Annotated in this window: 55 protein-coding genes and 1 tRNA gene (2 of these 56 running past the window's edge); 29 read left to right on the top strand and 27 right to left on the bottom strand. The window is 63.4% G+C overall.

What is annotated here, in order from left to right:
* Positions 1-43, top strand: partial view of a formate dehydrogenase subunit gamma gene (locus IVB26_RS25250; protein ID WP_247967877.1) — the end only. The gene continues 959 nt to the left of window position 1, outside the view; the window shows 43 of its 1,002 coding nt (coding positions 960-1,002); its start codon lies beyond the left edge, outside the window; it ends in the stop codon at positions 41-43.
* A gap of 34 nt (positions 44-77) precedes the next feature.
* Here the strand turns inward: IVB26_RS25250 and IVB26_RS25245 are convergent, their stop codons facing one another.
* On the bottom strand, positions 78-281 hold the full coding sequence (locus IVB26_RS25245; protein ID WP_247967876.1) for a hypothetical protein: 204 nt from the start codon (positions 279-281) through the stop codon (positions 78-80).
* A 435-nt stretch (positions 282-716) separates the two neighbouring features.
* Between IVB26_RS25245 and IVB26_RS25240 the strand changes: the two genes are divergently transcribed.
* The 10 genes from IVB26_RS25240 to IVB26_RS25195 all read left to right on the top strand — a co-directional run bounded on the left by IVB26_RS25240 (position 717) and on the right by IVB26_RS25195 (position 9,411).
* Complete coding sequence (locus tag IVB26_RS25240) at positions 717-1,169, top strand: DUF2231 domain-containing protein (RefSeq protein WP_247973268.1); 453 nt, start codon at positions 717-719, stop codon at positions 1,167-1,169.
* A complete protein-coding gene (locus tag IVB26_RS25235; protein WP_247967875.1) occupies positions 1,166-2,503 on the top strand; it encodes a PQQ-dependent sugar dehydrogenase in 1,338 nt (445 codons plus the stop codon). The genes IVB26_RS25240 and IVB26_RS25235 overlap by 4 nt, the downstream gene beginning before the upstream one ends.
* Before the next feature lie 58 nt (positions 2,504-2,561).
* Positions 2,562-2,765, top strand: coding sequence for a hypothetical protein (locus IVB26_RS25230; RefSeq protein WP_247967874.1), 204 nt, complete (start codon positions 2,562-2,564; stop codon positions 2,763-2,765).
* Between the two features lie 36 nt (positions 2,766-2,801).
* Positions 2,802-2,972 carry a hypothetical protein gene (locus tag IVB26_RS25225; RefSeq protein WP_018322208.1) on the top strand — a complete coding sequence of 57 codons (171 nt, stop codon included), beginning with the start codon at positions 2,802-2,804 and terminating at the stop codon, positions 2,970-2,972.
* Between the two features lie 497 nt (positions 2,973-3,469).
* Positions 3,470-4,867 carry an MFS transporter gene (locus IVB26_RS25220; RefSeq protein WP_247967873.1) on the top strand — a complete coding sequence of 466 codons (1,398 nt, stop codon included), beginning with the start codon at positions 3,470-3,472 and terminating at the stop codon, positions 4,865-4,867.
* Positions 4,868-4,979: 112 nt separating this feature from the next.
* Complete coding sequence (locus IVB26_RS25215; RefSeq protein WP_247967872.1) at positions 4,980-5,807, top strand: beta-keto acid cleavage family enzyme; 828 nt, start codon at positions 4,980-4,982, stop codon at positions 5,805-5,807.
* A gap of 147 nt (positions 5,808-5,954) precedes the next feature.
* The gene (locus tag IVB26_RS25210) at positions 5,955-7,157 is read left to right on the top strand and encodes an MFS transporter (RefSeq protein ID WP_247967871.1); all 1,203 of its coding nucleotides are present in this window, start codon (positions 5,955-5,957) and stop codon (positions 7,155-7,157) included.
* A 174-nt stretch (positions 7,158-7,331) separates the two neighbouring features.
* Positions 7,332-8,561 carry a CaiB/BaiF CoA transferase family protein gene (locus tag IVB26_RS25205; protein WP_247967870.1) on the top strand — a complete coding sequence of 410 codons (1,230 nt, stop codon included), beginning with the start codon at positions 7,332-7,334 and terminating at the stop codon, positions 8,559-8,561.
* Positions 8,562-8,704: 143 nt separating this feature from the next.
* Positions 8,705-8,920: a hypothetical protein gene (locus IVB26_RS25200; protein WP_247967869.1), complete on the top strand. Its 216-nt coding sequence runs from the start codon at positions 8,705-8,707 to the stop codon at positions 8,918-8,920.
* A 98-nt stretch (positions 8,921-9,018) separates the two neighbouring features.
* On the top strand, positions 9,019-9,411 hold the full coding sequence (locus tag IVB26_RS25195) for a RidA family protein (RefSeq protein WP_247967868.1): 393 nt from the start codon (positions 9,019-9,021) through the stop codon (positions 9,409-9,411).
* Between the two features lie 2 nt (positions 9,412-9,413).
* On the opposite strand, the gene IVB26_RS25190 is transcribed toward IVB26_RS25195, so the two are convergent.
* Positions 9,414-10,076 (bottom strand): TetR/AcrR family transcriptional regulator, encoded by a 663-nt coding sequence (locus IVB26_RS25190; RefSeq protein ID WP_246918608.1) that lies wholly within the window; start codon positions 10,074-10,076, stop codon positions 9,414-9,416.
* A gap of 324 nt (positions 10,077-10,400) precedes the next feature.
* On the opposite strand from IVB26_RS25190, the gene IVB26_RS25185 reads away from it, so the two are divergent.
* A complete protein-coding gene (locus IVB26_RS25185) occupies positions 10,401-11,636 on the top strand; it encodes an acyl-CoA dehydrogenase family protein (protein WP_247967867.1) in 1,236 nt (411 codons plus the stop codon).
* 131 nt (positions 11,637-11,767) lie between these two features.
* On the top strand, positions 11,768-12,826 hold the full coding sequence (locus tag IVB26_RS25180) for a phosphotransferase family protein (RefSeq protein ID WP_247967866.1): 1,059 nt from the start codon (positions 11,768-11,770) through the stop codon (positions 12,824-12,826).
* A gap of 310 nt (positions 12,827-13,136) precedes the next feature.
* Here the strand turns inward: IVB26_RS25180 and argE are convergent, their stop codons facing one another.
* Complete coding sequence (gene argE / locus IVB26_RS25175) at positions 13,137-14,318, bottom strand: acetylornithine deacetylase (protein ID WP_247967865.1); 1,182 nt, start codon at positions 14,316-14,318, stop codon at positions 13,137-13,139.
* Between the two features lie 1,153 nt (positions 14,319-15,471).
* The gene (locus IVB26_RS25170) at positions 15,472-16,257 is read right to left on the bottom strand and encodes an SDR family NAD(P)-dependent oxidoreductase (protein WP_247967864.1); all 786 of its coding nucleotides are present in this window, start codon (positions 16,255-16,257) and stop codon (positions 15,472-15,474) included.
* 135 nt (positions 16,258-16,392) lie between these two features.
* Between IVB26_RS25170 and IVB26_RS25165 the strand changes: the two genes are divergently transcribed.
* Positions 16,393-17,091, top strand: coding sequence for a histidine phosphatase family protein (locus tag IVB26_RS25165; protein WP_247967863.1), 699 nt, complete (start codon positions 16,393-16,395; stop codon positions 17,089-17,091).
* Positions 17,092-17,210: 119 nt separating this feature from the next.
* Complete coding sequence (locus IVB26_RS25160; protein WP_246918642.1) at positions 17,211-17,978, top strand: SDR family NAD(P)-dependent oxidoreductase; 768 nt, start codon at positions 17,211-17,213, stop codon at positions 17,976-17,978.
* Positions 17,979-18,171: 193 nt separating this feature from the next.
* Here the strand turns inward: IVB26_RS25160 and IVB26_RS25155 are convergent, their stop codons facing one another.
* The gene (locus IVB26_RS25155; RefSeq protein ID WP_247967862.1) at positions 18,172-19,395 is read right to left on the bottom strand and encodes a serine hydrolase domain-containing protein; all 1,224 of its coding nucleotides are present in this window, start codon (positions 19,393-19,395) and stop codon (positions 18,172-18,174) included.
* A gap of 215 nt (positions 19,396-19,610) precedes the next feature.
* Between IVB26_RS25155 and IVB26_RS25150 the strand changes: the two genes are divergently transcribed.
* Entirely contained in the window at positions 19,611-20,225 is a 615-nt protein-coding gene (locus IVB26_RS25150) for a hypothetical protein (protein WP_247973267.1), read from the top strand.
* A gap of 95 nt (positions 20,226-20,320) precedes the next feature.
* Positions 20,321-20,396: transfer RNA gene (locus IVB26_RS25145), tRNA-Trp, on the top strand.
* 136 nt (positions 20,397-20,532) lie between these two features.
* Here IVB26_RS25145 and IVB26_RS25140 read toward each other — a convergent pair.
* The 3 genes from IVB26_RS25140 to IVB26_RS25130 all read right to left on the bottom strand — a co-directional run bounded on the left by IVB26_RS25140 (position 20,533) and on the right by IVB26_RS25130 (position 22,460).
* A complete protein-coding gene (locus IVB26_RS25140; protein WP_247967861.1) occupies positions 20,533-21,294 on the bottom strand; it encodes a glycosyltransferase family 2 protein in 762 nt (253 codons plus the stop codon).
* A gap of 143 nt (positions 21,295-21,437) precedes the next feature.
* Positions 21,438-21,944: a hypothetical protein gene (locus tag IVB26_RS25135; RefSeq protein WP_247967860.1), complete on the bottom strand. Its 507-nt coding sequence runs from the start codon at positions 21,942-21,944 to the stop codon at positions 21,438-21,440.
* A 9-nt stretch (positions 21,945-21,953) separates the two neighbouring features.
* The gene (locus tag IVB26_RS25130) at positions 21,954-22,460 is read right to left on the bottom strand and encodes a hypothetical protein (protein WP_247967859.1); all 507 of its coding nucleotides are present in this window, start codon (positions 22,458-22,460) and stop codon (positions 21,954-21,956) included.
* A 160-nt stretch (positions 22,461-22,620) separates the two neighbouring features.
* On the opposite strand from IVB26_RS25130, the gene IVB26_RS25125 reads away from it, so the two are divergent.
* Positions 22,621-24,273, top strand: a complete 1,653-nt coding sequence (locus IVB26_RS25125) for a hypothetical protein (RefSeq protein WP_247967858.1) — start codon at positions 22,621-22,623, stop codon at positions 24,271-24,273.
* On the opposite strand, the gene IVB26_RS25120 is transcribed toward IVB26_RS25125, so the two are convergent.
* From IVB26_RS25120 to IVB26_RS25030, 19 genes are all read right to left on the bottom strand, one after another.
* The gene (locus IVB26_RS25120) at positions 24,263-25,297 is read right to left on the bottom strand and encodes a Gfo/Idh/MocA family protein (RefSeq protein ID WP_247967857.1); all 1,035 of its coding nucleotides are present in this window, start codon (positions 25,295-25,297) and stop codon (positions 24,263-24,265) included. The two genes, IVB26_RS25125 and IVB26_RS25120, sit on opposite strands and share 11 nt — an antisense overlap.
* Positions 25,298-25,300: 3 nt before the next feature.
* Complete coding sequence (locus IVB26_RS25115; protein WP_247967856.1) at positions 25,301-26,506, bottom strand: class I SAM-dependent methyltransferase; 1,206 nt, start codon at positions 26,504-26,506, stop codon at positions 25,301-25,303.
* Positions 26,499-27,716 (bottom strand): class I SAM-dependent methyltransferase, encoded by a 1,218-nt coding sequence (locus IVB26_RS25110; protein WP_247967855.1) that lies wholly within the window; start codon positions 27,714-27,716, stop codon positions 26,499-26,501. The genes IVB26_RS25115 and IVB26_RS25110 overlap by 8 nt, the downstream gene beginning before the upstream one ends.
* A gap of 161 nt (positions 27,717-27,877) precedes the next feature.
* Entirely contained in the window at positions 27,878-30,058 is a 2,181-nt protein-coding gene (locus IVB26_RS25105; RefSeq protein ID WP_247967854.1) for a hypothetical protein, read from the bottom strand.
* A gap of 114 nt (positions 30,059-30,172) precedes the next feature.
* The gene (locus IVB26_RS25100; protein WP_247967853.1) at positions 30,173-32,461 is read right to left on the bottom strand and encodes a hypothetical protein; all 2,289 of its coding nucleotides are present in this window, start codon (positions 32,459-32,461) and stop codon (positions 30,173-30,175) included.
* Between the two features lie 28 nt (positions 32,462-32,489).
* Positions 32,490-33,467: a lysylphosphatidylglycerol synthase transmembrane domain-containing protein gene (locus tag IVB26_RS25095; RefSeq protein WP_247967852.1), complete on the bottom strand. Its 978-nt coding sequence runs from the start codon at positions 33,465-33,467 to the stop codon at positions 32,490-32,492.
* 61 nt (positions 33,468-33,528) lie between these two features.
* Positions 33,529-34,107, bottom strand: coding sequence for a WbuC family cupin fold metalloprotein (locus tag IVB26_RS25090; RefSeq protein ID WP_247967851.1), 579 nt, complete (start codon positions 34,105-34,107; stop codon positions 33,529-33,531).
* Entirely contained in the window at positions 34,085-34,750 is a 666-nt protein-coding gene (locus IVB26_RS25085) for a class I SAM-dependent methyltransferase (protein ID WP_247967850.1), read from the bottom strand. The genes IVB26_RS25090 and IVB26_RS25085 overlap by 23 nt, the downstream gene beginning before the upstream one ends.
* A 25-nt stretch (positions 34,751-34,775) precedes the next feature.
* Complete coding sequence (locus IVB26_RS25080) at positions 34,776-35,168, bottom strand: LIC12192 family sporadic carbohydrate cluster protein (protein ID WP_247967849.1); 393 nt, start codon at positions 35,166-35,168, stop codon at positions 34,776-34,778.
* A complete protein-coding gene (locus IVB26_RS25075; protein ID WP_247967848.1) occupies positions 35,161-35,967 on the bottom strand; it encodes a sporadic carbohydrate cluster 2OG-Fe(II) oxygenase in 807 nt (268 codons plus the stop codon). Before IVB26_RS25075 ends, IVB26_RS25080 begins: the two co-directional genes overlap by 8 nt.
* Positions 35,964-37,082 carry a DegT/DnrJ/EryC1/StrS family aminotransferase gene (locus IVB26_RS25070; protein WP_247967847.1) on the bottom strand — a complete coding sequence of 373 codons (1,119 nt, stop codon included), beginning with the start codon at positions 37,080-37,082 and terminating at the stop codon, positions 35,964-35,966. The genes IVB26_RS25075 and IVB26_RS25070 overlap by 4 nt, the downstream gene beginning before the upstream one ends.
* Positions 37,072-38,178 (bottom strand): DegT/DnrJ/EryC1/StrS family aminotransferase, encoded by a 1,107-nt coding sequence (locus tag IVB26_RS25065; protein ID WP_247967846.1) that lies wholly within the window; start codon positions 38,176-38,178, stop codon positions 37,072-37,074. Before IVB26_RS25065 ends, IVB26_RS25070 begins: the two co-directional genes overlap by 11 nt.
* Positions 38,179-38,186: 8 nt before the next feature.
* Positions 38,187-39,146 carry a transketolase family protein gene (locus IVB26_RS25060; protein ID WP_247967845.1) on the bottom strand — a complete coding sequence of 320 codons (960 nt, stop codon included), beginning with the start codon at positions 39,144-39,146 and terminating at the stop codon, positions 38,187-38,189.
* Between the two features lie 10 nt (positions 39,147-39,156).
* Positions 39,157-40,005 carry a transketolase gene (locus IVB26_RS25055; RefSeq protein WP_247967844.1) on the bottom strand — a complete coding sequence of 283 codons (849 nt, stop codon included), beginning with the start codon at positions 40,003-40,005 and terminating at the stop codon, positions 39,157-39,159.
* Positions 39,980-41,017, bottom strand: coding sequence for an aminoglycoside phosphotransferase family protein (locus IVB26_RS25050; RefSeq protein ID WP_247967843.1), 1,038 nt, complete (start codon positions 41,015-41,017; stop codon positions 39,980-39,982). Before IVB26_RS25050 ends, IVB26_RS25055 begins: the two co-directional genes overlap by 26 nt.
* The gene (locus IVB26_RS25045; protein WP_247967842.1) at positions 41,014-41,625 is read right to left on the bottom strand and encodes a hypothetical protein; all 612 of its coding nucleotides are present in this window, start codon (positions 41,623-41,625) and stop codon (positions 41,014-41,016) included. The genes IVB26_RS25050 and IVB26_RS25045 overlap by 4 nt, the downstream gene beginning before the upstream one ends.
* A 5-nt stretch (positions 41,626-41,630) precedes the next feature.
* Positions 41,631-42,632 carry an NAD-dependent epimerase/dehydratase family protein gene (locus tag IVB26_RS25040; protein WP_247967841.1) on the bottom strand — a complete coding sequence of 334 codons (1,002 nt, stop codon included), beginning with the start codon at positions 42,630-42,632 and terminating at the stop codon, positions 41,631-41,633.
* A 27-nt stretch (positions 42,633-42,659) separates the two neighbouring features.
* The gene (locus tag IVB26_RS25035) at positions 42,660-44,225 is read right to left on the bottom strand and encodes a PfkB family carbohydrate kinase (RefSeq protein ID WP_247967840.1); all 1,566 of its coding nucleotides are present in this window, start codon (positions 44,223-44,225) and stop codon (positions 42,660-42,662) included.
* An 83-nt stretch (positions 44,226-44,308) separates the two neighbouring features.
* Positions 44,309-45,325, bottom strand: a complete 1,017-nt coding sequence (locus IVB26_RS25030; RefSeq protein ID WP_247967839.1) for an SDR family oxidoreductase — start codon at positions 45,323-45,325, stop codon at positions 44,309-44,311.
* A 165-nt stretch (positions 45,326-45,490) separates the two neighbouring features.
* On the opposite strand from IVB26_RS25030, the gene IVB26_RS25025 reads away from it, so the two are divergent.
* The 11 genes from IVB26_RS25025 to rpoB form a co-directional block, all read left to right on the top strand.
* Positions 45,491-46,078, top strand: a complete 588-nt coding sequence (locus IVB26_RS25025) for an SIS domain-containing protein (RefSeq protein ID WP_246916927.1) — start codon at positions 45,491-45,493, stop codon at positions 46,076-46,078.
* A 12-nt stretch (positions 46,079-46,090) separates the two neighbouring features.
* Entirely contained in the window at positions 46,091-47,110 is a 1,020-nt protein-coding gene (locus IVB26_RS25020) for a lysylphosphatidylglycerol synthase transmembrane domain-containing protein (protein WP_247967838.1), read from the top strand.
* Positions 47,111-47,267: 157 nt separating this feature from the next.
* Positions 47,268-48,464: a class I SAM-dependent methyltransferase gene (locus tag IVB26_RS25015; RefSeq protein ID WP_247967837.1), complete on the top strand. Its 1,197-nt coding sequence runs from the start codon at positions 47,268-47,270 to the stop codon at positions 48,462-48,464.
* A gap of 369 nt (positions 48,465-48,833) precedes the next feature.
* Positions 48,834-49,025, top strand: a complete 192-nt coding sequence (secE, locus tag IVB26_RS25010) for a preprotein translocase subunit SecE (RefSeq protein ID WP_007602984.1) — start codon at positions 48,834-48,836, stop codon at positions 49,023-49,025.
* Entirely contained in the window at positions 49,025-49,579 is a 555-nt protein-coding gene (gene nusG / locus IVB26_RS25005) for a transcription termination/antitermination protein NusG (protein ID WP_007602985.1), read from the top strand. The genes secE and nusG overlap by 1 nt, the downstream gene beginning before the upstream one ends.
* Before the next feature lie 140 nt (positions 49,580-49,719).
* Entirely contained in the window at positions 49,720-50,148 is a 429-nt protein-coding gene (rplK, locus tag IVB26_RS25000; RefSeq protein ID WP_006611824.1) for a 50S ribosomal protein L11, read from the top strand.
* Between the two features lie 6 nt (positions 50,149-50,154).
* Complete coding sequence (gene rplA / locus IVB26_RS24995) at positions 50,155-50,847, top strand: 50S ribosomal protein L1 (RefSeq protein ID WP_014494487.1); 693 nt, start codon at positions 50,155-50,157, stop codon at positions 50,845-50,847.
* Positions 50,848-50,935: 88 nt separating this feature from the next.
* Positions 50,936-51,889 (top strand): 2-hydroxyacid dehydrogenase, encoded by a 954-nt coding sequence (locus IVB26_RS24990; RefSeq protein ID WP_247967836.1) that lies wholly within the window; start codon positions 50,936-50,938, stop codon positions 51,887-51,889.
* 583 nt (positions 51,890-52,472) lie between these two features.
* On the top strand, positions 52,473-52,991 hold the full coding sequence (gene rplJ / locus IVB26_RS24985; protein WP_247967835.1) for a 50S ribosomal protein L10: 519 nt from the start codon (positions 52,473-52,475) through the stop codon (positions 52,989-52,991).
* Positions 52,992-53,045: 54 nt separating this feature from the next.
* Complete coding sequence (gene rplL / locus IVB26_RS24980; protein ID WP_247967834.1) at positions 53,046-53,423, top strand: 50S ribosomal protein L7/L12; 378 nt, start codon at positions 53,046-53,048, stop codon at positions 53,421-53,423.
* A gap of 486 nt (positions 53,424-53,909) precedes the next feature.
* On the top strand, positions 53,910-57,174 hold the 5' portion of the coding sequence (gene rpoB / locus IVB26_RS24975) for a DNA-directed RNA polymerase subunit beta (RefSeq protein WP_247967833.1). The gene runs 854 nt beyond the window's last position; 3,265 of the gene's 4,119 nt are visible here — the first part of the coding sequence; its start codon is at positions 53,910-53,912; the stop codon falls past the right edge of the window.

The following is a 57,174-nucleotide window of genomic DNA, read 5'->3' as shown; positions in this document are numbered from 1 at the left end:
GAACGATCAAAAGCCGCAACGGGCGCCCGCTGCGGCTGAATGAAAAGAACGGCTGATACAGGTTGGTTCGGTATGCTCTATTGCGTCCGCTCTCTGGCGAACAGGACGGACCGGTCCTCGATCTGCTGCTCCGGCAGCGTGCCCGCTTGGCCTGTTTGCAGTTCTTGAATGCTTGGCATGCCGCTCTGTGCAGAGCGAAAAAGTGCATGCGATCGGAGCATGCTGCTGGCCGCACTGATAACGAGCAGAGCCGAGACGAGCGAAAGCATAATGCGTTTCATCCGACATCTCCATCCGGAGTTGCATCCGCCAGGACGGAGTAAGCTTCAATTCGCCCCGGTGATGTGAGCCGCCTCACATCTTTCCGAGTTTTTTTCGGGTTCCCACGGCTGACAAAGGGCGGGCGATCCTCATTGGTCCAGTTTCCGGCTCACCCAAGCGGTACGCAAAACAACGGCCCTCGGAAAAACCGTGGGAGTTTGCAATTGAGGTCGAGACCACCGCCCGAGTGACCGTGACAAGGTGTCGGCCCGACGCAACCGACGTCGTGCAGTCATTTCAGAAGCTGAAGGGGCACGAGAGGGGGCGGCGGCCCTTGAGCAATAAACGCCCGCGCGAAAGCCAGCTGCAGCGCTGCCTGCGGTTTAGCTGAGGAACCTTCGCAACGAGGTCGAGTTTTGCCATAGGGGAAAGGGCCCTTGGCAAGAGGCAAGACCGTGCAGCAAGACGTGCGCGTGCGCACCACCGCGCAGATCGCGGGTCATCCCATTCATCCGATGCGGGTGCCGATACCGATCGCGTGCTTCGTCGGGGCGCTGCTGACCGACATCGCCTATGTCGCCAGCGCCGAGATCATGTGGGCGGATTTTTCCGCCTGGCTGCTGCTCGTCGGCGTCGTCTTCGGCGTGCTGGCGGCGATCGCGGGCCTGACCGATTTGCTCGGCAACCGGCTGGTGCGGGCGCAGACGCCGGCCTGGCCGCATTTCATCGGCAATGCCCTGGTGCTGGTCCTCGCGACCGTCAACGCGCTGATCCATACCCGCGATGCCTGGACCTCGGTGTGGCCGACGGGGCTCGTTCTGTCCGTGATCACGGTGCTGATCCTGCCCATCACCGGCTGGCTCGGCTGGGCCATGGTCTATCGCCACGGCGTGGGAGTTGCGCGATGACTTTCTCCATTGCCCGCGCGCTGTTGTGCTCCTCGCTGCTGTGTCTTGCCGGCTGCAATGACGGCAGCGGCGATCCGAAGGCGCAAGTGGGCGCCAACCCTATTCTTCCTGACATCCAGCAATACCTGCTGCCGCCGGTCCACATCGCCCGCATCGTCGGCTGGAAGAAGGACGAGACGCCGGCCGTGCCGCAGGGCCTGCAGGTCAAGGCCTTTGCGACCGGCCTGCAGCATCCGCGTTTCATCTACATGCTGCCCAACGGCGATGTGCTGGTGGCGGAATCCAAGGCGCCGAAGGGGGGCGCGATCAAGCGGCCCAAAGAGATCGTCATGGGATATATCGAGTCCTGGGCGACCTCGGGCGGCAACGACACCGGGCCGGGCAACCGCATCACGCTGCTGCGTGACGGCAATGGCGACGGCGTGCCGGAGACGCAAAGCGTCTTCCTCGACCATCTCAACTCGCCGTTTGGCATCGCGCTGGTCGGCAACGATCTCTATGTCGCCAACACCGACGCCATCGTCAAATATCCCTACACGGAAGGTGATACCAAGATCACCGCGCCGGGCACGGTGCTGACGCCGCTGCCGGGCGGGCCGATCAACCATCACTGGACCAAGAGCCTGGTCGCCAGCCCCGACGGCTCGAAGCTCTATGCCGGCGTCGGCTCCAACAGCAACATCACCGAGAACGGCATGGAGGCCGAGCACAACCGCGCCGCGATCCTCGAGGTCGACCGTGCCAGTGGCCGCTGGCGCGTGTTCGCAAGTGGCTTGCGCAATCCCAACGGGCTCAGCTTCGAGCCGCAGACCGGCACGTTGTGGACGGTGGTGAACGAGCGCGACGAGCTCGGTCCCGATCTCGTCCCCGACTACATGACCTCGGTGAAGGACGGCGGCTTCTACGGCTGGCCCTACAGCTATTACGGCGAGCACGTCGATCCCCGCGTCAAGCCGCAGCGGCCGGATCTCGTCGCCAAGGCGATCGTGCCGGATTATGCCCTGAGCTCGCATGTCGCGCCGCTCGGGATGGCTTTCAACACCGGCTCCGGCCTGCCGGCCGCTTATCGCGGCGGCGCCTTCGTCGGCGAGCATGGCAGTTGGAACAGGCAGGTGCTCAACGGCTACAAGGTGGTATTCGTGCCGTTCACGGACGGCAAGCCGAGCGGGCCGACGCAGGACGTCGTGACGGGCTTCCTGAACAGCGACAACAAGGCGCGTGGCCGTCCCGTCGGCGTCGCCATCGACAAATCAGGCGCTTTGCTGATCGCAGACGATGTCGGCAACACGGTGTGGCGGGTGAGCGCGGTCCATCCGCAGCTGACGCAACGTTAAGCCCACCGGCGCGTTATCGGGCAGACGTTCCCTTGAAAGCCAAGCCAGGAGTTCGACAATGGGCCTTGCTCAATATGCCATCGTGCCGGTGCAGGACGAATGGGGCGTGCTGCACGACGGCGACGTCAAGAACACATACGCCACCAAGGAAGCTGCGTTCGAGTCGGCGGTCGCCGCCGCATCCCTCGCGCTTCGTGAGGGACATGAAGTCCAAGTCAGCGTGCCCGGCCGCGAAGCGGGCGAAAACGCGCTGGGCGTGTAGCGCCTAGCGCGGAACGGCATTCGAAAGGAGGCCGCGATGACCAAGCCCCGTGAGCCGAACGGTGTCGAGCCATCCCGCTCCGAGGACGACATCCAGCGCGAGCAGCTGGGTCCCCGCGGGGTCCCCGGTGCGCCGGACCCTGCCAAGATGACGCCGCAACGCGACAAGAAGACACCAAAGCACGTCGATCCCGGCCATACGGCTTGATGCGGCTCGGCGGGTTCACATGATCAGACGATCAACCGCCCGCGCTGCTCTGCAATCCCGATCGCAACCTCGGCACCCGCATTGAAATCGAGCCGGTCGGCTTCGACGCCATCGCTGAAGATGACGCCGTTTTCCGCCATCAGCGAGCGGAGGCGAGCGCCCGGCCCAGCTCTATCGATCAAGCAGAGCAAGGGGCCCGTATATTTCGTGCGGACGTTCGATCCGCCGGAGTGAGGCCGCGCAGCTTCGTGTCTGCTGCGGGTTGCGGGCATAGTCGCCGCGGGCTCCGCGTACTCCATAACATCATGTTAGGTTTATCGCTTAACTGGGTAATTGTGTTAGCCCGGCGAAAGCCTATTGTCGTCCTCACTCAAGACATCGACCGGCAGTGCCAAGCGCTCGCGGAGCTCCGCAGAGCGTCCGGGAATTGCTGTCCAATTGTCCAGCGAAGCCCGCCGAACGGGACGTCAACAAACAGATCGGGAGGATTTTTTCTGATGGCTTCGACGCGCGCGATCCATGGCATGAGTCAATCCAGGAAGGCTGCCGCAAGCGGCTGGATCGGATCGGCTCTCGAATATTATGACTTCTTCATCTACGCGACCGCTGCGTCGCTGATCTTCCCGCAAATCTTCTTCCCCTCAGACAATCCTACGGTCGCCATCGTCGCTTCATTGGCAACCTATGGCGTCGGCTATGTGGCCCGCCCGATCGGCGCCTTCGTGCTCGGACATTGGGGCGACACCCACGGCCGCAAGACCGTTCTCATCGTCTGCATGTTTTTGATGGGATTCTCCACGATGGCCGTGGGCATCCTGCCGACCTATCAGCAGGTCGGTATCCTCGCGCCGGTTTTGCTCGTCATCCTGCGCCTGGTGCAGGGATTTGCTGTTGCCGGTGAAATCTCCGGCGCGAGCTCGATGATCCTGGAGCACGCGCCGTTCGGCCGGCGCGGCTTCTATGCAAGTTTTGCGCTCCAGGGCGTCCAGGCCGGGCAGATTCTTGCAGCAGCGGTCTTCCTGCCGCTGGCGGCCTACATGCCGGCCGATGCCTTCAACAGCTGGGGCTGGCGGATTCCCTTCCTGCTCAGCTTCTTCGTGATCGTCGCGGGCTACATCATTCGTCGCGAGGTCGATGAGACGCCTGCCTTCGCCCGCGAGGACGAGCGGGGAGAAACACCGCGGGCACCCGTCATCCAGGCGATCAAGCTGAGCTGGCGCGACATGCTCAGGGTCATCTGCATGGCGCTGATGAACGTCATTCCTGTCGTTGCGACGATCTTCGGTGCGGCCTACGCGGTGCAGCCGGCCTATGGCATCGGCTTTGCCAAGGACGTCTATCTCTGGATACCGGTGCTCGGAAACATGCTGGCCGTGTTCGTCATTCCGTTCGTCGGCCATCTCTCCGACAAGGTCGGCCGCAAACCGCCGATCATCGTCGGCGCGCTGCTCTCCGGCTTGCTCGCGTTCGGCTATCTCTACGCCATCAGCATCCGGAGCGTACCGCTTGCGATCCTGCTCTCGCTGTTGATGTGGGGCGTCGTCTATCAGGGCTACAACGCGATCTTCCCGAGCTTCTATCCGGAGCTGTTCCCGACGCGCACACGCGTGTCGGCGATGGCGATCTCGCAGAACATCGGAACGACCATTACCGCCTTGCTTCCGGCCTTGTTTGCCACCGTGGCGCCGCCCGGCTCGGCCAACATCCCCCTGACGGTGGGGGCAATCGCCTTCGGCATCACGGTCATCGCCGCGCTGGCGGCTGTCACGGCCCGCGAAACCTATCGGATCAGCATCGACGATCTCGGTAATCCCAAGGCCGTTCCGATGGCGCGGGCCGACTACGAGCGCCGGCGTGCGGAAGCGGCGGGTGGTGCGGCCGCAATTGCGACCTGACGAGGGGAACGCCGCTGCGATCGATGATGGTTGCAGCGGCCGGTTTCCAGGCGTTATGTGACTTTCGTTTCGAACTTTGTGCGCTCGAGCGCGATCATCATGAGGATGCAGGATGAACCCCGCTGTCGTTGCTGTTGCTATTACCGGCTCTGTTCCGCGCAAGAAGGACAATCCCGCGGTGCCAATCTTGCCGGCCGAGCAGATCGAGTCGACGCACCAGGCCTTCGAGGCCGGGGCCACCCTTGCGCATATCCATGTTCGCAACGATGACGAGACGCCGTCCTCCGACCCGGAGCGCTTCGCGCTGGTGCAGGAGGGGATCAGGAAGCATTGTCCTGACATGATCGTGCAGTTCTCGACCGGCGGGCGAGGGCGCGATCCCTCGGCGCGTGGATCGTCGCTCTATCTCAAGCCGGATATGGCCTCGTTGTCCACAGGCTCAGTGAATTTTCCGACCATCGTCTACGAGAACAGCGCCGCTCTGGTCGAGACCCTTGCCACCGGCATGAAGGCAAATGGCATTCGTCCGGAAATCGAGATCTTCGATCTGTCGCATCTGCATGGTGCTCGGCGTCTGATCGAGGCGGGGCTGATCGACGCCCGTCCGCACGTGCAGTTCGTCATGGGCGTCAAGAACGCGATGCCCGCGGACGAACACGTCCTCGACATCCTGTTGGCAGAGCTGAGGCGGCTGATCCCGAACGCGACGTGGACCGCGGCCGGGATCGGACGTCATCAGGCCGAGGTCATGGGCTGGGCGCTGGCGCGGGGCGCCGATGCGGTTCGTACCGGGCTCGAGGACAATATCAGGGTCGACAAGACGCGCCTCGCCGCCAGCAATGCGGAGCTCGTGAGCATCGCCTGCGAGGCTGTCGCGCGCCACGGACGGCGCGTCGCGACTGCGGCAGAGGCGCGCTCCTTGCTCGGGATGGCAGGGTAGGGACGATCATCCCGCGCCTGACGTGGGCCTGACATGCTCCTGGCTGCCTTCTGCCATTCGGCGGTCGGCGTTCCCGTGGGCAGAGTCCCCGGCTAAGACAGGGCTCACCGGCGCGATCTGCGCCGGCCGGGCAGGCGAACGTTTGGAATGCGGTTCTTGAAATCTGACAGCAGGCTGATCGGCGTCCTGCTGGTGCTCGCCATCACGCAGCTGGTCGGATGGGGCACGATCGGGCTTCCCGCCATCGTCGGGCGCGATCTCGCCGCCGATCTAGGCATGAGCCTGCCGGCGGTGTTCGCGGGGACGTCCGTTCTCTATGTCTCGATGGGCCTGTGCGCCCCCTGGCTCGCCAAATCGTTTGCACGGCATGGCGCACGGACGGTGATGATGGTCGGCACGGTCGTGACCGTGCCCGGATTCATTCTTCTGTCCCTCGCGCGCGAGCCGACGCTCTATTTCGCCGCCTGGATCGTCCTCGGCATCGCCGGCAGCGCCACGCTCTCCACCGGCGCCTATATCATGCTGAACGAGATCGCCGGGCGGCAGGCCAAGAACGCGATCGGAGCCTTGATGCTGGTGACGGGCCTGTCCAGCAGCATCTTCTGGCCGACGACCTCGTTCCTGAGCGGTCACCTCGGCTGGCGCGGGACGTGCCTTGTCTATGCCGCGATGATGATTCTCGTCAGCCTGCCGCTCTATGCGCTCGCACCGCGCCTGAAAATTGCCGGGGATGATGCTAGCGGGCCGGTCAGGTCGTCGCCGCCGCCCGCGATCCCGCGGAGCACCTTCGGCCTCGTCGTCGCCGCGATCACGCTCAACGCCTTCGTCAATTTCGGCATCAGCGCCATCATGATCGAGCTGTTGCGGGCGGAGGGGCTGGCGCCGGCGCAGGCACTCCTGTTCGGCTCGATGCTGGGCGTGATCCAGGTCAGCGCCCGCGGGCTGGATCTTCTCGGCGGCGGGCGCTGGGACGGGATCACGACCGGGCTCGTCGCGGGCACGGCGCTGCCATTGGCGATGCTGCTGCTGATGCTGAGCGAGGGCGCGACCTGGGCCGTCGCGGTCTTCATCCTGCTCTATGGCGCCGGCAGCGGCGCGATGGCGGTGGCGCGGGCGACCATCCCGCTGGTGTTCTACGACCAGGCTGAATTCGCCAAGGCGATGTCGATGATCGCGCTGCCGCTCAATCTGGCGTCGGCGGTCTCGCCGCCGCTCCTTGTCGGCCTGCTCACCCAGTTCGGCAGCCGCGGCGCGCTCGGTCTCACCTTCGTCTGCTCCTGCGCGACGGTGCTGATCCTGGTCCTGCTCGGCCGGCGACGGCCGCGGGTGGTGGCGGCGGCGCTGACCTGAGCCGATCAGGCTATATTCGCGGCGCGGAAAGTTGCGGACGGCAATTGCCTTCCGTCCCCGGCAGGGGATGGCCGTATGCCGCCAGTGCAGTGCTCAGCGCGCCAAAATGGTGTATCCGCAGGGAGCGCCGCTTCGAGCCGCCGCGCCAATATCCAGTTCCCGGAGGAAGCTTACATGTCGGCCCTGCCGCTTTCAGGCATCAAGATCCTTGACCTCACGCGCGTCCTCGCCGGGCCGTTGTCGGCCCAGATGCTGGGCGATCTCGGTGCGGAGGTGATCAAGATCGAGCGGCCGGGCACCGGCGACGACGCGCGCGCGTTCGGGCCGCCCTACCTGACCGACCCCGAGGGCAAGGCCAACAACAACAATTCCTTCTACCTCTGCGCCAACCGCAACAAGAAGTCGGTCACGGTCAACATCGCCAAGCCCGAGGGGCAGGCCATCATTCGCGAGCTCGCCAAGGACGTCGACGTCTTCATGGAGAACTACAAGGTCGGCGATCTCAAGCGCTACGGCCTCGACTACGAGACCATCAAGGCGATCAACCCCGGCATCATCTATTGCTCGGTGACCGGTTTCGGCCAGACCGGTCCCTATGCGCCGCGCGCGGGCTATGACGCCATTCTGCAGGCGATGGGCGGCCTGATGAGCGTCACCGGCCATATCGACGGCGAGCCGGGCGAGGGCCCGATGAAGGTCGGCCCGTCGATCGTCGACTACATGACCGGCATGAACACCTCGATCGGGATTCTCTCGGCGCTGTACCATCGCGACGTAAACGACGGGCGGGGCCAGCACATCGACGTCTGCCTGTTCGACACCGTCATCGCATCGCTGTCGCACTGGCTGCAGATCTACCTTGTCAACGGCAAGACCCCGCCGCGCCGCGGCACCTGGGGCAATGGCGGCATGCCGGCCGGCGTGTTCCGCTGCACCGACGGCGAATTGATGCTGGTGGTCGGCAATGACGGCCAGTTCCGAAAGACCTGCGCCGTGCTCGGCGAGCCCGAGCTCGCCAACGACAAGCGCTTCATCAGGAACAACGACCGCGTCGTGCACGGCAAGGAGATCATGGCGATCTTTGCCGGGCTGTTCCTGAAGCAGCCGGTGGCCTATTGGCTGGAGAAGCTGGAGGAGGCCGGCGTGCCCTCGGGGCCGATCAACAATTTCGAGCAGGTATTTTCCGATCCGCACGTCCAGTCGCGCGGCATGCGGGTGAAGACGCAGCACAAGTTCGAGCCCGATCTCTCGCTGATCCGCAACGCGCTGACCCTCTCGGGTACCCCGATCACCGAATATCGCGCTCCGCCGCTGCTCGGCGAGCACACCAAGGAAGTGCTCGGCGGCAAGCTCGGATATGATGCGGACAAGATCGAGACGCTGAAGCAGCAGGGGATCATCTAGCTTTGACGAAGCCGCGCGCGATCCTCGGGCTTGCCTGGGGCTTGCGCGCAGTCCCCAGATAATCCCGGTCCGTAGTCTCACAGGCTTCCGTTCCGCGCGAGAGTCTGGTTCGATCCCTTCACTTGAGTCCGGGAGGGAAGTGAATGTCCTACACGATCGGGTTCCAGGCGAAGGACCAGAAGGCAATTCTGGCGACCGAGGCGGCTACCGCCAATCAGGCCGTCGCCATCGTTGCCGCACTGCGGCGGAGTGCCGAGGAAATCAAGTTCATCCGCTCGCCGCAGGAAGGCGAAATGGGCATCGAGATGCTGCTGCTGCTCGCCAAGGAAGAGGCCGAGGAGATGCCGCAGCGGACCTAAACTCGCGGCTGCAACTACACTTCGATCAAGAGCGAAGCATGCCGGCTGCGGAACAGTGTAGGCAGCGGTCAGTCTCGCTTGCACCGAAGGTGGTTGGCATGAAACGCGAAGCGCTCCGCGTCGAACCGATCTCGACGTTTCTCGACCGTCGCAACGCACCGGTCTCGCCGGTGACCCGCGGCGGCAACATGATCTTCGTCGCCGGCCTGCCGCCGTTTGACCCCGAGACGGGCGAAATCGCGGACGTGCCGATCGAGCGGCAGAGCGAACTGATCATGGAGCAGATGAAACTGTGCCTGCAGGCGGCCGGCGCCTGCCTCGACAACGTCATGAAGTGCAACGTCTACTGCACCTCGACCAAGCATTTCGCCGCGTTCAACGCCGTCTATGCGCGTTATTTCCCCATCGATCCGCCGGCGCGGATCTTCGTCTGCACGCCGGAATGGTTCGGCCCCTTCGACGTCGAGATCGACTGCATCGCGATGATGTGAGGTTACCGCGCCGCCACCCTTGACGGCGCCTTCGTCTCGGCCTTTCCCGCCGTCAGCGCCATCGTCGCCACGCTGACCACGCGCGCGACGACGTCCTCGACGTCGTCGAGATCGCACTTGCCTTCCGACAGCTTCGTCAGCCGCTCGCTTTCGCGGATGGTGTGGTGCGCCATCGCCAGCGCGAAGTTGAGGCCCCAGTAGATGTCGACGTCGCTGCGCTCGGGCAGGGCGCGGCGCATTGCGCCGGCGAATTTCCGCAAATGGTCGATCTCGCGATTCTTGATGCGGCGGATCGGCGGCACGGATTCGATCGAGGCGCGGATCATGAAGCGCGCCGCGGTGGAGCGCTGGTTCTCGGGGCCGAGGCAGCCGCGCAGCGTCGGCCCGACCAGCGCGTGCAGGATCACCTCGATCGGCGCGCGGCCGCCACCTTGCTCTTCCGCCGCCTTCAACTCGCGCAAACGCTCGCGGTTGGTGGCGATCGAGCGGGTGACGAACAATTCCGCGATCAGTTCGTCCTTCGAGCCGAAATGATAGTTCACCGCCGCCAGGTTGACACCCGCCTCGGCCACGATGTCGCGCAGCGTCACGTCGCCAAAGCCGCGATCGGCATAGAGCCGTTCGGCGGCGGCGAGAATGGCAGACCTCGTATGATCGCTGGCCATGACTTTTTTTCCCGTCATTCCGGGGCGACGCCAAAGCGTCGAGCCCGGAATCTCGCGCCACATTTCGAGATTCCGGGTTCAGCCCTGCGGGCGGCCCCGGAATGACGTCGTGAGCGAGGGAGTTGCAATTCAAACAGTTGTATGAAACTATCGTTTGAAGGCCGGAGATGTCAATCCGCAATCGGGACTCGTTCGCAACTCGAAAGGTTGGTTCCGAAGGCTCCGCCAGCTCGCGCTTGCGAGCTGCGCCCAGCGGGAGGACAGTCCGGCGCAAAACAGGCCCGCGAAGCAAAAGGCTCGCAAAAGAGAGACGAGGAGCGTCCCATGGATTTCGATCTGTCCCCCAAGCAGAAGGAATGGCTCGACCGCGTGCAGTCGTTCATGGCCAAGCACGTGCGTCCGGCGGTTCCGGTCTATGACGAGCAGGACAAGAGCGGCGATCGTTGGAAGGTGATCCCGGTTCTCGAGGACCTCAAGAAGAAGGCGAAGGCCGAAGGCCTCTGGAACATGTTCATGCCGCCGAACGAGCATGAGGATGATGAATTCCGCGGCGCGGGATTGACCAATCTCGAATACGCGCTGTTGTCGGAGCAGATGGGCCACATCACCTGGGCCTCGGAAGTGTTCAATTGTTCGGCGCCCGACACCGGCAACATGGAGGTGTTCATGCGCTACGGCTCCAAGGAGCAGAAGCGCAAATGGCTGCGGCCGCTGATGGACGGCGAGATCCGCTCGGCGTTCCTGATGACGGAACCGGCGGTTGCCTCGTCGGATGCGACCAACATCGAGACGCGGATCGAGAAGGACGGCGATCACTACGTCATCAACGGCCGCAAATGGTGGTCGTCCGGCGTCGGCGATCCCCGCTGCAAAATCGCGATCCTGATGGGCAAGACCGATTTCAACGCGGCCAAGCATCAGCAGCAGTCGCAGATCCTGGTTCCGCTCGACACGCCCGGCATCAAGGTCGAGAAGATGCTGCCGGTGTTCGGTTTCGACGACGCGCCGCACGGACACGCCCAGGTGCTGCTCGAGAACGTGCGCGTTCCCAAGGAGAACATCCTGCTCGGCGAAGGCCGCGGCTTCGAGATCGCGCAGGGCCGTCTCGGTCCGGGCCGTATCCATCACTGCATGCGCACCATCGGCAAGGCCGAGGAAGCGCTGGAGAAGATGGTGAAGCGCCTGATGTCGCGCACCGCCTTCGGCAAGAAGATCGTCGAGCACTCGGTGTGGGAGCAGCGCATCGGCGAAGCCCGCACCAACATCGAGATGACGCGTCTGCTCTGCCTCAAGGCCGCCGACATGATGGACAAGGTCGGCAACAAGACCGCGCAGGCCGAGATCGCCATGATCAAGGTCGCGGCGCCCAACATGGCGTTGAAGATCATCGACGAGGCGATCCAGGCCTTCGGTGGCGCGGGCGTTTCCGACGAGGCGGGTCTTGCGAAGGACTATGCCGGCATCCGCACGCTGCGGCTCGCCGACGGTCCGGACGAGGTGCACAATCGCGCCATTGCAAGGCTCGAAGTTCGGAAGTATGCCAATTCTCCCAGGCACTAGGAGGGCGGGCCCTGCGGCGCTCCCGACTTAGAAAAAACGACAGGGCATGATCGGATGGGGTGACCGCTTGACGCAAGCGCGTCAGCGGTTACCGATTAGGATCATGCTCGGAGTGAAGAGGGAGCGTCACCGTGGCTGACGGCGTCAGGAAAGACGAAGAGTTCTCGGGCACCAAGCCGGTCGAGGAGCGTCATCGCTTCGACGAGCTGCGGCTCGAGGCGTGGATGCGCGACAACGTCGAAGGCTTTGAGGGCCCGCTGGTCGTCCTCCAGTTCAAGGGCGGCCAGTCCAATCCAACCTATCGGCTGAATACGCCGAACCGTTCCTACGTGATGCGCCGAAAGCCGTTCGGCAAATTGCTGCCGTCGGCGCATGCGGTCGACCGCGAATATCGCGTGATCGCAGCGCTCGGCAAGCAGGGTTTCCCGGTCGCGCGCGCCTACGCGCTGTGCCAGGACGATGGCGTCATCGGCGCCGCCTTCTACATCATGTCGATGGAGGAGGGGCGTGTGTTCTGGGATCCGACGCTGCCGAGCCAGGATGGCGATGCGCGGCGCAAGATCTTCACCAGCAAGATCGAGACGCTGGCGCAGCTGCACATGTACGATCCGACAGCGATCGGCCTCGGCGAGTTCGGCAAGCCCGGCAACTATTTTGCGCGCCAGATCGACCGCTGGACCAAGCAATACCGCGCGTCGGAAACGCAGCACATTCCGGAGTTCGAAAAGGTCGCCGAATGGCTGCCCAAGACCGTGCCGGAGCAGGCGCGCGTCTCGATTGTCCATGGCGACTACCGTCTCGACAACATGATTTTCCACGCGACGGAACCGCGCGTGCAGGCTGTGCTCGACTGGGAGCTGTCGACGCTCGGCGATCCCATGGCCGACTTCACCTATCTGTTGATGCAGTGGATCATGCCGGGCCTGCAGGGCGCCGACCTCAAGGCGCTCAACATCCCGAGCGTGGAAGAGGCCGCGCAGATCTATTGCAACGTCACCAAGATGACGGTGCCCGATCTCAACTGGTACTTCGCCTACAATCTGTTCCGCCTCGCCGGCATCACGCAAGGCATCGCCGGCCGCGTCCGCGACGGCACCGCCGCCAACGCCAAGGCCCTGGAGTCCGCCAAGCGCACTGTGCCGCTGTCAAAGGCCTCGTGGGAATACGCGCAGAAGGCCGGCGCGGTGTAGGAATGAGAAAGGTGCGGCCGATGTGGCCGCGCCTTTTTGTTTCCACAAACTCGCTGTCATTGCCCGCGAAGGCGGGCAATCCAGTATTCCAGAGACGGCAGTGCTTGAACCGAGAAGCCGCGGCGTACTGGATGCCCCGGTCAAGCCGGGGCATGACACCGGTGATGAGGTGAGCTCGAGGCACAGCTCCCGTAGGGTGGGCAAAGGCGCGTAGCGCCGTGCCCACCGTCTCTCCGTGATCATAGCGAAACCGTGGGCACGCTTCCGCCTTCGCTCTTCGAGCTACGGCGGACAAGTCGCTTTGCCCACCCTACGGCACTGTGGCCTTCGCACAATGCGCGATCAGCCTCTCCACGAACCCCGCGCATTTCTCCAGCTCGGCCATCTCCACGAACTCGTCGGGCGTGTGCGCCTGCGCGATCGAGCCGGGTCCGATCACCACCGAGGGGATGCCGGCCATGCTGGCGAACAGGCTGGCTTCGGTGCCGAAGGCGACCTTGGCGTGGTCGTTGCGTCCCGCAAGGCTCTTGGCGAGCGTGACGATCGGGGCGTCGGCCGCGGTGTCGAGCGCGGGGTAGTCGAGGATCTCCTCGAAATCGATGCCGCAATCCGGATGCCGCGCCTTCATCGCGGGGTCGAGCTCGGCCTTGGCCCAGGCGACGATCGCATCCGTGACCTCGCGCGACTCGGTGATGCCGATACCGCGGCATTCGAAATCCACCGTGCAGGTGTCAGGCACGATGTTCAGCGCCGCGCCGCCGTGCACGATGCTGGTGAGCAGCGTCGAATGCGGGACGTCGTAGAGGCTGTCCGCTGATCGCGCGGCCGCGAGCGCAACGGCGCGGCGGCGGATCTCGACGATCAGCTCGGCGGCGTATTCGATCGCGTTGACGCCGTCGGGCGCGATCGAGGAATGGCGGGCGAGCCCGCGAAACGTCGCGCGCACGCCGTGCTTGCCCTTGTGGCCGATGATCACCTTCATCTCGGTCGGCTCGCCGACGAAGCAGCCGAGCGGGCTGATCTTCCTTTTTGCGACCTCGCCGAGCATCGGCCGCACGCCGACGCAGCCGATCTCCTCGTCATAGGAGATCGCCAGATGGATCGGAGTCCTGAGCTTGGCCTCCACCATCTCCGGCACCATCGCGAGGCACACCGCGACAAAACCCTTCATGTCGGTGGTGCCGCGGCCAAAGAGCTTGCCGTCGCGCTCGATCAGCTTGAACGGATCGTGGCTCCAGTCCTGACCGACCACGGGCACGACGTCGGTGTGGCCCGACAGCACGAAGCCCGGCCGATCCTCCGGTCCGATCGTGACCCACAGCGAGGCCTTTTGCCCGGTCGCGTCAACGATGCGCTCGCCCGTGATGCCGAACGCGGCGAGGTAGCTCTCGATATGGGCAATCAGCGGCAGGTTGGTGCGATCACTGACAGTGTCGAAGCCGACCAGGTCGGCGAGAAGGTGGCGAATACGGTCGGGTCTTGAGCTTGGCATTGTCTCGTTCTGTCAGGGAGTAAGGAGGTTGAAGTGCTTGCAGGAACCATACCAACGTAAGGGGGGCATGGGCAAATCAACACAGTCCGTAGCCCGGATGGAGCGAAGCGAAATCCGGGTGCCTCGTGCCTCGTTCCGCATGGATGGAATCCCGGATGTCGCTTCGCTCATCCGGGCTACAACATATCGCGTTGCCCGACGGGCAAAACACCCAAATGGCAGGTCAATCCGCACTGAGAAAAAGATTCCGCTTTGCCGAAATTCGGAAATGACGTATGTGTTGCGGCAACCCGGCCCAAGGAAGAGGGGCGTATCGCGATCGTCACGAACGCGGGCCGGACGGCGGTGGACGCTGATTGCATCGGCGCGAAGGGTTTCGCAGGGCGGGTAACCGTGAGCGAAACACCTCGCGCACACGACCGGTGTGATCGGCGTACGGCAAAATCGTGTGGTCCTGACGCCCGGGGTCTGTGCGTCAAGTCTCAGCGGTGATGTGGCGGCCCGACCGGGCACGCGCATCGATCATCCGCAAGGCGACGGGGGCAATAGTGCATCGCTCCCCGAGGAGAGCACGACATAAGCCGTCAAACCACTGCGCAGGGAAGGCCGGTTGTTTGGCTTCACCTGTATGCCGCTGTGCAATTTTTGCTACTGCCTTTCGCACAGTGGACCGCGGGTGCCAGCCGGCACCCGGTCTTCCCTGCGCCCTCTTTCAATTGAGGGGAAGCGATCAAGCAAAGCTCGGGCGAGATGAGCCGCGAGGATGCGAAGGTGTGTCCGGGAGACGTAGGATGGGTAGAGCACTTGCGAAACCCATCATCTTTCAACGGAGGAAGTATTGATGGGTTTCGCTTCGCTCTACCCATCCTACGAGCTGTCGCGCCACACGCCGTCATTGCGAGGAGCGAAGCGACGAAGCAATCCAGAGTCTTTCCGCGGCGGCAGTCCTGGATTGCTTCGCTGCGCTCGCAATGACGGTGCGGAAGCAATATCGCGCCGACACCTCATCTCGTGCCCCGGACGCTGCGCAGCACGAAGTGATGCGCTGCAGAGCCGGGGCCCATGCATCAGCGAGCCCTGTGGCTTCCTGGTCCCGGCTCTGCGCAGCAGCGTAAGAACGCTGCAGCGCGTCCGGGACACGAGCGCGTGCCCGCTAAACCGGTTTCCCCGTATACGGCATCGACGCCGTCAGCCCACCATCCACCGGGAACGCCTGGCCGTTGACATACGAAGCTTCGTCGCTCGCCAAGAACAAGCCCATCGCCGCGAGCTCGTGCGGCTGGCCGGGGCGCTTGAGCGGGTTGAGCTGGCCGATCTTGTCCTGGGTGCCGCGCTCCTTGGCGCGGTCGAAGATCGGCTTGGTCATGCCGGTTTCGATCAGGCCCGGGCACACCGCGTTGATGCGCACGCCGGTGCCGGTGAGCGAATACGCCGTGGTCTGCACCAGGCTGATCACGCCGGCCTTGCTCGCGGCATAAGGATGTCCGCTGGCGCCGGCCTTGAGACCCGCGACGGACGCGGTCAGCACGATCGCGCCGGACTGTTGCTTCACCATGTGCGGCATCGCATGCTTCACCGCCAGGAACGGCCCGATCAGATTGACGCGCAACACCTCCTGCCAATGCTCCACAGTCTGCTCGCCGAGCGGGACGAGCCCGCCGGAGACACCGGCATTGGCCCAGATCACGTCGAGCCGGCCGTGGGTCTTCACCGCCTTGTCGATCACGGCGATGACGTCAGTCTCGGAGCCCGCGTCGGCGACCATGGCCTCTGCGACGCCGCCGGCCTTTTTCACCTCCTCGACGGTCTCCTTCACCGCATCGGTGCGATCGACCGCAATGAGCTTTGCGCCTTCCCTGGTGAACAACAATGCGGCGGCGCGACCGATGCCGCTGCCGGCGCCGGTGATGATGACGGATTTTCCTTGCAGGCGGCCCATGCGTTTCTCCCTTGTGGTGCCTTGCGCGGCCCTTGCCGCGCGACGGAATTTCAAACAAGATTTCAAACGGTAAAGTGTCTTGAGACACGCTCACACCTGACGTACAGCGACATCAAACGGGATGGAAGGGTTTCGATGGCAGGCGCAGACAAGCCCAATGTGGTCACGACACGGTGGTGGTGGGTCCGTCATGCGCCGGTGCGCAATGACGGCGGCAATATCTACGGTCAGGCCGATCTCGCCTGCGACACCAGCGACGCCTACGTCTTCAATGCTGTTGCCAAAGTGCTGCCACGCAAGGCGGTCTGGTATTCGAGCAATCTGATGCGCACGCATCAAACGGCCGAAGCGATCTGGGCTGCCGGCTTCCCCAGGCCTGCGTCGATGAAATGGGAAGCGGACCTCGCCGAGCAAAATCTCGGCCGTTGGCAGGGCATGAACCGTGCCCAGTTCATCGCGAGCCGCCCCGTCGGGTCGAGCTGGTTCGCCGACATCAACGAGCCCGCGCCGGGCGGCGAAAGTTTTATGGATCTCTACAACCGCACGCGCCGCACCATCGAGCGGATCAACGCTGAAGTGGCCGGGCAGGACGTGATCGCGGTCGCGCATGGCGGCACGATCAAGGCGGCGCTGGGCCTCGCCCTCGACGGTCAGGCGGAGCGGGGGCTATCGTTCGACATCGACAATTGCTCGGTGACGCGGCTCGATCATTTCGCAAGTCCCGAGCGCACGGTCTGGCGGCTGCCGATGGTGAACCAGCAGCCGTGGATTGCGGATGCTGCGCACGCGGCGATGCATCAGCCGGCCGGACCGGAAGTCAAGAAGCTCGCCTGAAGAAGTTGTCATTCCGGGATGGTCCGAAGGACCAGACCCGGAATCTCGAGATTCCGGGTTCGGTCCTGCGGACCGCCCCGGAATGACATCGAATACCAAAATCAATCTGGGAGAGAAACATGACCTTGTTCGACATGAAGGGGAAAGTCGCAGTCATCACGGGATCGACGCGCGGCATCGGGCTCGCCATCGCCGAGCGCATGGCCGAGCACGGCGCCAAGGTGGTGATCTCCTCGCGCAAGGCCGACGTCTGCGAGCAGGTCGCCAAGGGCATCAACGACAAGTACGGCAAGGGCACCGCGGTTGCGATCGCCGCCAACATCTCGTCGAAGGAGAACCTGCAAAACCTCGTCGACGAGAGCAACCGCGCCTTCGGCAAGATCGACGTGCTGGTCTGCAACGCCGCATCGAACCCGTATTACGGTCCGCTCGCCGGCATCTCCGACGATCAATTCAGGAAGATTCTGGACAACAACATCGTCGCCAACAACTGGCTGATCTCGATGGTGGTGCCGCAGATGATCGAGCGCAAGGATGGCTCGGTCATCATCGTGTCCTCGATCGGCGGTTTGAAAGGCTCGACCATCCTCGGCGCCTACGCGATCTCCAAGGCCGCCGACATGCAGCTCGCGCGCAATTTGGCGTGCGAGTACGGCAAGCACAACATCCGCGTGAACTGCATCGCGCCGGGCCTGATCAAGACCGATTTTGCCAAGGCGCTGTGGGACAATCCGGAGAATTTGAAGGCCTCGACCGCGCGCTCGCCGCTGCTCCGCATCGGCATCCCCGACGAGATCGCGGGCGCCGCGGTGTTCCTGGGATCCGCGGCCGGCGACTTCATGACCGGTCAGACCATGGTGATCGACGGCGGCGCGACGATTAGTTGAGGCAGCGGGTGAGGGTGATTACCTCGCCCCAACATTGGTGTCATCGCCCGCGAAAGCGGGCGATCCAGTATCCAAGAGGCCGGCGTTAGAGAGCTCGCTCTCACTACATCCGCCGCGGCGTACTGGATGCCCCGGTCAAGGCCGGGGCATGACAGTGAGTGTGGAGATGCAGCGTCGCGCGTAAGCGCGGACTTCAATCCACCGCCGCGTACACCAGGTCCCGCACCAGCGTGCGCGTGTAGTCGCGCTGGCCGGGGCCCTGGCTCATGAACACCGCGAACAGGTCCTCCTTCGGGTCGATCCAGAAGAACGTGCCGGCGATGCCGCTCCAGAAATACTGGCCAACGCTGCCGGGGAAGGGCGCGATGCCGGCCTCGCGGCGCACTGCAAAGCCGAGACCGAAGCCGTGGCCGGGCGACAGCAGCGTGCCATTCGTCACGACATGCGGCCCGAGGTGATCGGACGCCATCAGCTCCAGCGTCTTGCGGCTGATGATCCTGTTGCCGTCGAGCGTGCCGCCGTTGCGCAGCATCAGGCAGAAGCGGGCATAATCCATCGTGGTCGAAACCAGCCCGCCGCCGCCGGACTCCATCACCGGTGTTTCGTACATGTTGAAGAGCGCGACCTTGTCACCGGTCCAGGGATCGGCCGCGAACGGCTCGGCAAGCCGCCCGGCGTTGGCCTCCGGCGTCGAGAAGCCGGTCTCGGCCATCTGCAGTGGCGCGAGCACGCGCTCGGTGAGGAAGGCGCCGAGCGACTTGCCGCTGACGACCTCGATGATGCGGCCGAGAATGTCGGTGGAGCGGCTGTAGTTGAATTCCGCGCCGGGCTGGCAGACCAGCGGGAAGCTCGCCACCAATGCGGCGTGTTCAGCGTTGGTGATCTTGCGGCTGCGGACGCGGGACTCCTGGTAGAGCTTGTGCACGGGGCCGTCGCCCTGGTGCTCGTAGGTGAGGCCCGAGGTGTGGCGGAGCAGGTCCTGCACGGTCATCGGCCGCGCCGGCGGCACCAGCTCGAGCTTGCCGTCCTTGACGACGCCGACCTGCTGGCCGGCAAATTCCGGGATGAATTTTGCGACGGCATCGCTGAGCAGGAGGTGGCCGTCCTCGACCAGGGCCATGACGGCGACCGAGACGATCGGCTTGGTCATCGAGAAGATCCGGAAGATCGAATCCCGCGCCATCGGCGCGGCGGCCGCCGGGCTCTGCTTGCCGAGCGCCTCGAACCAGCCGACCTGGCCGCGGCGGGCCACCAGCACGGTGACCCCGGGAACGGTTCCCTTGTCGATCTCGCGCTTGAAGGCGTCCGACATGGCCTGCAGGCGCGGCCGCGACAGCCCAAGCGTCTCCGGGCGGGCCTCCGGCAAGGGCGGGGTGTGGATTGCGGAGGCGGCTGTGGTGGCAGCTTGGGCGTTCATAAGGGCTCCCGGGCTCTTGTTTTTGGTTGACCGGGAAGTGTGGCTCAGAAGCCCCGTGAAGAACAGATGCATTCGGCGCGGTGACATCTGCATCGGACGCTCGGCATCGGATCTTACGCACGGCAATACAATTCGGGGTAGACGGGAGCGGATGGAACATCCTATCTGGAGCGGGCTGAAATTTTGACTGCGGGGACAGGGGGCGTTCGTTGAAAGTGTTGCTGAGGCTGGCGCGCATGGCCGCGCTGGGCGGGTTGCTTGCGCTTGCGGGCTGCGTAACCGCCAATAATTCCCTGTCGCAGAGCGACATAGCCAACATGAAGCTGGCCGGCGTCGCGGTCAGTTTTGCACCGGACGCACGCATACAGTGGGAGGACGGTCTCCGCGCCTATGCGGACTCGAAGGCGGTCAGTCTGGAACAGGCGGCGACAATGGCAGACACTCCGGAGGTAAAGGCTTTCGTTCAGGGCCAGCTGACGCCGCGGATCAAGGCCGGCGTCGAGCAGGTCTTGGCCGCTCGGCTGGCGGGCACGCGGCCGGTGCGGCTCGACATCCGGGTGAAGAGCTTGCTGTTCCCGTCGGCCATTCAGCGTGTCGTCATCGGCGGCCATCGCGGCATGATCGCGGACGCCAATCTCGTCGATGCCCGAACCGGTGCGCTGATCGTCGCCTATCCCGAGCTGAACGCATCGCTCTATACTGGGCAGGGGATTGTTGGAGCGGCGGTGCAGGCTGCTATCGACAATAACGCGACGCAAAGCCCGGTGGACAAGGTGAGCGTGCGCTACGGGGAGATCTACCGGAACTGGCTGCTGAAAGATGGGGTCTAGCGCGAAGTACGCGTATGGCACTCGCTTCGCTCTTGCAAACCGGCCACCCTCTGTGCTTGAAAGCGGCCCTGATCCCAAGGCGACGCGGGATCTGTAGGAGTGTAGCTCAATTGGTAGAGCACCGGTCTCCAAAACCGGGGGTCGCAGGTTCGAGCCCTGCCACTCCTGCCAGTAAAATCAATCACTTAAGTCAGCTGCTGGCAGGATAGGGATAAGGCGTCCCCGCGGACGAATCGTCATGCGCGAGCCCATCTCGCCACGCGCAAGCCTATCCGCTTGATGTCCGGGCCAGCAGGCCAGGCGTCGCCTAGCGCGCCGGGGCCCGTTCCGCGTCGGTAGGAACCTGGCTGCGGTCGACATCCCGGATGGGAACGCGGCGCAGCAGCGAGACGATGGTGGCGCCGAGCTCGAAATAGGTGCGCAGCCGCAGCGCACGGGACGAGCCCTTCAGCTCCGCGTTCAGGCTCACCGGCACCTGCACGTAGGTGAGGCCGAGCTGAAGCAGCGAGATCAACGCGCAGATCTGATAACCGTAGCCGTCGGCCTTGACCGCGATCTGGCGCAGCCATTTCACGGGGTAGACGATCATGCTGTGGTAGTCGGACAGCCAGAACCCGAACATGCAGTTCAGGATAAACCGCAGCGAATGCGACTGCAGCGAGCGGTTGACGGAGCGGTCCGACTGGTTGTCGCGATAGGTGATGACGAGGTCCGCGGCGCCCGCGGCCTTGAACATCCGGGCAATACCCTCGTTCTGAAAGGCGTGATCGCCGGGAATGAGAGTGATCGCATCGAATTTCGCGCGCGACAGGGCGTATTCGAAGCCGGCACCGACACCACGCCGCTCGGCGTTATGTTGCACGATGATGCGGGGCTCGCCGGCAGCAAACTCGTCCATGATCGCGCCGGTGCCGTCGGTGCTGCCGTCGTCGATCAGGAAAATCTCGAAATCGTCGAGCAACTCGCGGGCGAGCGGCAACACGCCGTCGATGGTGTCGGCGATCTTGTCCTGCTCGTTCAGCGCAGGAATGACGATCGTAAGCCGTTTTGCCGCCCTGGAAGGTGTCATCTCATGCCGCCTGTTGCCGGCCACTCTTTACTGGTGGAACCCCGGCGCAACTCTAGGTCATCTGAGCCGGGCGAACAATAAGGGGCCCGCAGATATGCCCCGTACAACCGGCATGAATCCGGCAATGTGTGTGTTCTGCGCAACTAATCCGAAAAATCATAGAGACTGGTATCGCCGATGCCGAAGGCGCGGCGCAGCTGTCCGACGCGGCTTGCCATGGTCCGGCCCGCCGCCGTCGCCGCGAAGTGTGAATCCACCGGTTCAACCAGGCCGCTATCGACCAGGTTCCCAATTCGTCCCTGGAACAGAGCTGGAACCTGCCGTTCGACGATGTCCGAAAGCGGAGCCTTTCGCTCAGGCCGGTCGATCACGCCGAGCAGAATGTCCAGGGAAACCGATTTGTACACTGCGCCAAAAGCGAAGACGTAACCCATGACGCAAAACCCGAAAATCGACGCGGCGTCCCAGTACTGAAATTGCGGGACGACGAGAATTCCGAACATCACGCCGAGACCATGGGTGACGATTGCGGCGATCGCGAGCAGCATCACGGCTCCAAGCGTCCATCCGCGAGCGCGGGACATCAACTGCAAGGCAGGGGCCAGCAGGGCGAACATGGCGGCAGCGAAGAGACCGACAACGAAGGACATCGTGGCCGCTCACCCAAGTCCGGTCGACAGACGGACGAATTTGACGAGACGCGCGACCGCCACGCCCTTGGCCGTTGGCGCCAGCCTGCCGTCTGCCGTGATCACCATCCCTGCGCCGACGAGGAGCTTCAGGCGGTTGTGTGTGAAGGTGCCGAGATCTCCGCCCTGCATGTAGGCGACCGCCCATTGCTCGAGGGTGAGGGGGTGCCCCGCCTGGACGAGTGCCGTGAGCAGCGTCAGCGTAAAGCCCCAGGCCAGCAGGCTGAACAGGATGTAGCAAAACATCATCGCCGTCCCCAACAGGAACAGACCGCCAAGCACGTCGTCGAAACGGCGTTGACCGGGGAGCGCGATGCAGGCGATCGCGTAAAGGGCGAGGATGCTGACGCAGCCGAGCCGGAAGCGGCGGCCGGATCCGCCGGTGGCGGCGATGCGCGCGTAGCACAGCAGCAGCAGCGGCAGCGCGACACTGAGACCAATCGCAGCGGCTTGCGCCGGGCCCGGTAGCATGTTCATTGCGGAAATCGTCCCGGACGCCTCTCAGGCCCAGCCAGAGCAAAAGTCTATAGGAGGTCGTATTTTTCGGGTCAAGGGAGCCCGTCATCCCGCCCTTGCGGACGTCACGCGGGCGTGCGAATCCTCCGCGGCGATCGTTCCTCCGTCCGAGATGTTCCCATTGCTGCGTGCGATAATCGTCCTCCTCGTCGTCTTGCTGGCTGCGCATGCGCCGATGCTCCTGAACGACGGTCTCTTCATGGACGACTGGCTCGTGCTGAAGCCGCGTCCGGACTATTTCATCGACATCGATTTCCTGCTGAACGGCGCCGGTCATCCGATCTTCTACAGCTACGACACGTTCGCGAACTGGACGGGCGCTCCGGTCGCCGTGATGGTCTCGCTGGCGTTCGCTGGAATCGTCTTCGGCGCAATATCGCTGGCGTTGACCGCAACGCGTCTCAATCTGCTCGACCGCGCCGAGGCGGTCGGTTTCGCGCTGATGGTCTGGACCTATCCCGGCTATCAGCTTTGGGCGGGCAAGGCGAACGCGGTCTACGTCTTCAGCTATGGCCTCCTGTTCGTCGGTGCAGGGCTGTTGACGCTGGCCTTCAGCGCCCGCGGCCTGCGGCGCATGTTGCTTCGCGTGGCCTGTGCGCTCGTGTTCCTGCTGAGCTTTGCACTCAACTCGACGATCGTGCTCTATGCCTTCGTGGTGCTCGGTCTGTTCGTTGCGATATGGCGGGGCGGGAGCGCGGCGGACGGCTTCGTTCGTCGCACATGGTTCGCATCCTGGCGCTGCGCCCTTGGCTATCCGGAATTGATGGTGTTGCCCCTGATCTACTGGGGCACGCTCAATATCTGGTTCAAAAGGATCGGCGTGTATACGCAGCACTATGATGCGCATTTCCCGACCTTGCGCGAACTGGCTGAGGGATGGGGGGCATTCTTCGTCACCGGCTACAGGGACGTCATGGCCCACGCGATCCGGGCGGCAATCCAGGTTCCGGCGCTCTTCATCTTGGCCGCGATGCTCGTCGGCATCGTCTTGCTGTTGCTGCGTGCCGCCACGAAGCCGACCACGTCCAGATTAGCGATCGCCTTGCCGCTCGTGCTCGCCCTGATCCTGTTCCTCGCGCTGTCATCGCCCTATTTGATCGCCGGCCTGCGGCCGTCATCCACGCATTTCTACGAAAGCCGTCATCTGCTGATGTTCGGCCTGCCAGCGGCGCTGACGTTGCTTGCATTCAAGCGACAGGCCGAACGTTGGCTTACCCCCGGCGCCGCCTTTGCGGTCATGTTCGGGCCGGCCTTGATCATGTCGATCGGCATGCTGTGGGGCGACTACGTCTTCATGCAGGCGAGAACGCTGAAGCAGGAGGCGCTGGCGCGCGATCTTGCCGGCCGGGTCCAGCCCGCGGCGACGGTCTATGCGCTCGACGATGGTTTTTTCGACTACCCGTCTCGGCATGTGCCGTTCGGCCTCGCCGAGGTCACCGGCATGCTCCGCCTTGCCTGGGGCAATCAGCCCTTCTTCGGATTTGCGCTGCGCGCGGAGCGACCCGACATCCTGCGGGGAATGGACGAGGCGAGGAAGGCTCCGGGAAGCGCGTTTCATCATTTCGATCCGACGGGGCCGCAGGCAACGATCTCGTTCCAGCCGGGCCCTGCAGCCGCGCCGAACCATACCCTGGTGCGAAAATACTATACGTGCCGGCTGCTGGCGCGCTGCGACGGTGCGGAGTTCCTAACGCAGCTTGCGCAGGTCACGATCAAGCTCGGGCCCATCGCGGGCATCCTGCCGGTCGAGACGGACGCCGCGCCTAGCCGCTAGCCCGCTGTTTCCAAACCGTCTCCGCAAGCGCGATGTCGGTCACCGAATCCGCGCCGGAGGCCAGAGGTATGGCTTGCGCGGCGATATCGGAAATGAACGCGTCGGCCTGGCGCCGGAACGCCCAGCTCTTTTCACCCGTCAGGTGCGTGCTCTGACCATCGTGATCGACGATGACCTCCGCCTCCTGCTCGGCAAAGGGTGGGGGCAATTCCAGGGTCACTGCGCCGCGCTCGAAATCAATCGTCAGTCCCTCGCGCCAGGTACCCTCGGAGCCGTTCACGAGATCCAGCGTGCAGGCGATGCCGCCGAAGTCGAGCGTGATGCGCCCGGCGCCAGAAGCCTCGATCGCACTTTCGGCGACCGTCGGCGACGATCCGAGCAGGTAGCGCGCCAGATTGATGATATGGCTGAAGACGTTCAGAAAATTGTCGTAGCCGGGACGCATTGCGCGCGGCATCCAGTCGGGACCATCCTGCCAGAGCTCGAGCCCGTCCGGTCGCGCTTCGCCGGTCATCACGAAATTATCGCGCGACCGGCCAGTGTCGCCGCCGAAGCACCAGCCTCTTGCCCGCACGATACGTCCGAGCGACCGGTCGTTGCGCAAGCGCGTCAGCACCTGCAGCGCCCGTGCCACACCCGCATCGTGACGCTTCATGTAGCCGATGCTGTAGACGAGGTTTTGCTGCCGCGCAGCTTCGACCAGCGAAATGGCCTGGGCCGTCGTGTAGGCCATCGGTTTTTCCGAGAGCACGTGCCGGCCGCTGCTCAACGCGTCCAGCACGATCGGCCCGGTGGCACGGCGCTTCGTCACGACGACGACGGCGGATACCGCGCTGTCTGCGAGCAGCTCGCGATGCGTGCCGTAAACCCGGGGGATGCCGAACTTCTGCGCTGCGGCGGCAGCGAGGTCCGGCCGGAGATCGCCGATCGCGACGACACGGCAGGCTGGATTGGCTGCGAAATTGGCGAGGTGGCACATCTGGCCGACCATGCCCGTTCCGATGATGCCAATGCCTGGCCTCACTGGCTACGATCCCTTGAAGCGCTTCCGGACGACGAGGAAATGCGCCGGCTGTCCCCAGGTGTTGATGAAGGCCGGATCCGACTGGGTGAGGGCGGTGACCGCGGACGCGTCCCGTCGCCCGATCGCGCCGAAGATGCGATGGAAACTGTCGAGCGTCGCAATCATGGCTTCGACGTCGGCAGCATCGTCGGCGAGAATGTCGCTGGTCCGGATCGTCTCGCGCAGGGATGCGAGGCCCGCGACCACGCGCGGCAGGCTCTCGCCGAAGGGATCGTCGATCATCGCATCGACGTCGAGGACCAGCGCCTCGATCGATGCCGAGATCGCCTGCACTGCATCGGCCTTGCCGACCAGATAGAGCTTTCGCCCGCCGAGGAAGCTCAGGCGGCTGCGGTCGAGATGGCGTGCGGCGCGACGCAGCTTCTCGTCACCGGGCAGGACTTTCTTGTGCCAGTAGATGTCCAGGCTGTCGCGATAGGCCGGCCATGCCGAATGGACGTCGAATCCCTGTTCATGCGCCGCCGTGCACAACGCGGCCGCATCGAGGAAATAGCGATGCCGGACGAACGGATTTTCGAGCACGTCCATCAGCCAGGATTCGAAGCTGCGCGTGTGCGGGATGCTGTTCCACTTCGCCTCGAACAGCGTCTTCGCCGTTTCGAGTGCGGCGCGACCCGACAATGCCTTGCCGGCCGCATGGATCGCCTTGAGCGCGAGTTCGAAGAAGCCGCCGTAGCGCTCGTAATAGGACACGACGGCGTAACCGTCCGGATTGAGCAGACGGTGGAAGATGCCGAGCCACTTTTCGCTCGGCTGCACGGTGTAGATGAAGCCTTCGGCATCGATGATGTCGAAACCGCGGTCGCTGCCGAAGCCCTCGACATCGGCCAGTGCGAGCTGGCGGAGACGTTCGGTCAAGCCGAAATGTGCGAAATAGGCCTCAATCTTCGGATGGGCATGCCGGTTCGGCTCGGCGAGCGTCATGTTCGCACCCCAGCCGGCAAACACCAGAGCGTTCTCGCCGGAATCGGGACCGAATTCGAGCACCTCGGCATCGCGGAACAGCCGTGGCGGCAGCACCAGCTTGTCCGAAAACAGTTCGCGCCGCTGGCTGGCGTAGGCCTCGAGCTCGGTGGCCGACTTGAAATTCCCGAACGTCGGCAGAACAGCCTGACGTTCGTAATAATTGAAGAGCTTGTCTTCAGCCATGCCGCGACCCTGCGGCCGCTTCGAGACGATCGAGCTCACTCCAGATGTCGGAGGGCGCGAAGATCGAAACGACCTGCAGCGGACGCTTCACGCTCTCGCGCAGCCGGCTGCTGACCTTGGCTTCGTTTTCCTCGTTCACGGCGAGAAGACAGACGAGCGGCCCGGATTTGCCGGCGAGATCCTCGGGCGAACGGATCGGAATGCCGGTACCGGGCAGGAACAACCCCTGGCGCTCCTTCTGATCGTCGACCGAGAGGTCGACGAGATCCGCCAGCTCGTGGGCGTTGGTGAAGGTACAGGCGCGGCAGCCGGCGCCGTAGATGGCGATCTCGGCACCGTTGGCGCGAGCTTTCGCGAGAATCGGGCGGAGACGTGCGCCATACTCTCTTGCGCGCTGACCGAATTTCTCGCCGACGCCGGATGGCGCAGGCGGCGGCGTGACCTTGCCCGCGGCGCGGCGGGCTGCGATCGCGAGGCTGCCGCCGCTGAAATTGTATTTCTTCACGGACACCGCCTCGAAGCCGTGGCGCGCCAGCAGCGCAAGCAGGGTCGGTTCGGTGAAATAGCTGACGTGCTCCTCCCAGAGGACGGAGAGGTCTCCCGCCGTCGACCCGGGGGCGAAATCAGGCACGTCGATGAAGAGCAGTCCGTCGTCGCTGAGTGCGATCTTGACGCAGTCGAAGAAGTTCTCGAAATCGACGATGTGCTCCAGTACCTGGCGCGAGACGACGAGGTCGAACTTGCCGGACTGAGCGACTGCGTCGTGGGCCATCTCCGGGCTGAGCATGTCGGCATAGACCTTGATGCCGCGCCCGCTGGCGATCTTGCCCGACACGGGATTGGGCTCCACGCCCACCAAAACCTTCGCGCCGCGTTCGCGGAGCTTGTCCATGAACAGGCCGTCGTTGCATCCGATCTCGAACACGGACTGATGCTTGGAGAATTTCGCGATGGTGTCGAGCTCGTCCACCTGGTGCGGTTCAGGCTTCCAGCTGCTGAAATTGTAGTTGAACTGGCGGTACAGAATGTCGGGATCGATCGGCTTGACGATCTGGGGCAGGCCGCACTCGCCGCAGGCCAGCACCTCGAACGGATACCGTTCCTCCTGCTCGTTTCGGCTGTGCCGAAGCCGATGCGCAATCGGCATCTGTCCGAGGTCAATGACCGGACGCAGGTTGGTCGAATGGCAAAGGCGGCAATGGTCGGTCACGGCTTTAACTCTTTGCAGCAACGGTTGAAATCGGCGTCCCGAGCCATCGCGGCCCGCGGCTGGCAGCCAGTACGGCTATATAGGGCCCTAGCGTGCACCTCAATTGATAAGTTGGGTTGCGCACCGTATGCGGGCATCCCCGAGAGGCTCTCAAGAACAGCTCACTTCCGGTTTGAGTCTTGCCGGGACCGCCATGCGGCAAGCGCTGCGATACCGTCCCAGTATTCCTTGCTTCCCCCGGTCACGCGACTGCGGTTCCGCAACTCGGTGATTGCTGCAACCTGGGCATCGGTCATTTGGACTCCCAAGCCCTTCCACGTCAGCAAGATGTAGTCAGCTCCCACATGGAGCACATCGAGATAGCGCTCCATGCTGTCTGGATCGAAAAGCGGGCTCTGCCCGTGCGCCCAGAAATCCAGCCTGTTGCTCTCGATGTAAAAGGCATTCACATCGTGACGGCGTAGGGCAGCAATGCTGAGTTGGGGTGGTCCGAGCAGAACGTCTCCATAATCTGGCAGGAACACCGGATGCAGTGTGTCAACCACTCGGCCGGATTCCAGGAGAGGGGATTCGGCGCAGGTCGGTAGGAAACGCAGAGCGGAATTGACGGGCAGGATGTGCCAAGCGGATGGAACGTGGCGCGAGACCTCCCCACAGCGGCGCGGGTCCAGGTCGTCAAAGGACGGGGAAGTGCCAACCAAGCCGATGCGGCCGGTGACATATGCCAAGACACCCGCCACACGCGCGCGGGTTATCTCGCCCTGCGACCTTGCTACCACGATCGCAACCAGGGTCGCCAGACACACGACAACTGTCGCAGCTGGCAGGGATCTGAAACGATCCTTCAATCGATATGGTCGAAGGACGACGGCGAGGTGCACTATTGCTAAAATGGCAATCAGAGGAGTTGTGACCGATCGGAAAGCCAGCATGCGCTCCAAACTTCCATGCGAAGTGAGAGTGATGAGGCAGACTATGGCGAGCAGAGAGAGGCCGAGGCCGACAACGAAGGGGCCGTTCTTCTGTGGCTGCCGCGCGTCAAGCAAGGCGGCGCATGCGACAATGAAAGCCGGGTAGGCCCAAAAGTTCGCCGCAAGGAACAGGCTGGAGAGCACCGTCCAGAAGCGACGCATAGCGGCCACGATGTCGAGCAGCGAAAATCCCGCATAGTTGATGCCCTGCGCGTTGTTCACGTAGACCATCAGATCCAAGCTCGAGATTTGACGAAACCGCTCCACGTTGATGAGCGGCATGAACACGCCGATCGGATTGACCTCGGCGATACCGAGATAAAGTTGGTTGACCAGGAGGCTAAGAGCCGCTGTGCCAAGACCGATTGCGGCCACCACGAGTGGCCGCACGATTCCGCGTGGGCCGTGAGCGAACCAGCCGGCTCCTGCGCCCGCCATCAAGAATGCTGCGGCGATGATTGCGGCCTGCGGCACCATGATCGCGATGGATATCACGGCCGGCACCAAGGCGCGGAAGATCACACGGACCTTTGTGGTGGCATAGAGCACCCCGGCCCAACACACAAACAGGAGGAAGGCTCCTGTTTCATAGTGAAAGCGTCCAGTTTCGAGCCCGATAAAGCTCGACCACATTGCGATCAGGGCCGCGCAGCCCGGCAGTATCCACCCCATAGTCAGCCGCGCCGCCATGCGATGGACCAACGCCGTAATGGACAGCAAGTAAACAACGGAAAGGATTTGATGGGCTATCGGACCTCCGAAGCTCACAAGCAACATGTCGGCGCCGTGGCCGCGGCCAAGCAGAAACCAGAACAGCTTTGGTTGTTCGGGGTCGAGCCAGAAGGTGTGTCGGGTCTGCAGGTCGGCCAGAAGGGGAAGATAAAGTTGCGGAATGTCGCCACGGGTGGCGTCGAGCACAACGCCCTTCACAAGCAGCAGTACGAGGCTGGATAAACCCAGCAGCCCGACCAGCAGCCATCCGGCCGTCGTAGATGGTATCCAATCGCGGCGGGATGGCCGAGCCAGATTCCTGGCAATGTACCAGGCCACGATGCCCGTCAGGAATGGGATGGTGATCCACGGGAAGAGTGACCCGGCGGCGCCGAGGCATACGCCAATCAGACTGCACAGAGCGGCGCCGCCGAAAAATTGCAGCACGAGCAAGTCAGCCGCGTCGAGGTAGATATCTTCGTCGGGGAGCGGGCTAACGAGCAGGGCCCCCATTCCGACAAACGCGAGAACGACGTAGGGAGCGAGGATAGCGAGACACAAGCTATTCCACGCCGTCAGGAAGCCCCCGCTGAAAAATTGGACCTCGGGAGGAACCTTCACCAGAAGGCCCAACGCGGCGATGAGGAAGGGTGCCGTCATCAAGCCGGCGCGCGCGCTTGTTTGCCAGCGTGCCCTGCTCCAAGATGAGCATCTACCGAAACGCATGTGAATGTCTCCGTGCAGGATCGCTTTCCCTCATCAAATCAGCAACCCTCAGCGGCAGTTGGTCAGTTGCTCGAGAAACTGAAGATTTCCGCGCCTGCCGTCTGATGGCAGACGGTGCTTGATCACCTCAAATGGTTCCTCGCCGTAAGCCTCTCGGTAGATTTCTTTCGATTTCGTCCTCAGCGCCGAGATTCCGGCCTCGGCCTCCGAACTCAGCGGCCGATCGCTATCGTTCCATGTCAATAACCAGTAGTTCGGAGTGTCTGCGCGAACGGCGAAACGCTTTGCCAGTTCGGCTTTCTGAAAGAGGTCGGAGAACCCATTCAGCCAAAAGTCGCAATTCGCCTTCTGGACATAAAAGAGATTCACCCCCAACGCGCGAAGCGTGGCTTCTGCCGTATCGGCAGTCCCCAGGGCGATCTTTCTGAATTCGCGCGCGACATCGCTCTGATAGGTATGAATGATCTTGCCGCGCGTCAGGAGGGGCGAGAAATAGCAGGGCACCATCGCGCGATAGCCGTTGAGGGGCAGAATGCGCTCAGAGCCTGTCGATTGCTGCAACTCGTCACAGCGTTGCCAGTTCAGGCTGACACGGGGCATTTGATCGAGGGGACGCCCCATCACGAAACGTATGGCGCCGTCATCCCTGAAGGTCTGCCAGGGATACGACATTGTCGTCCAGGCGCAGGTGATCAAGAGCGACAGAGCAGCTACATCAGGAGCGTGGCGGCCGGCGAACCACATCGGGGTCAGCCGCCGAATGATGAGTAGTCCCCAACAAGCAATTGCGACGGTCACAAGCGGAAACAGCGCGTTGACATGAATGGATAGTCTGATCAGGCTCGGAATATTCAGTGTCGTATCCAGAAGCCGGACGCTGGCCAAATAGGTGATAACGATGAAAAGCCCCGCGGGATTGGGCAATGTTCGCGACTTGGAAGCGTCGGAGTGATCGGGAAACAGCTTCCAGTCAGCGAAAACCACGGCCAAGGTCGTCGTTGCGAGGAGAATGGCAACCAGGAAAATGGATTTGACCTGCTTGAAGAAGGCGAACAAACCAGCCGTGCTGAAGAAGTCGCTGACCTCCAGCGACTGCGCCAGAACGAAAAAATCGAGAATGTCGAGGCTGCCGAATTGTGAGAAACGCTCGACCGACGCGACGCTCCGGAAGAGCGAGTAGGGATTGGTTGCCGGTATTCCCAGGTAGAGATAGTTGATAGCGAAGGCCAGTATGCATCCCGCGATCGCGCCCACCCCAAGCAGCAAGCCAGTCATGAGTCCGGATAGGTCTCGCTGAAGCGCCTTGGTGAGCATTCCCAATGCTGAAATCAACAAGACAAACGCGGCGTAGAGCGGATAGGAAGCGGTGATGGCGAAAGCGCAAATGCCGGCGGCCAGCCTATCTCGACCTTGGGACGACCGAATGATGACCAGCAGGAAATAGATGAAGAACGCCGCTGTCTGCAGGTGGTACTTTCCGAACTCCATAATGTGGAGACCGGGTGTGACGCTTGGCATCGTCTTGGGCCAAGCGAGCCCGAGGATTGTCAGGCTGAGTGCAATTGGTACCGCTGCGTCTTGCCACCGTCGTCCCAGAAAGCGCAATGGCACGACAATGCGGGCGAGCTCAAAAATGACCGCGCCGATACCGACGAAGTAGAGAAACGATACGATCTGGGCGAATTGGGGCGGCAGGAACGTCGCCAACAACAGATGCAGCCCGTTGCCGTGACCGATCTCGAAGTCGGAGAAGATGGGATTGTCGGCCGCAAGCCAGATGCTGTGATTTCTCGCAACCTCCGCAAGATACGGAGCGTAGAGCTGTTGGACGTCGGTCGAAATGACGTCGGGTATGACGGCGCGATCGAGGAACACCGTCGCCAGAAGCCAAAGACCCAGCAACGACATTGCGATCAACGGGAGAGTCACCGCGAATGTTCGCGGCATCTTGAAGCTCTTGGTATCCCATAGAAGAACTGCAACCGCGAGCCCGAGCACGATTTGCGGATACAGAATGGATAGAGCGCCGAGACCAAACCCCAACAAGATGAGTGTGGCCGCCCCGATGAAGAATTCGTCCACGCGTTGGGCGTCTTCATGGCTGATCAGAGAGAACGTCAGGCGCCCGGTCGCCATGATGAGCCAGCCGAGATACGGCGTCAGGACGATCCAGGCGAGGACGTAAAATCGCGTTGTCCAGCCACCGTCAAAGAGCAGCGCCCGGTAAGTTCCGTCGCGGTTCAGGCACCAAATTGAAAGAGCCGCCAGCGCGAAAAGGAGCACGCGCCACGACCATGTCCCGGCGAGGCTGCGTAAGCGCACCTCGGCAGCCGTCATCGCCTGATCTTGTCCAGTGTTACCCATGCTAGACCGGCGTGGCGTCGGCTCGCTCGGCGGTGGCCCGCGCCTCGTCCGGGCTGAAGCTGGCGCGCTCAGGCGCGATCAGCCATACCAGCCCACCGAACAGCCCGACGATCAGGCCGCCAAGGCCGAGCAAAACCGATATGGCAAGCGCCTTGTCGGATGCGATCGCAGCGAGGCCAAGCGCGGCAACCATTGCGCCTTCTCGCACGCCCCATCCTCCGATCGAGATCGGAACCGCGGACGACAGAATGACAAGCGGAACAAGAACGAACGCATCAAGCGCGGAGAGTGGCGCGTCGAGGCCGATCGCGAGGACATAACAGGCCGCGACGGTGATCAGATGGATGATGACGGCGGCCGCCATCAGCGTTCCGCGCCCTTCAGCCGCCAGCGGAGCCCTGACCAGCATCGCGAATTGCACGATCCTAGCCGGCAGAGCGGCGATGATGCGAGGCGGCCAGCGATCCAGCATGAGCAGGGCGATCAGGCCGAAACACGCAATGACGAGAACGATGACGATCGCGAGCAGGAGGGACTTATCGTTGATCCGTTGCAGCAGGAACGGCATTCCTGCCAATATGACGGTACCAAGCGCCAGCAGCGCCAGAAAGCGATCGGCCACGATGCTGCTGATGGTCGGCGACCATTGCACGCCATGCCGCCGCAGCATCCAGATCCGGACCGCGTCGCCGCCTGCGGGCAGCACCTGGTTGAAAAAGGTGCTGACCATGAGAATGCGCCAGCCGGGCAGCCAATCCAGGGGCACGTTCATGGCGCGGAGGATCAGGATCCAGCGGTGGCAAAGCACGAAAGTCTGGACAAACAGCAGCAGCACCGCGAGTGCCAGCATGTCGAGTTTGACAGCGAGAAGATCGGCTTGCAGCGACGACAAATCCTGGGCCCGCAACAACACGACGAGGATGCCGATCGAGACGGCGAACTTGGCCAGAGTAACCAGTGCTTTTGCAGGCGGCTTCATCGGCTGGTGTTGTCCTCGATCATTCGCGGCGGGATCGTCGGGCAGCGATAGCGGTCGGAGTCTATTTCCTCGCCAGATGCTCCGTGGCGAGCGTAGCGATCCTTGTGACGTAGTCCTGGACCTCGGCGGCGTCGCCGCCGTCGGGGGCCCAGTCGGGAAATGCGGTGCGGGAGGGATCGAACGGGCCGGCGGTGGTTTCGTGGAACACCAGCCACTCCGAGGTGATCAGGATCGAGTGGAAGACCTGTTCGGGCATGCGGTAGTAGCAGCGCTTGCCTTGGCCGTAGGGCGCCATCTCGAGCACCTCGCGAATGCGGCCGTCATCCTCGAAGATCACGACCTGCGCGGTGCCCTCGATGACGTGAAACGATTCAGGTTTGCCAAAATGCTTGTGGGGCCGCACGTAGGCCTCGCGATGATGCACGATCAGCATTTCGTGCAGGCCGGACGAGGGATCGGGGTGCGTGCACAGCCGGCTGCGCAGACGCGGGTTGCCGGCGGCGATGCGTTTCAGCTCCGCGATCGTGGCGTCATCGGCCGTGACGATGGCGTCGTCCGAATAATAGACTTCGGGATTTTGCGCGCGCAGCGACGTCGGCCGGCGCGAGCCATTCGCCTCATTCGAAGAAGATGAAACCATGGTCGCCCCGATACCCGCATTTGTCGTAGATCCACGCCCAGGTTTCCGGGCCGTGGAAGCTCAGGCAAGTGAGCTGCCAGTAGAGGAGGTTCGCCTTCTCGCGCTCGTTGCGGAAGGATTCCACCATCAGATATTTGGATGCGCCGCGTCCGACGCGCTCGATCTCAGGCACGGCGCGGAAGACGTCCTCGAGCGGAAGGTTGTGCAGCACGCCGAGCGACACCACGAGATCGAAGCTGTGATCGGGGTAGGGGAGCTCAACGGCGCTGCCGACCTTCAGTTGCGGCCGCACCTCCTCCTTAGCGTTGGCGATGCCGTAGTCGGAAATGTCGATGCCGGCGACCGTGAGGTCGGGGACGAGCTGGGTGAACTCGTAGAGCAAATAGCCCTTGCCGCAGCCGACGTCGAGCACGCTCATGCCGGGCTTGATGCCGTAGCGATCGATCAGGGTCTGGGCGAGCGGGCGCCAGCGTCCGTCATAGCGATAGCCGCCATAGCCATAGCGGCGGTCGCCGTCCCAATAGTCGCGACCCCATTGCCGCGCCACGGTGGCGGAGTCCGCCTTGTCGTGCTCGACCACGCGCTGAACGTAGTTTCGCCTGGTCGAGGCGTGCATCGGCTGGAGCAGGTTGATCTCGGTCATGGCGCCGAACCGGTCCGCGGCATCGTCACAGGATGGTCGCGTATTTATTGACCAGCAGGATGTCCTCGACGGCCTGGATGTCCTTCGGCGACGACAGCGTGATTTCCTCGACAGCCGCGTGGAGGTCGCAGCCCTCGCGCAGCACGCGGTCGTAGATCTCCCGTCGCCGTGCCTCGTCGGGCGGCAGCATGAAGATGCTGTAAAGGATCATGCCGTTCAGGCGGGGCAGCTCGTCCAGGATGTCCTCGAGCACCATGTAGCTGCCGGGCATGATGTGCTCGACGGCGCTGAGCAGAAATTGCAGGTTCTTGCGCCGCGCGTAGTCGCGGATCACGATGTTCTGGACGTGCTGAGGGGTGCGGCTGCCGTTCAGCGGCCGGGCGCCGATATAGCCGCGATGGCCGGCTCGCTCAGCCATGGAAGCCTCCCGGCAGCTTGTATTGCATGCCGACCCGCGTCGCCGGACGCAGCAGGATCGGCTCGAAGAACTCGCCGAAGCGCTTGTCCGCGTAGGGCGACATGATGCTCTTGAACCGGCAGTTCATGCTCCAGCGCGTGCCGGGCTCCTCGTTGACGCGATTGCCGTGCATCAGGGTCTGGTTGAACAGCATCACGTGACCGTAGGGAATCTCGATGAAGGTCGCGTGCGGTTTGATCGTCTTGTACAGTTCCTCTGCGCTGCGCAGATCGGCCATCCGGTCCTGCATGTCGCCGTTCAGCGACGGCGGCAGCAGGTACATCGCCTTGGTGTGGTGGACGTCCACCAGCGGAACCCACACCACGACCTCGAACGGCGAGTCGCCCGACCAGACGTCGGAATGGGTGGCGAGCAGCGAGGAATCGTCGCCGGGCATCTGGATGCTGAGATTGACGCGGCGCTGCATGCACAGCTCGTTGCCGACAATGATCTCGATCGTCGAGCGCGCCAGGCGGAAATAGGTCGGCCGGAACCACGGCTCGGCGTTGAGGCCGTTGAAGACGTGCAGCCGCAGGCCGTTGAGATCGTCCACACTCACTCGCGTGTGGATGCTGTCGAGCATGGCGTAGGGATCGTTGCTGTGCGGCAGCTTCAGATAGTCCGCCGCGAGCTCGGCAGCGCGCCGCTGGATCCGGTCGAGCCCGGCGCGATCGTCGGCCGGCGTGGTGACGAAGCCGTTGTCGATGAAGCGTTGCGCCAGCGCCTGCTCGTCGGCCTGAAGGAAGTCCGTATCCGTCATGCAAAATACTCCCGGGCGGTCGCGCAGATATAGCTGATATCGGCGGCCGACAGGAACTGGTTGATCGGAAGCGTGAGGATCTGGTCCGCCTGTCGTTCCGTCACCGGGAACGCGCCGCGGCCGTGGCCCAGATGAGCCGCCGCCGGCTGCAGATGGATCGGGACCGGATAGTGGATGGCGGTCTCGATGCCCTTGTCGGCCAGAAATTTCTGGAAGTCGTTGCGGCGGTCGGTCTGCACCACAAAGGTATGGAAGGTGTTGAACTCGATGTTGCGGCAGGGCGGAATGAACAGAGGGAGCCCTGCGAGCTCGGCGCGGTATTGCGCGGCGCCGCGTCGCCGGCGCTCGATCACCGAGGGCAGGTGGCGCAGGCGGATCCGCAGCACTTCCGCCTGGAGCGTGTCGAGCCGTGATACGATGCCCCATTCCTGGACGTCGCTGCGGTTGATCAGACCGTGATTGCGCAGCCGGCGGATTCGTGCGGCGAGCTCGGCGTCGGCGGTGACGAGGAAGCCGGCATCGCCCGCCGCATTGAGATTCTTCAGCGGATGGGCGGAGAAGCAGCCGAACGTACCGATGGTGCCGCTCATCCGGCCGTCATAGGTCGAGCCGACCGCCTGGGCGCTGTCCTCGATCACGGCGAGCGCGTGCTTGTCCGCGATCGCCATCAGCGGGGTCATGTCGGCCATGCGCCCGGTCAGATGCACCGGCATGATCGCCTTGGTGCGCGGCGTGACGGCGGCCTCGACCGCGGCCGGATCGATGTTCTGGTCCGGCAGGACGTCCGCAAACACCGGCGTGGCGCCGACCGCGATGATCGCGGCGGTCGATGCCACGAACGAATTCGGCGGGGTGATCACCTCGTCGCCGGGACCGATGTTGAGCGCCCTCATGGCGAGGATCAGCGCGTCGGTGCCGGAATTCAGCGTCACCACATGTGGCGAGCCGAGATAGGCGGACAATTCCTCCTCGAGCTTTCCGACCGCTGCGCCGCCGATGAAATCGCCGCGGGAAAACACGCCCTCGACCGCCTGCATGATCTCGGCGCGTTCTTCCTCGAATTGTGCGGGAAGATTGACGTAACCGATGCGCCGGCGGCCGGTGTCAGCGTCCATGGCAGAACTTCCTGACGGTCTCGACGACGCGGTCCTGCTGGGCGCGCGTCAGATGCTGGTCGACGGGGAAGCTGATGACTTCCTTGGCGTGGCGATCGGTGACCGGGAAGGTACCGGGCGCGTAACCGAGATGCCTCAGGCCTTCCTGCTGATACAGCGGGATGGGATAGTGGATCTTGGCCTCGATGCCGTTGTCCAGGCAGTATTGGTAGAGCTCGTCGCGGCGTTCGGCGAACACCATGTAGAGATGGTAGACGTGCTTCACGTTGGGCCGGCGCGGCGGAACGCGCAGGCCGGGCAGGCCGGCAAGGCCAGCGTCGTAGTAGGCCGCGTTCTCGATCCGGCGCCGCGTGATCTCGCTGGTCTGGCCGATCAGCCAGTTGCCGACCACAGCCTGCAGGGAATCGAGCCGCGAATTGCAGCCGAGAATCGCGATCTCGTCGCGGTTCTTCATGCCGTGATTGCGGATCAGACGGAGCTTCTCGTTCATACCGTCGTCATTGGTGACGACGACGCCGGCATCGCCCCAGACGTTGAGGTTCTTGAGCGGATGCAGGGAGAAGCCGGCCGCGATGCCGTGGGTGCCGGAGCGCTTGCCGGCGAACTCGGACAAGATGCCCTGGCAGGCGTCCTCGACGACGGGGAGATTGTGGCGCTGGGCGATCGGCATCAGCTTGCCCATGTCGGTGACCTCGCCGGTCAGCTGAACCGGCATGATCGCCTTGGTCTTCTCAGTGATGGCGGCCTCGACCTGGTCGACATTCATGCAGAACGAATCGTCGCAGTCGACCAGCACAGGCGTCGCGCCGGTCTCCGCGATGGCGCCGACGGTGGCGATGAAAGTGTTGGCGGCGGTGATGACTTCATCGCCATGGCCGATGCCGAGCGCCTTGAGCGGCAGCTTAAGCGCATCGGTGCCGGATCCGACGCCGATGGCGTGACGCACGCCGATCAGGTCGGCAAAGCGCTTCTCGAATTCGGCAACCGGCTTGCCAAGGGTGAAGTCGCCGGTCGCCACCAGCCGGCCGATCTCGGCCAGGATGGGAGCGGGGTCGGAGAATTGCTCGAGCAGATAGGAATATCGAACGTCGTACATGTGACCCGTCAGGTGGAATGGAGTTGAGGAGAGGGGGTGTGCGAGGCGGCATGCGCGCGCTCGATCGAAGTCGCAATCGCGGCCGCGGAAAGTCCGTGCTTCTTCAGCAGTGAGTCCTGCGAGCCGTAATTGTGCATGAAGCGGTCCGGCAGCGACAGCCGAAGCATCGCCGGCAGGCCTGAACCGAGCTTGTCGATCAACGCCTCCGCGACTGCGCTGCCGAGGCCGCCGGAGGGCACGTGCTCCTCAAGCGTTGCCACGAGCTTGACGCCGCGAACCGACTGCAGCAGCGCTTCGGTGTCGAACGGTTTCACCGTATGCATGTGCAGGATGCCGGCGCGAATGCCTTGTGAGGCCAAGAGGTCGGCTGCGGCGATTGCGCGCTGAAGCATGATGCCGGTGGTCACCATGAGGACGTCGCCCGGTGGCCGCATCAGGATGGCCTTGCCGATCTCAAAACCGTGCTCGGCCTTCGAGACGACGGCGTCGCCGCCCTTGCCGAGCCGGATGTAGATCGGTCCGGTCCAGTCGAGCGTCTTGTCCATCATGCGCGCGGCCTCGTCGGCGTCGCACGGGCAGATCACCGTCATGTTCGGCAGCGCCCGCATGATGGCGATGTCCTCGATCGCCTGATGCGTGGGGCCGAGCGGTGCATAGACGAGGCCGCCGCCGTTGGCGATCAGCCGCACCGGCAGATTGTGCAGGCAGAGATCGACGGCCACCTGCTCGTAGCAGCGGCGGGTGAGGAATGTCGCGATGGTATTGACGTAAGGCACGAAGCCTTCCATCGCCAGGCCAGCGGACATGCCGATGATGTGCGCTTCCGAAATGCCCTCGATCAGATGGCGCTTGGGAAACTCCTTGCTCATCGCACGCAGCGTGCCGGCGCCGGGATCGGAGCCGATGTAGAGCACTCGCTCGTCGCGCGCGGCGAGCTTGTGGACCATGTTCATGGCGGTGTTGCGCATGGGGAGCCGATCAAAAATCGCCGACGGCGACGCGGATGGCGTCGAGCTCGCTGTCGGTCAGCTTGTTCTTGTGATGCCAATCGGCGTTGGATTCTGCGGCCGGCAGACCCTTGCCCTTGACGGTATGGCAGATGATCGCGGTGGGCTTGCCCGGAACGGCCGGGACCTGCTTCAGCACGGTGCGCAGGGTGGCGACGTCGTGGCCGTTGAGCTCCTGCACGGCAAAGCCGAAGCTACGCCATTTGTCCGCGAGCGGCTCAAGCGGCAGGACGTAGTCGGTCGGCCCGTAGCTCTGCAGCTTGTTGTAGTCGATCATCGCGACCAGATTATCGAGGCCGTGCTTGGCCGCGCCCATGGCGGCCTCCCACACCGATCCCTCGTTGATCTCGCCGTCGCCGAGCAGGACGAAGGTCCGGTAGCTGCGCTCGCGCATGCGGGCGGCGAGCGCAAGACCGACGCCGATCGACAGACCATGCCCGAGCGCGCCGGTCGACGCCTCGACCCCCGGCACCATGCCGTATTCGGGATGTCCGCCCAAAATACTGTCGGCGCCGCAAAAGCCGTCGAGCTCCGAGAGCGGGAAGAAGCCGCGGTCGGCGAGCAGCGCGTAGAGCGCGAGACAACCGTGTCCCTTGCTGAGGATCGCACGGTCGCGATTGGGATCGCGCGGATTTTTCGGATCGATCCGCAGCACGTCGTCGTAGAGCACGCGCACCATCTCGATCAGCGACAGGGCAGGACCGACATGGCCGCGTCCCGCAGAACGGACAGAACCGAGGACCAGGCGGCGCAAATAAAGACTGCGCTCGTCGAGCGTGCAGGTGAGGGCGGCTTCAGCGTGGGGTGAGATCTGGATCACGTTGGCAAATCGTTTGATGGAGCCGGCGGGCTTTGTCGAGCTGGCCGGCAAGGCGGACCGTTAGATCGCCACCTTGCGCAGCCAGGGCACGCCGGGAGCGGCTTTCCGGCAAATAAGCATTCAGGACAATCAGGCACCAAATCGCCCCGAACACAGGATACAGTACGTCTCGGCGGATCGCAAACGCGTCATCCCCAGCCTCGAAGGCGCGTGAGAGCCGTTCGATCAATCGGTTCGCGCTGGCCGCGGGCAGATCGCTGCCAGGATGAATCGCGGTGTCGGACACGAGCTTGACCGGATCGTCCCAGCCGAAATATTCAAAGTCGATGAAGCGCAGCCTGCCATCTTCGGTGCGCAGCGCGTTGTGCAATCCGAAATCCGACGGGCTCAATGCGCGATGGGCCGGCGCCAGGTCCGCTGCGGGATCCCGGCCCAGTTCCGCGTAGCGTCGACGGAGCCGCTGAATGGCGGCGGCGGTGCTGGGAACCAGGTTGCCATCGATGAACGCGCGCAGGTCCGGATGATCAACCGAGGCCCGTCTTAGTCCGTCCAGACGCTGCTCGTACTGGGCGACGGCTTCCTCGGGCGAAAAGATGCTGGCTGAGGCGTTCCGCAAAGTCTGCGCACCCTCGGCCTCGCGCAGCTTCTGCAATTCGATCAGGAAATCGGCCAGCTGGTCGGCATCGCCGTCCTGGGGGCGCAGCACCGCCGCTTCGCCGTCGAACCATTGATACAACGCGCAGAACGTATCCGCGTCCTTCGCGACCGGGCGCGGTGTCGAGATGATGCCGTGGCGCGACAGAAAGGACAGCGCGTCATATTCCTGTCCCAGGCGATCGCGCCCGTCGGACGGATATTGCTTGAGGGCGAGGGGCGGACCCTCCGCCGTCTCCAGCCGGAACACCCTGTTGTTGCCGCCTGATCGCGCCGGTTGGGCGCCCGCGACCCTTGCCCCGGAGAGGCGGCTGCCGATCGAGATCGCATCCTGTACGCTGATCTCCGGCTCGCTCATTGCGCGAACACTCCGCGGCTTATATCCGCCCAGGTCGCGATCGGCTCGCAATGCTCGGGATGAGGATGCCGCGACTGCGTGAACAGGATCGATCGCGTCGCCTTCGGAAAACGCGGTTGCTCGAAGACATCGACGAGATCGTCAATGAAGATATCGAGCTGCAGGCTCGCGAGCCGCTCCACCTTGGCCGCCAGCGTGTCCTCGAAATAGACATTGCCGGACGCCAACGCCGCATCGGCGACGTCGATGAGGCCCGCGCCCTTCAGCCAGCCGCGCGCGGCCTCGCGCAGATCGACGCGCTCCGGGTCCTGGTGACCAAACTGGGTCTTGTGGCTGACGATGTAGACGCTCGCGCTCGCCTCGCGGCACGATGCGAGAAACTCCCGAACCCCCGCATAGATCTCGGCGCCGCCAATGCCCTTGCCGTAGACGAAGCCTTGCAGCCCCTGCCAGGCAAGCTCACCGCCGGCGCGGGACCGCAACAGATCCCGCAACTCGGTCTTCAGCCCGACCCAGCCCTCCGGCACCAGCCCACGCTGGCGCGCGACGGCGGCAAAGACCTTGTCGTAGCAGATGATCGTGTTGTCGAAATCGATGCCGATCCGCACGCCGCTCACTTCAGGCTGATGTTCTGCATCATCTTGATGTTGAAGTACCGGGGATCGTTCAGCGAGTTCGGCAGGCGGCCGGCCTTGAAGGCATCCACGAGGCCGGACACGGCCTGCTCGATGGTGTGCGTCGGCGCGAATCCAAGCTCGCGGCGGATCTTCTCCGAAGACACATGGTAGGAGCGCAGATCGTCGGTCGGCTCGACGGCCACGTCGACGTTGTTTCCGACCACCGATTTGACGATGTCGGCGATCTTCATCAGCGAGTGGTTTTCGTAGCCGATATTGTAGGTCTTGCCGTCGATCTTCGCGTCGTCCTGCTGAAGCAGGAACAGATAGGCCGCCGACATGTCCTCGATGTGCAGATTGGGCCGCTTCTGCGTTCCGCCGAACACGCGGATGCGGCCGGTGTTGACCGCGAGGTTGGTCAGGATGTTGACGACGACGTCGAGCCGCTGCCGCGGTGCGTAGCCGCAGACGGTGGCGGGACGAACCGTGCAGGTGACGAAGCCGGACGCGGCTTCGTCGGCGAGGTCGGTCTCGCACATCGCCTTGAACTTGGAGTAGTCCGTGAGCGGCTCGCAGGACAGTTCCTCGGTCACCTCCGCCTCGTCCTTGATGCCGTAGACGCTCGACGAGGAGGCATAGATGAAGCGCTTGATGCCGGCCTTCTTCGCGGCGCGCACCATCGGACGGAAGCAGTCGTAGTTGATGGACTTGCCGAGGCCCGGGTCCAGCTCGAACGAGGGGTCGTTGGAGATGCAGGCGAGGTGGATCACCGCATTGTTGCCGCGCAGAGCCTCGTTGATCGCGGCCTCATCGCGGATGTCGCCCTTGATCAGGCGCAGGTTCGGATTGTCGCGAACGGCGTTGAAGACGTCGTCGCCGTACATGAAGAGGTCGAGCACAGTGACCTTGTGGCCGGCCGCCAGCAACCGGGGAACCAGTACGCTGCCGACATAGCCGGCACCACCGGTGACCATCACGTTCCATTTCTGATCAATCACTGTCGTTCTCCAAATCTCTCGTTGGCGTCACTTCAACAAGGCGGTGACGAATTTGACCAGCGGCGCCTTTTCGACCGAGCTGCGGTGACCGACGATGCCGACCTTGATCGCGCCCGCCGCGTTACCGATGAAGGCGACGTCCTCGATATTGCCGCCGGCCGCCACCAGCGGCGCCGTAATCGTCAGGAAGGCATCGCCGGCGCCGACCGTGTCCACCACGGTCTTGGTGAAAGCAGGCACGCGCGCGACGCCGGTCTTCGACGAGAAGGGGTAGCAGCCGAACGAGCCGTGCGTGATGATCATGTTGTCGCAATCGATCTTGCGGTGCAGGCCGTCCTCGATCACCGACGCGATGTCGTTGAACTTGTCGGTCGCGGCCAGGCGCGCTTCCGGCGCGTCGATGCAGACGTAGTCGGCCCGCGGATACTTCGTGATCAGATTGTAGCCGTGGTTGCCGCTGTTGCTCTGGGCGTTGACCGCCAGGAATTTGGAGTTCGCGATCAACGTGTCGATCGTGCTGGATGCGATCATGCCGTGACCGAAATCGGTGACGATGACCACGTCCGCGCCGCGCACGCGTTCCGCGGTGACCTTGTCGATCTCCTTGCGCGCGGTCTCGTCGAGCGGCGTGTCGTCCATGGTGTAGACTTCGAACAGCTTGTGCAGATAGCCCATCTCGACGTACCGCAATTTGCGCGTCGTCGGGCGGCCCTGAATGCGGATCGGCGTGACCGTGACGTTCGGGCGGACATGCGCGCGAATGAATTCTTCGGGGTAGTCCTTGCCACCCAGCGTCGTGACGATCTCCACCGACTTGCAGAAGCTCGCCACGTGATTGGCCGCGGCAATGACGCCGCCTGCAAATTGCTCGCCATTCTTGAACAGCGTAGCGACGATGTTCTCCTTTGAAGCCTTCCCGAGCGCCGTGACGTACTGGTATTCGTCGATGATGGTATCGCCGACCAGCACGACGTGCATGTCCTGGATCTTGTCGATCAGCTTCAGCAGGCGTTCGGCGCCGCCGCCTTCGCGCACCTTCTGGAGGTAGTCGCGCAGGGGCGGATCGTAGATGTCGAAGTAGCGGTTCAGCAGCGACGACGAGCTGAAGGTCACGTCGCGCGTGAAGACGACTCGCCCGCCGTGACGTTCGACGGCCTCGCGCTCGGTGGCGATCTTGCCGGTGACGTCATCCTCGGGGTTTTCGTAATCCGAGCCCTTCACGTAGATGTCGGGGCGCACGGTATCGAGGACCGGCTCGGCGCTGGAGGTCCGGTTGATGCCGACCCAGTCGACCGTGCCGAGCGCGGCCAGCATCTCGGCGCGCATGTTCTCCGGAAAGATCGGTCGCCCCGGGCCCTTGTTGACGAAACGGTCGGCGGTGATGGTCACGATGACCACGTCGGCCTCGTTGCGCGCCGCCAGGATATGCCGGACGTGGCCGAGATGCACCAGATCGAACACGCCGTGGCACAACGCGACGGTCTGGCCCTTTGCCTGCGCGGCGCGTGCAACCGCGCCGAGGTCCTCGATCGTCTTGATCTTCTCGTGCGGTGCCGGATGGCCGTTCGGCTTGTCTGTCGGAGCATTACCCATGTGAATTACCCAAAGCGCCGGTAGGTCTCAGATGGCCGGCCCGAAATTGATCGACTCGCAGCAACGATATCCCGCGAACCTGTTCAAGAGCTTGCCTTCTGCGGCGAGCCATTGTCGTCACCGAGATATTTGAACCAGTCCTTGGTGGCGTCGGCGATCTTGTCGACCGTCCAGAGGGGCGCGTCCTTGTACTGATCCATCGATTTCAGCATCGTCGCAACGCCGTCCTCGAATTTCACCTTCGGCGTCCAGTTCAGGACCCGCTTGATCTTGGTGATGTCGGCGTAGGTGCAGTCGGGTTCGCCCGGACGCTTGGGGATGTGCACCTTGTCGCCGCCGAGAAGTTCGACCAGCCGGTTGACGCTGTAGGTGTTGTCCGAGCCAACGTTGAATATCTCATGCGAGATATCGGAGCGTGCGGCGGTCACGAAGGCGTCGGCGACGTCGCTGACGAAGGTGAAGTCGCGCGTCTGCTCGCCGTCGCCGACCACCGTGAAGGGCTTGCCGGCGAGCTTCTGCGCCATGAACACGCCGAACACGGCGCCGTAGGTGCCAGTGGTGCGATGGCGCGGCCCATACACGTTGAACAGGCGGAGCGCGACCGCGGGCAGCTTGTAGACCTGGCACCAGTGCATGACGCACTGCTCGCCGAGGTTCTTGGTAAGGGCGTAGGGATACATCGGCCGGATCTCGGCGCTCTCGGGCGTCGGATAGACGTCGGGAATGCCGTAGCAGGATGACGATGCGGCGTAGATGAAGCGCTTGGCGCCCGCATGCCGTGCCGCCTCGAGAACGTTGACCGTGCCGTCGACATTGGCGCGATGATACGGGATCGGGGACTCGATCGAGGGAACGATGTCGGCCAGCGCCGCGAGGTGGAAGACCCAGTCGATTCCGTGGAAATACGGCTTGATCGATTCCAGGTCCGTGACATCCGCCCGCACGACCTTCAACTGGCTCGAATTGGCGCGCGAAGCCAGATTTTCGGGGCGACCGATCACAAAATTATCGAGCGCGATGACCTCATGGCCATCATCGAGGAGGCGATCGACGAGGTGACTTCCGATGAAACCTGCGCCACCGGTGACAATGCATTTCATGGGGAACATCCGTGACGCGAATGCCCAGCGAAACAGGCCCGCCAATGTTAAGGGAAACTCGAAAGCCGACTATCAGCCGCTCGCCAACTTTGCAAGCATTATACCTTTGCAATCCCTAGTAATAGCCGGTATCAGGGCGTCATGTTGCAGCCGAGCCGCCAGCCCATGCCTGTCGAGTCCGTCGATCCCGATCACAAGGCTTTCCTCGACGATTATGTGGGGCGCCTCCATCGCGCGACGGCGATTGACGACGGCGTTTTTGCCGGGATCTCCGCCACCCGCACAATCTGGTTGCGCACGCGCGAGCAGGGCGGCCGCGTCATCTTCATCGGCAATGGCGGCTCGGCCGGCATCGCCTCGCATCTGGCGATTGATCTTGCGAAGAACGCATCGGTGCCTGCGCTCTGCTTCAGCGACGCGAGCATGATGTCGTGCCTTGCCAACGACTACGGGTTCGAGGATTGGATCGCGCACGCCGTGCGGCTGAATGCACGTGCCGGCGACTGTCTCGTCGCGATCAGTTCGTCGGGACGCTCGAAGAACATCCTCAATGCGGTTGCGCAAGCGCGGACAATGAAGCTCGACGTGATCGGGCTGTCGGGCATGAATGTGGACAATCCGCTGCGCAATCTCGGCGACGTCAATTTCTGGGTCGACAGCCGCAGCTACAACATTGTCGAGACCACGCACCAGTTCTGGATGATGGCCGCGATCGACCTCGTCATCGGTCGCGCGGAATATCCGGCATCCTGAGGCGGGCACCCGATGCAGTCGCGGTTCAAACAGGCGGCCCTGTTTTCGGTAAAGCTGCTGCTGTCGATCGCCGTGCTGGTCTACATCGCGCGCGGTCTCGACCTGCAACGGTTGCGCAGCCATCTCGTCTCGGTCGATCCTTTCCTGTTCGTCCTCGCGCTGGCGCTGATCTTCTTCCAGACCTTCGTGCTCAACGGCCGGTGGGAGCTGATCATGCGCGCCCTCGGTGTGTCGCTGGACTGGCTCGCGGGCTGGCGGATCCTCATGATCAGCCTCTGGTTCAATCAGGTGTTGCCGTCGTCGGTCGGCGGGGACGCGGTGCGGATGTGGCTGCTGCGCCAGCGCGGCGTGCAGTGGCCGGAGGCGGTCAAGGGCGTTGCGGCCGACCGTTTCACGGCATTGATCGGGCTGATCGTGCTGATGGTGGCCGGATTGCCGTTGCTGCTATCGCGCGTGTCCAATCAGGCCGCGATCCTGGCCATCGGCGGGCTGACGCTGGCAGGCGTTGCCGGCACCGTGGTCCTGTTGACGCTCGACCGTCTGCCCAGGCGCCTCATTGCGCATCCGGCGATCGCAAGCTTCGTCCGGTTCGGAACGCTTGTCAGGTTTCTTCTCCTGCAGTCCGAGCGCCGCGCTTTGCTGTTCGGATCGGCGCTCCTCATCCATCTCGTGACCGCTGCGGCCTGCTACGCCTTGGCGCGTGGTGTCGGAGCGCAGCTCTCGGTGCTGGACGCCGTCGTCCTGATTCCGCCGGTGGTGCTGTTGACGGCCGTCCCGATCTCGATCAGCGGCTGGGGCGTTCGTGAGGGGGCGATGGTCGCCTGCCTCGGTCTGGCGGGCGTGCCTTCCGAGGAAGCGCTGTCGGTGTCGCTCCTGCTGGGCGCCATCAGCGTAATCATCGGGCTCGTCGGCGGCGGGATCTGGCTGGCAAGTCCGGAGCGCGGCTCGTATTCCGCGGACAAGGCCGCCAAGGCGGCGGAGGAAGCTCCCAGCTACGACGGGCTGGGCAAGGAAGTCTCGAGCCACCCATGACCCGTTTCAGCTCGTTGCTGCAGGTCTGGTTTTCACAGGGTGGGATTGCCTCACCCGCCCGCGCATCTCATTTTTCGGTTCCACGATGAAAAATCTGTTCTACGTCCGTCATACCTGCCGCCTCTGTCATTCGGACAAGCAAGAGCTGGTCGTCCCGATGGCAGGTATGCCCATCGGCACGCCGAACTTCCAGGTCCCGGACGCCAGCGTCGACGATCCCGTGTTCCGGGCCGCGGTGCCGATGGCGCTGCACCTGTGCCGGGATTGCGGTCATCTGCAGATCCTCCATGTCGGCAATCCCGAGATCCAGTACCGCAACTACGTCTACACCACCTCGCTCTCGCTCGGCCTGCGCGAGCATTTTGCTGGCTATGCCAACGACGTCGTCAGCCGCTTTGCCATCGCGCCGGGCTCGCTGGTCGTCGAGCTCGGCAGCAACGACGGATCGCTGCTCGGCTACTTCAAAGAGCGCGGTATGCGGGTGCTGGGTGTCGATCCCGCGGTCGACATCGCGCGGCGCGCGACGGAGGCGGGGATCGAGACCATCGGCGATTTCTTCACCGATGCCATCGGTCACCGCATCCTGCAGAGCCACGGTGCGGCGAGCGTCGTGATCGCCAACAACATGATCGCCAATGTCGACAATCTCGATCCGCTGGTGATCGGGGTTCGCGACGTGCTGGCGCCGGACGGGTTGTTCGTCTTCGAAACGCAATACGGCGTCGACGTCACCGAGAAGAACCTGCTCGACACCGTCTATCACGAGCATCTGTCGTATTTTAACATCAAGCCGCTGATCCGTTTCTTTGCCCGGCTCGGCATGGAGCTGATCGACGTCCAGCACATCTGGACCAAGGGGGGCTCGATCCGCGTGACCGTGCAGCGTTCCGGTGGCGCCAAGAAACCGTCGGCCGAGGTCGCGCGCTTCGTTGCCGAGGAAGAACGGCTCGGCGTCGATCAGCCAGCCTATTATGCGCCCTACGTGAAGCGGATCGCCGCCATCCGCGACGAGTTGGTCGCGATGGCTGATGCCGCCCATGCGCGCGGGCAGCTCGTTGCCGGCTACGGCGTCTCGGTCGGCACCACGACCCTGCTGCCGCAGTTCGGCCTTGAGAACAAGATCGACTTCCTGGTGGACGACGACCCCAACAAGGGGAACGTGATGGCCGGCCCGGGTTATGACATCCCGATCCTGCCGCCCGCCGCCCTTTACGAGCGCAAGCCGGCATTCGTCGTCGTTTTCGCCTGGCGTTATGTCGACCCGATCCGGGCCAAGCACGCCCGCTATTTCGCCGAAGGCGGAAAGTTCGTGGTGCCGCTGCCGGGCACTTCGATGGTCGACCGGGCCGACTGACCGCGCGAGGGCGCCGAAGAGGCGAGCGCTCCATTGGGGCGTTCTGAGGAACCGGCCGGAAGCTGCGGTCAGGCGTTGCGAGGGTGGGGCAGATAAGTTCTTGATTCGTCTGGGCTCTGCTCCAACGCCCGGGAAGGGCGGCTCGTCGAGGCGAGTCCCCTATATCTTGACCTTTGGTCCCATCCGCAGTAGATACCCCGCACTCGCAGCCGGCCCGTTAGACGCGGATCTCCGGCGCGGCTTTGAAATCCCCGAACAACCGAGCCCGGTTTCCGGCTCATCCTTCGAGACAGAGGGCTGGGCCAACGGCGGCTGTTCGGATCCCTGAAATTCATTCGCGTCTGTCGACGGACGTTGGACATCAAAACGATGGCAGTCAGCCCGTTCAAGTTCTTGCAGGAAGTACGCTCGGAGACGGCCAAGGTCACCTGGCCAACCCGCCGCGAGACCACGATCACCACCATCATGGTGTTCGTCATGGTCGCCGTGGCCTCGATCTTCTTCTTCGCCGCCGACCAGATCATCCGGGTCCTCATCACCTTCCTTCTGGGCATTCACTGATGGCAACAGCAACCGCTCAACTGTCTGACAAGCGCTGGTACATCGTCCACGCCTATTCGAACTTCGAGAAGAAGGTCGCCGAATCGATCCGCGAGCAGGCCAAGCAGCGCGGGCTCGAGGAGCTGTTCGAGCTGGTGCTGGTTCCGACCGAGAAGGTCACGGAAGTGCGCCGCGGCCGCAAGATCGACGCCGAACGCAAGTTCTTCCCGGGCTACGTGCTGGTGAAGATGAAGCTGACCGACGAGGCGTTTCATCTGATCAAGAACACGCCGAAGGTTACGGGCTTCCTCGGCGCCGAAAACAAGCCGATGCCGATCTCGGAAGCCGAAGCCATGCGCATCCTGCACCAGGTGCAGGAGGGCGTGGAACGGCCGAAGGCGTCGGTGTCGTTCGAGATTGGCGAGAACGTGCGCGTGGCCGACGGCCCGTTCGCTTCGTTCTCGGGTGTCGTCGAGGAAATCGACGAGGCGCGCTCGCGCGTGAAGGTCGCAGTGTCAATCTTCGGCCGCGCCACGCCGGTCGAACTGGAATTCGGTCAGGTCGAGAAGGTCTGACCGTTTGTCTACCTCTCCTCGCAGAGCGGGGCGAGGGAGAAGAGAGGCCGTGGGAGGACGAGGGCGGTTGCCAGCCGCCTGTTGATCCCGACCACGAACCTGAAACCGCCGGCGACATGCCGGCACAACAGGAGTGATACATGGCAAAGAAAGTGACCGGATACCTGAAGCTTCAGGTCCCGGCCGGTGCGGCGAATCCTTCGCCCCCGATCGGTCCCGCGCTCGGTCAGCGCGGTCTCAACATTATGGAGTTCTGCAAGGCATTCAACGCCCAGACCCAGAAGGAAGAGAAGAACACCCCGATTCCCGTCGTGATCACGATCTACGCCGATCGTTCGTTCACGTTCGAGATGAAGACGCCCCCGATGTCGTTCTTCCTCAAGCAGGCCGCCAAGATCCAGTCAGGCTCGAAGGCGCCGGGCCGCGACAAGGCCGGCAAGGTGACCAAGGCGCAGGTGCGCGAGATCGCCGAGAAGAAGATGAAGGATCTGAATTGCGACTCGATCGAATCGGCCATGAAGATGGTCGAGGGCTCTGCCCGTTCGATGGGTCTGGAAGTGGCGGGGTAAGCGGTCATGGCAATCGGAAAGCGTTTGAACAAAGCCCGCGAAGGTGTTGACCGCGAAAAGCTTTATCCGCTCGCGGACGCCATCAAGATGGTCAAGGAACGCGCGAAGGCGAAGTTCGACGAGACCATCGAGGTCGCGATCAATCTCGGCGTCGATCCGCGTCACGCCGACCAGATGGTCCGTGGTGTCGTGACCCTGCCGAACGGCACCGGCCGTACGCTCCGCGTCGGCGTGTTCGCCCGTGGCGCCAAGGCTGATGAGGCCAAGGCTGCAGGTGCCGACGTCGTCGGCGCCGAAGACCTGGTCGAGAAGGTGCAGAACGGCTCGATCGATTTCGACCGCTGCATCGCCACCCCCGACATGATGCCGCTGGTCGGCCGTCTCGGTAAGGTGCTCGGCCCGCGCGGCCTGATGCCGAACCCGAAGATCGGCACCGTCACCATGGACGTCACCGGTGCGGTGAAGGGTGCCAAGGGCGGCTCGGTCGAGTTCCGTGTCGAGAAGGCCGGCATTCTGCAGGCCGGCGTCGGCAAGGCCTCGTTCTCCGAAGAGAAGCTGGTCGAGAACATCAAGGCTCTGGCCGATGCTGTCTCGAAGGCGAAGCCGGCCGGTTCCAAGGGCACCTACATCCAGCGCGTTGCGGTGTCCTCGACGATGGGCCCGGGCGTGAAGGTCGAGCCGGGCACCATCCTCGGCTAAGTCTGGAAATTGCATGAGGCGAGGGGCGGAATTGGGCAACCGATTCCGCCCCTCGTCGTTTGTGAAGGCTTCACCGGAAACAAGAACAATGGCTGACAAGGTCCTGATCTATTCGCGCTTTCCCAAGTCGATGATGGCGCGTTTCGCGGAGCGGTTCGAATTGCTCGACGCCGGCGGCAAGCCCGCGGGGGAGGTGTTTTCGGCCGACGAACTCGGCGGCGTCCGCGCGATGCTAACGGCGGGGGGCTCGCCGCTCGGTGCGGAGGCGATGGATCTGTTTCCAAAACTCGGCGCCATCGTCTGCTACGGCACCGGCTATGACGGCGTCGACCTGGAGGCGGCAGCGACCCGCAATATCGCGGTCGGCCACAGCCCGGGCGCCAATGCGGCTTCGGTCGCCGATATCGCGATGACCCTGATGCTGGCGACGACCCGCCGGATCCTGGTCGCCGACCAATATGTCCGCAGCGGCGACTGGGCCGCCTCGAAGCAGTCGCCGATGATGCGCCCGCAGGCCGGCATGCCCGGCCGCCGCATCGGCGTCTACGGCATGGGCGCGATCGGCCGCAAGATCGCGGTGCGCTGCGCCGCTTTCGAGAGCGAGGTCGGCTATTTCAGCCGCAACAAATACGATCTGCCCTATCAATATTTCCCGACCTTGGAGGCGCTAGCCGATTGGTGCAGCGTGCTGATGGTCGCGGTCCGGGCGGGAACCGAGACCCAGCATGTCGTCAACGCCGGCATCCTGAAGCGCCTCGGCGCCGACGGCTACGTCGTCAACATCTCCCGCGGCTCGGTGATCGACGAGAATGCCCTGGTCGCGGCCCTCTCCGACAAGACCATCGCTGGCGCTGGCCTCGACGTGTTCGAGAAGGAACCGCACGCGCCCGACGCGCTGACCGCGCTGCCGAACGTGGTGTTCGCCCCGCATATCGGCGGCCACACCCTCGAATCGCACGTTGCGATGCAGAACTGCGTGCTGGCGAACCTGAGCGCGTTCTTCGCGGGCCGGCCGCTGCCTTACGGGGTCAAATCGGCCTGAATCGGTCCTTATCGGCCCGGGTCAAGCGCCCGCGGCAACAGATTGGAACTGGTGTGAATTTTGCTCTTGGCAAGCACGCCCGGAGCGGTTAAAGAACCGCCTCCGGACGTGCCGGCCTCGGCTGGCGCGTTCGTGCACGCATTCAGAAAACCCGACACGACAGGAGGTCATCCTTTTCAGGACGTCCGTGAGGATTTGCCCGAAAAGGAGGGAAAACCCGTCAGTTGGCGGAATGTGGGCAGAGGTCGGGCGGTTCGCCGGCTGACCTTGTCCTGTCCAAGACTGCAGGCGCCAGCGAGGAATTTCGATTCTCAACGGCTTAATCGCATGGCCTGCACAGACGGGTGAAGACCGGATTTCACTTCGCATCCAGCTTTAAGGGCTGGCCTCGCGAAACGGGTCTGGTTCGGACCTCGACACGCCGTGGGCCTTCAGGGGCTCCCGGAGGGCAGGCTTTGAATCGTCGTCTCGCCCGGCGCGTGTCCGATGGGTTTTGGCCCGGAGGTTCAGGTTTTGGGTGGGACGATGGGTGCAACCCGGCGGTCCCGCTTTCGCGATGGCCGCCAACCGGAAAGAGCTTGCTGTGGAACGAGCGGCAAAAAAGGAAGCGGTCGAACAGCTCAACGGGGTCTTCAAGACCACGAGCGTCGCGGTCGTTGCCCAATATTCCGGCCTGACCGTTGCCCAGATGCAGAAGCTGCGCATGCAGATGAAGCAGGCTGGTGCCTCGGTGAAGGTCTCGAAGAACCGTCTCGCCAAAATTGCTCTTGAAGGCACTGACGTCGTTGCCATCGGCCCCATGCTGAAGGGACCGACCGTGATCGCCACTTCGAACGATCCGGTAGCGGCGCCAAAGGTCGCCGTCGAATTCGCCAAGGCGAACGAAAAGTTCGTCATCATTGGCGGCTCGATGGGAAAGACCGTCCTGAATGTCGACAGCGTGAAGGCGCTTGCCTCGCTGCCGTCGCTTGATGAACTGCGCGCCAAGATCGTCGGCCTGCTTGTGGCCCCGGCGACCAAGATCGCTCAGCTCGCCAATGCGCCCGCGGGCAAGCTCGCGCGCGTCATCCAGGCTCATGCCTCAAAGGGCGAAGCGGCCTGACGCCCTTCGCAAAACTCAAACCCGAACCAGACTTACACGTAAGGAAACTGAACAATGGCTGACTTGCAGAAGATCGTTGACGACCTCTCGAGCCTCACCGTGCTCGAAGCTGCTGAACTGGCGAAGCTCCTCGAAGAAAAGTGGGGCGTTTCGGCTGCCGCGGCTGTCGCCGTGGCCGGTCCGGCTGGTGGCGGCGCTGCCGCCGCTCCGGCGGAAGAGAAGACCGAGTTCACGGTCGTTCTCGCCAGCGCCGGCGACAAGAAGATCGAGGTCATCAAGGAAGTCCGCGCCATCACCGGCCTGGGCCTGAAGGAAGCAAAGGACCTCGTCGAGGGCGCGCCGAAGCCTGTCAAGGAAGGCGTGAACAAGGACGAAGCCGACAAGATCAAGGCCCAGCTCGAGAAGGCTGGCGCGAAGGTCGAGCTCAAGTAAGCAGCGCTTACTGACGGGATCCCGGGCGAGCGTCAGCGAAGCCCGGGATCCTGGCTTGCCCCTCAATGAGGGGTGTGCCGGATGCAAAAGGCGTGCGACGGAACGTTCCGACGCGGGCCGAACACGAAAAAGTGTGGGGATTTGCGGGTTTCACCCTCGAATCTGCACTATTGTCGCCCCATATCGGTTCGGCAGCACGAAAGCGCGGTGGGCAGGGATGCCAGGATTTCCCTGTAAGCCGTTGGGAGAGCAGGCTATTTCGGGCTTTTGCAGTCCGTGAAGACAATCGTTGTGACGGGCGGGCGCGCACCAGCGCCCCGCGCGTCGTTTTGCGTTTTGAAGGTCTGAAGAACAGATTCAGGACATTCTCGCCTGAACCTGAGTCTCCGGTCCCCAAAACGGGTTCGAAAAATTCAACCCGGGGAGCGGTGGCAGCCGCGTCCCGGACGGCGCGCCCGGAGCGGGCGACGAAAATGAGAGGCCACGATGGCGCAGCAGACATTCACCGGTCGCAAACGCGTTCGCAAGTTCTTCGGACACATCAAGGAAGTCGCCGAGATGCCGAACCTCATCGAGGTTCAGAAGGCGTCCTATGACCAGTTCCTGATGGTCGATGAACCCCAGGGTGGCCGTCTCGACGAGGGTCTGCAGGCGGTCTTCCGCTCGGTGTTTCCGATTTCCGACTTCTCGGGCACCTCGATGCTGGAGTTCGTCCGCTACGAGTTCGAGCAGCCGAAATACGACGTCGACGAGTGCCGCCAGCGCGGCATGACCTTCGCGGCTCCCCTCAAGGTGACGCTGCGCCTCATCGTGTTCGATATCGACGAGGAAACCGGCGCGAAGTCGGTGAAGGACATCAAGGAGCAGGACGTCTACATGGGCGACATCCCGCTCATGACGATGAACGGCACCTTCATCGTCAACGGCACCGAGCGCGTCATCGTCTCGCAGATGCACCGGTCGCCCGGCGTGTTCTTCGATCACGACAAGGGCAAGACCCATTCCTCGGGCAAGCTGCTGTTCGCCGCCCGCGTCATCCCGTATCGCGGCTCCTGGCTCGATATCGAGTTCGACGCCAAGGACATCGTCTATGCGCGTATCGACCGTCGCCGCAAAATTCCGGTGACCTCGCTGATGTTCGCCCTCGGCCTCGACGGCGAGGCGATCCTCAGCACCTTCTACAAGAAGATCCTCTACAAGCGGACCAAGGAAGGCTGGCGCGTTCCGTTCGACGCCAACCGTTTCCGCGGCTACTCGACCGTCAACGATCTGATCGACGCCGATACCGGCAAGGTCGTGCTCGAGGCCGGCAAGAAGCTCACCGTCCGTGCCGCCCGCCAGCTCCAGGAGAAGGGGCTGAAGGCGCTGCGCATGTCCGATGAGGAGCTGGTCGGCAACTACGTCGCCGAGGACCTCGTCAATCCGAAGACCGGCGAGATCCACGCTGAAGCCGGTGAGGAGATCACCGACAAGCTGATGAAGGGGCTCAACGAGCACGGCTACAAGGAGCTGCCGCTGCTCGACATCGACCACGTCAATGTCGGCCCCTACATCCGCAACACGCTGTCGGCGGACAAGAACATGACGCGCGAGGATGCACTGTTCGACATCTACCGCGTGATGCGTCCGGGCGAGCCGCCGACGCTGGATTCGGCGCAGGCCATGTTCCAGTCGCTGTTCTTCGACGCCGAACGCTACGACCTCTCCGCGGTCGGCCGCGTCAAGATGAACATGCGCCTCGACCTCGATGCGCCCGACACCCAGCGCACGCTGCGCAAGGAAGACATCCTCTCCGTCATCAAGACGCTGGTGGATTTGCGCGACGGCAAGGGCGAGATCGACGACATCGACCATCTCGGCAACCGCCGTGTGCGCTCGGTCGGCGAGCTCATGGAGAACCAGTACCGCATCGGCCTCCTGCGCATGGAGCGCGCGATCAAGGAGCGCATGTCCTCGGTCGACATCGACACGGTCATGCCGCAGGACCTGATCAACGCCAAGCCGGCGGCTGCCGCCGTGCGCGAGTTCTTCGGCTCCTCGCAGCTCTCGCAGTTCATGGACCAGACCAACCCGCTGTCGGAGATCACCCACAAGCGCCGCCTGTCGGCACTTGGACCGGGCGGTCTGACCCGCGAGCGCGCCGGCTTCGAGGTGCGCGACGTGCATCCGACGCATTACGGCCGCATCTGCCCGATCGAGACGCCGGAAGGTCCGAACATCGGCCTGATCAACTCGCTCGCGACCTTCGCGCGCGTGAACAAGTACGGCTTCGTCGAGACGCCGTACCGCAAGGTCAAGGACGGCCGCGTCACCGACGAGGTCGTGTATCTCTCGGCGATGGAAGAGGGCCGCTACACGGTCGCGCAGGCCAACGTGCCGCTCGACCCGAAGGGCCGTTTCACCGAAGACCTCGTGGTCTGCCGTCACGCCGGCGAAGTCTTGCCGGTGACGCCCGACAAGGTCGACTACATGGACGTGTCGCCGAAGCAGCTCGTTTCGGTCGCCGCGGCGCTGATCCCGTTCCTCGAGAACGACGACGCCAACCGCGCGCTGATGGGCTCGAACATGCAGCGCCAGGCGGTGCCGCTGGTTCGCGCCGAGGCGCCGTTCGTCGGCACCGGCATGGAAGGCGTGGTTGCGCGTGACTCGGGTGCCGCGATTGCGGCGCGCCGTTCCGGCGTGATCGACCAGATCGACGCGACCCGCGTCGTCATCCGCGCCACGGAAGATCTCGATCCGACCAAGTCGGGCGTCGATATCTACCGGCTGATGAAATACCAGCGCTCCAACCAGTCGACCTGCATCAATCAGCGTCCGCTGGTGAAAGTCGGCGACATCGTCAAGAAGGGCGACATCATCGCCGACGGTCCGTCGACCGATCTGGGCGAGCTCGCGCTGGGGCGGAACGTGCTCGTCGCGTTCATGCCGTGGAATGGCTACAACTTCGAAGACTCGATCCTGCTCTCCGAGCGGATCGTGAAGGAAGACGTGTTCACCTCAATTCATATCGAAGAATTCGAGGTGATGGCCCGCGACACCAAGCTTGGCCCTGAGGAAATCACCCGCGACATTCCGAACGTCTCGGAAGAAGCGCTGAAGAACCTCGACGAAGCCGGTATCGTCTACATCGGTGCGGAAGTGCGCGCCGGCGACATCCTGGTCGGCAAGATCACGCCGAAGGGCGAGAGCCCGATGACGCCGGAAGAGAAGCTCCTGCGCGCCATCTTCGGCGAGAAGGCTTCCGACGTTCGCGATACCTCGCTGCGCGTTCCTCCGGGCGTGCAGGGCACGATCGTGGAAGTGCGCGTGTTCAACCGTCACGGCGTCGACAAGGACGAGCGTGCGCTGGCGATCGAGCGGGAAGAGATCGAGCGTCTGGCCAAGGACCGCGACGACGAGCAGGCGATCCTGGACCGCAACGTCTACAACCGTCTTGCCGAGCTCCTCGAGGGGCGGCAGGGCATTGCCGGTCCCAAGGGCTTCAAGAAGGACACCAAGATCACCCGTGCGGTGCTCGAGGAGTATCCGAAGTCGCAGTGGTGGCTGTTCGCTTCGCCGAACGACAAGCTGATGGCCGAGATCGAGGCCATGCGGAAGCAGTACGACGAGTCGAAGAAGGGGCTTGAACAGCGTTTCCTCGACAAGGTCGAAAAGCTGCAGCGCGGTGACGAATTGCCGCCCGGCGTGATGAAGATGGTCAAGGTCTTCGTCGCGGTGAAGCGCAAGATCCAGCCCGGCGACAAGATGGCCG

This window comes from Bradyrhizobium sp. 195, assembly GCF_023101665.1.
In the GTDB taxonomy this organism is placed as follows: Bacteria; Pseudomonadota; Alphaproteobacteria; order Rhizobiales; family Xanthobacteraceae; genus Bradyrhizobium.
The sequence above is the reverse complement of the archived record's forward strand: the minus strand, read 5'-3'. Positions and strand labels throughout refer to the sequence as shown.

Coding starts and splice junctions, on each gene's coding strand:
- IVB26_RS25245 (WP_247967876.1), bottom strand. CDS start 281: ATGAAACGCATTATGCTTTCGCTCGTCTCGGCTCTGCTCGTTATCAGT.
- IVB26_RS25235 (WP_247967875.1), top strand. CDS start 1,166: ATGACTTTCTCCATTGCCCGCGCGCTGTTGTGCTCCTCGCTGCTGTGT.
- IVB26_RS25230 (WP_247967874.1), top strand. CDS start 2,562: ATGGGCCTTGCTCAATATGCCATCGTGCCGGTGCAGGACGAATGGGGC.
- IVB26_RS25225 (WP_018322208.1), top strand. CDS start 2,802: ATGACCAAGCCCCGTGAGCCGAACGGTGTCGAGCCATCCCGCTCCGAG.
- IVB26_RS25220 (WP_247967873.1), top strand. CDS start 3,470: ATGGCTTCGACGCGCGCGATCCATGGCATGAGTCAATCCAGGAAGGCT.
- IVB26_RS25215 (WP_247967872.1), top strand. CDS start 4,980: ATGAACCCCGCTGTCGTTGCTGTTGCTATTACCGGCTCTGTTCCGCGC.
- IVB26_RS25210 (WP_247967871.1), top strand. CDS start 5,955: ATGCGGTTCTTGAAATCTGACAGCAGGCTGATCGGCGTCCTGCTGGTG.
- IVB26_RS25205 (WP_247967870.1), top strand. CDS start 7,332: ATGTCGGCCCTGCCGCTTTCAGGCATCAAGATCCTTGACCTCACGCGC.
- IVB26_RS25200 (WP_247967869.1), top strand. CDS start 8,705: ATGTCCTACACGATCGGGTTCCAGGCGAAGGACCAGAAGGCAATTCTG.
- IVB26_RS25195 (WP_247967868.1), top strand. CDS start 9,019: ATGAAACGCGAAGCGCTCCGCGTCGAACCGATCTCGACGTTTCTCGAC.
- IVB26_RS25190 (WP_246918608.1), bottom strand. CDS start 10,076: ATGGCCAGCGATCATACGAGGTCTGCCATTCTCGCCGCCGCCGAACGG.
- IVB26_RS25185 (WP_247967867.1), top strand. CDS start 10,401: ATGGATTTCGATCTGTCCCCCAAGCAGAAGGAATGGCTCGACCGCGTG.
- argE (WP_247967865.1), bottom strand. CDS start 14,318: ATGCCAAGCTCAAGACCCGACCGTATTCGCCACCTTCTCGCCGACCTG.
- IVB26_RS25170 (WP_247967864.1), bottom strand. CDS start 16,257: ATGGGCCGCCTGCAAGGAAAATCCGTCATCATCACCGGCGCCGGCAGC.
- IVB26_RS25165 (WP_247967863.1), top strand. CDS start 16,393: ATGGCAGGCGCAGACAAGCCCAATGTGGTCACGACACGGTGGTGGTGG.
- IVB26_RS25160 (WP_246918642.1), top strand. CDS start 17,211: ATGACCTTGTTCGACATGAAGGGGAAAGTCGCAGTCATCACGGGATCG.
- IVB26_RS25155 (WP_247967862.1), bottom strand. CDS start 19,395: ATGAACGCCCAAGCTGCCACCACAGCCGCCTCCGCAATCCACACCCCG.
- IVB26_RS25140 (WP_247967861.1), bottom strand. CDS start 21,294: ATGACACCTTCCAGGGCGGCAAAACGGCTTACGATCGTCATTCCTGCG.
- IVB26_RS25135 (WP_247967860.1), bottom strand. CDS start 21,944: ATGTCCTTCGTTGTCGGTCTCTTCGCTGCCGCCATGTTCGCCCTGCTG.
- IVB26_RS25130 (WP_247967859.1), bottom strand. CDS start 22,460: ATGAACATGCTACCGGGCCCGGCGCAAGCCGCTGCGATTGGTCTCAGT.
- IVB26_RS25115 (WP_247967856.1), bottom strand. CDS start 26,506: ATGGCTGAAGACAAGCTCTTCAATTATTACGAACGTCAGGCTGTTCTG.
- IVB26_RS25105 (WP_247967854.1), bottom strand. CDS start 30,058: ATGACGGCACCCTTCCTCATCGCCGCGTTGGGCCTTCTGGTGAAGGTT.
- IVB26_RS25100 (WP_247967853.1), bottom strand. CDS start 32,461: ATGACGGCTGCCGAGGTGCGCTTACGCAGCCTCGCCGGGACATGGTCG.
- IVB26_RS25095 (WP_247967852.1), bottom strand. CDS start 33,467: ATGAAGCCGCCTGCAAAAGCACTGGTTACTCTGGCCAAGTTCGCCGTC.
- IVB26_RS25090 (WP_247967851.1), bottom strand. CDS start 34,107: ATGGTTTCATCTTCTTCGAATGAGGCGAATGGCTCGCGCCGGCCGACG.
- IVB26_RS25085 (WP_247967850.1), bottom strand. CDS start 34,750: ATGACCGAGATCAACCTGCTCCAGCCGATGCACGCCTCGACCAGGCGA.
- IVB26_RS25080 (WP_247967849.1), bottom strand. CDS start 35,168: ATGGCTGAGCGAGCCGGCCATCGCGGCTATATCGGCGCCCGGCCGCTG.
- IVB26_RS25075 (WP_247967848.1), bottom strand. CDS start 35,967: ATGACGGATACGGACTTCCTTCAGGCCGACGAGCAGGCGCTGGCGCAA.
- IVB26_RS25070 (WP_247967847.1), bottom strand. CDS start 37,082: ATGGACGCTGACACCGGCCGCCGGCGCATCGGTTACGTCAATCTTCCC.
- IVB26_RS25065 (WP_247967846.1), bottom strand. CDS start 38,178: ATGTACGACGTTCGATATTCCTATCTGCTCGAGCAATTCTCCGACCCC.
- IVB26_RS25060 (WP_247967845.1), bottom strand. CDS start 39,146: ATGCGCAACACCGCCATGAACATGGTCCACAAGCTCGCCGCGCGCGAC.
- IVB26_RS25050 (WP_247967843.1), bottom strand. CDS start 41,017: ATGAGCGAGCCGGAGATCAGCGTACAGGATGCGATCTCGATCGGCAGC.
- IVB26_RS25035 (WP_247967840.1), bottom strand. CDS start 44,225: ATGGGTAATGCTCCGACAGACAAGCCGAACGGCCATCCGGCACCGCAC.
- IVB26_RS25030 (WP_247967839.1), bottom strand. CDS start 45,325: ATGAAATGCATTGTCACCGGTGGCGCAGGTTTCATCGGAAGTCACCTC.
- IVB26_RS25025 (WP_246916927.1), top strand. CDS start 45,491: ATGCCTGTCGAGTCCGTCGATCCCGATCACAAGGCTTTCCTCGACGAT.
- IVB26_RS25020 (WP_247967838.1), top strand. CDS start 46,091: ATGCAGTCGCGGTTCAAACAGGCGGCCCTGTTTTCGGTAAAGCTGCTG.
- IVB26_RS25015 (WP_247967837.1), top strand. CDS start 47,268: ATGGCAGGTATGCCCATCGGCACGCCGAACTTCCAGGTCCCGGACGCC.
- secE (WP_007602984.1), top strand. CDS start 48,834: ATGGCAGTCAGCCCGTTCAAGTTCTTGCAGGAAGTACGCTCGGAGACG.
- nusG (WP_007602985.1), top strand. CDS start 49,025: ATGGCAACAGCAACCGCTCAACTGTCTGACAAGCGCTGGTACATCGTC.
- rplK (WP_006611824.1), top strand. CDS start 49,720: ATGGCAAAGAAAGTGACCGGATACCTGAAGCTTCAGGTCCCGGCCGGT.
- rplA (WP_014494487.1), top strand. CDS start 50,155: ATGGCAATCGGAAAGCGTTTGAACAAAGCCCGCGAAGGTGTTGACCGC.
- IVB26_RS24990 (WP_247967836.1), top strand. CDS start 50,936: ATGGCTGACAAGGTCCTGATCTATTCGCGCTTTCCCAAGTCGATGATG.
- rplL (WP_247967834.1), top strand. CDS start 53,046: ATGGCTGACTTGCAGAAGATCGTTGACGACCTCTCGAGCCTCACCGTG.